Annotated in this window: 50 protein-coding genes and 2 tRNA genes (1 of these 52 only partly in view); 30 read left to right on the top strand and 22 right to left on the bottom strand. The window is 42.5% G+C overall.

The genetic code is table 11. The features are described from left to right. Positions 1-114: the 3' end of an IS30 family transposase gene (locus CFE23_RS02135; RefSeq protein WP_291083317.1), read on the top strand. 888 nt of this gene lie to the left of the window's left edge; only the last 114 of its 1,002 coding nucleotides appear in the window; its start codon lies beyond the left edge, outside the window; it ends in the stop codon at positions 112-114. A 70-nt stretch (positions 115-184) separates the two neighbouring features. Further along, a complete protein-coding gene (locus CFE23_RS02130; RefSeq protein WP_291083315.1) occupies positions 185-802 on the top strand; it encodes a hypothetical protein in 618 nt (205 codons plus the stop codon). Between the two features lie 186 nt (positions 803-988). Here CFE23_RS02130 and CFE23_RS02125 read toward each other — a convergent pair whose 3' ends face one another. Together CFE23_RS02125 and CFE23_RS02120 are read right to left on the bottom strand one after the other, a co-directional pair. Beyond that, positions 989-1,351, bottom strand: a complete 363-nt coding sequence (locus tag CFE23_RS02125; protein ID WP_291083313.1) for a helix-turn-helix domain-containing protein — start codon at positions 1,349-1,351, stop codon at positions 989-991. Beyond that, the gene (locus tag CFE23_RS02120; protein WP_291083311.1) at positions 1,348-1,677 is read right to left on the bottom strand and encodes a type II toxin-antitoxin system HigB family toxin; all 330 of its coding nucleotides are present in this window, start codon (positions 1,675-1,677) and stop codon (positions 1,348-1,350) included. Before CFE23_RS02120 ends, CFE23_RS02125 begins: the two co-directional genes overlap by 4 nt. Positions 1,678-1,960: 283 nt before the next feature. Between CFE23_RS02120 and CFE23_RS02115 the strand changes: the two genes are divergently transcribed. From CFE23_RS02115 to CFE23_RS02085, 7 genes are all read left to right on the top strand, one after another. Next, positions 1,961-2,188 carry a UPF0175 family protein gene (locus CFE23_RS02115; protein WP_291083309.1) on the top strand — a complete coding sequence of 76 codons (228 nt, stop codon included), beginning with the start codon at positions 1,961-1,963 and terminating at the stop codon, positions 2,186-2,188. After that, the gene (locus tag CFE23_RS02110) at positions 2,181-2,462 is read left to right on the top strand and encodes a hypothetical protein (RefSeq protein WP_291083306.1); all 282 of its coding nucleotides are present in this window, start codon (positions 2,181-2,183) and stop codon (positions 2,460-2,462) included. Before CFE23_RS02115 ends, CFE23_RS02110 begins: the two co-directional genes overlap by 8 nt. Continuing rightward, on the top strand, positions 2,446-2,640 hold the full coding sequence (locus CFE23_RS02105) for a DUF3368 domain-containing protein (RefSeq protein ID WP_291083304.1): 195 nt from the start codon (positions 2,446-2,448) through the stop codon (positions 2,638-2,640). Before CFE23_RS02110 ends, CFE23_RS02105 begins: the two co-directional genes overlap by 17 nt. Positions 2,641-2,850: 210 nt before the next feature. After that, a complete protein-coding gene (locus CFE23_RS02100; RefSeq protein WP_291083302.1) occupies positions 2,851-3,147 on the top strand; it encodes a nucleotidyltransferase family protein in 297 nt (98 codons plus the stop codon). After that, entirely contained in the window at positions 3,140-3,481 is a 342-nt protein-coding gene (locus tag CFE23_RS02095) for a DUF86 domain-containing protein (RefSeq protein WP_291083300.1), read from the top strand. Before CFE23_RS02100 ends, CFE23_RS02095 begins: the two co-directional genes overlap by 8 nt. A gap of 197 nt (positions 3,482-3,678) precedes the next feature. Continuing rightward, a complete protein-coding gene (locus CFE23_RS02090) occupies positions 3,679-4,092 on the top strand; it encodes a DUF1801 domain-containing protein (protein WP_291083298.1) in 414 nt (137 codons plus the stop codon). Positions 4,093-4,353: 261 nt separating this feature from the next. Further along, positions 4,354-4,863: a hypothetical protein gene (locus tag CFE23_RS02085; protein WP_291083296.1), complete on the top strand. Its 510-nt coding sequence runs from the start codon at positions 4,354-4,356 to the stop codon at positions 4,861-4,863. 206 nt (positions 4,864-5,069) lie between these two features. On the opposite strand, the gene CFE23_RS02080 is transcribed toward CFE23_RS02085, so the two are convergent. From CFE23_RS02080 to CFE23_RS02070, 3 genes are read right to left on the bottom strand one after another with little or no spacing between them, the layout of a single operon-like run. Then, positions 5,070-6,074 carry an NADP-dependent oxidoreductase gene (locus CFE23_RS02080; RefSeq protein ID WP_291083293.1) on the bottom strand — a complete coding sequence of 335 codons (1,005 nt, stop codon included), beginning with the start codon at positions 6,072-6,074 and terminating at the stop codon, positions 5,070-5,072. An 18-nt stretch (positions 6,075-6,092) separates the two neighbouring features. After that, a complete protein-coding gene (locus tag CFE23_RS02075; RefSeq protein WP_291083290.1) occupies positions 6,093-6,995 on the bottom strand; it encodes an alpha/beta hydrolase in 903 nt (300 codons plus the stop codon). Position 6,996: 1 nt separating this feature from the next. Further along, entirely contained in the window at positions 6,997-7,794 is a 798-nt protein-coding gene (locus CFE23_RS02070; RefSeq protein ID WP_291083287.1) for an SDR family oxidoreductase, read from the bottom strand. A gap of 21 nt (positions 7,795-7,815) precedes the next feature. Here CFE23_RS02070 and CFE23_RS02065 point away from each other — a divergent pair, with 21 nt between their 5' ends. Continuing rightward, complete coding sequence (locus CFE23_RS02065; RefSeq protein ID WP_291083285.1) at positions 7,816-8,316, top strand: helix-turn-helix domain-containing protein; 501 nt, start codon at positions 7,816-7,818, stop codon at positions 8,314-8,316. A 181-nt stretch (positions 8,317-8,497) separates the two neighbouring features. Continuing rightward, positions 8,498-9,193, top strand: a complete 696-nt coding sequence (locus CFE23_RS02060; protein WP_291083283.1) for a hypothetical protein — start codon at positions 8,498-8,500, stop codon at positions 9,191-9,193. 156 nt (positions 9,194-9,349) lie between these two features. On the opposite strand, the gene typA is transcribed toward CFE23_RS02060, so the two are convergent. Continuing rightward, positions 9,350-11,146 carry a translational GTPase TypA gene (gene typA / locus CFE23_RS02055; protein ID WP_291083281.1) on the bottom strand — a complete coding sequence of 599 codons (1,797 nt, stop codon included), beginning with the start codon at positions 11,144-11,146 and terminating at the stop codon, positions 9,350-9,352. 272 nt (positions 11,147-11,418) lie between these two features. On the opposite strand from typA, the gene CFE23_RS02050 reads away from it, so the two are divergent. Together CFE23_RS02050 and CFE23_RS02045 are read left to right on the top strand one after the other, a co-directional pair. Further along, positions 11,419-13,131 carry a PAS domain S-box protein gene (locus CFE23_RS02050; protein ID WP_291083279.1) on the top strand — a complete coding sequence of 571 codons (1,713 nt, stop codon included), beginning with the start codon at positions 11,419-11,421 and terminating at the stop codon, positions 13,129-13,131. Next, positions 13,131-13,532 (top strand): response regulator, encoded by a 402-nt coding sequence (locus CFE23_RS02045; RefSeq protein WP_291083276.1) that lies wholly within the window; start codon positions 13,131-13,133, stop codon positions 13,530-13,532. The genes CFE23_RS02050 and CFE23_RS02045 overlap by 1 nt, the downstream gene beginning before the upstream one ends. A gap of 51 nt (positions 13,533-13,583) precedes the next feature. On the opposite strand, the gene rpsT is transcribed toward CFE23_RS02045, so the two are convergent. The 4 genes from rpsT to proS all read right to left on the bottom strand — a co-directional run bounded on the left by rpsT (position 13,584) and on the right by proS (position 15,642). After that, positions 13,584-13,835, bottom strand: a complete 252-nt coding sequence (gene rpsT, locus CFE23_RS02040) for a 30S ribosomal protein S20 (protein ID WP_291083273.1) — start codon at positions 13,833-13,835, stop codon at positions 13,584-13,586. 34 nt (positions 13,836-13,869) lie between these two features. Continuing rightward, positions 13,870-13,941 (bottom strand) — tRNA-Glu (locus CFE23_RS02035). A gap of 45 nt (positions 13,942-13,986) precedes the next feature. Then, positions 13,987-14,058: transfer RNA gene (locus CFE23_RS02030), tRNA-Glu, on the bottom strand. A gap of 105 nt (positions 14,059-14,163) precedes the next feature. Further along, on the bottom strand, positions 14,164-15,642 hold the full coding sequence (gene proS, locus CFE23_RS02025; RefSeq protein WP_291083270.1) for a proline--tRNA ligase: 1,479 nt from the start codon (positions 15,640-15,642) through the stop codon (positions 14,164-14,166). 100 nt (positions 15,643-15,742) lie between these two features. On the opposite strand from proS, the gene CFE23_RS02020 reads away from it, so the two are divergent. From CFE23_RS02020 to rimO, 3 genes are all read left to right on the top strand, one after another. Next, positions 15,743-16,717 carry a hypothetical protein gene (locus tag CFE23_RS02020; RefSeq protein ID WP_291083267.1) on the top strand — a complete coding sequence of 325 codons (975 nt, stop codon included), beginning with the start codon at positions 15,743-15,745 and terminating at the stop codon, positions 16,715-16,717. A 63-nt stretch (positions 16,718-16,780) separates the two neighbouring features. Then, the gene (locus CFE23_RS02015) at positions 16,781-18,256 is read left to right on the top strand and encodes an outer membrane protein transport protein (protein WP_291083264.1); all 1,476 of its coding nucleotides are present in this window, start codon (positions 16,781-16,783) and stop codon (positions 18,254-18,256) included. A 237-nt stretch (positions 18,257-18,493) separates the two neighbouring features. After that, positions 18,494-19,819 (top strand): 30S ribosomal protein S12 methylthiotransferase RimO, encoded by a 1,326-nt coding sequence (gene rimO / locus CFE23_RS02010; protein WP_291083261.1) that lies wholly within the window; start codon positions 18,494-18,496, stop codon positions 19,817-19,819. Positions 19,820-19,894: 75 nt separating this feature from the next. On the opposite strand, the gene CFE23_RS02005 is transcribed toward rimO, so the two are convergent. Continuing rightward, positions 19,895-20,305 carry a DUF1573 domain-containing protein gene (locus tag CFE23_RS02005; protein WP_291083259.1) on the bottom strand — a complete coding sequence of 137 codons (411 nt, stop codon included), beginning with the start codon at positions 20,303-20,305 and terminating at the stop codon, positions 19,895-19,897. Positions 20,306-20,522: 217 nt separating this feature from the next. Here CFE23_RS02005 and CFE23_RS02000 point away from each other — a divergent pair, with 217 nt between their 5' ends. Together CFE23_RS02000 and CFE23_RS01995 are read left to right on the top strand one after the other, a co-directional pair. Then, a complete protein-coding gene (locus CFE23_RS02000) occupies positions 20,523-21,782 on the top strand; it encodes a HAMP domain-containing sensor histidine kinase (RefSeq protein WP_291083256.1) in 1,260 nt (419 codons plus the stop codon). Beyond that, the gene (locus CFE23_RS01995; RefSeq protein ID WP_291083253.1) at positions 21,782-22,465 is read left to right on the top strand and encodes a response regulator transcription factor; all 684 of its coding nucleotides are present in this window, start codon (positions 21,782-21,784) and stop codon (positions 22,463-22,465) included. Before CFE23_RS02000 ends, CFE23_RS01995 begins: the two co-directional genes overlap by 1 nt. Here the strand turns inward: CFE23_RS01995 and CFE23_RS01990 are convergent. The 7 genes from CFE23_RS01990 to CFE23_RS01960 form a co-directional block, all read right to left on the bottom strand. Next, positions 22,462-23,418: a glycoside hydrolase family 5 protein gene (locus tag CFE23_RS01990; protein ID WP_291083250.1), complete on the bottom strand. Its 957-nt coding sequence runs from the start codon at positions 23,416-23,418 to the stop codon at positions 22,462-22,464. The two genes, CFE23_RS01995 and CFE23_RS01990, sit on opposite strands and share 4 nt — an antisense overlap. Then, the gene (locus CFE23_RS01985; RefSeq protein ID WP_291083247.1) at positions 23,415-24,638 is read right to left on the bottom strand and encodes a glycoside hydrolase family 27 protein; all 1,224 of its coding nucleotides are present in this window, start codon (positions 24,636-24,638) and stop codon (positions 23,415-23,417) included. The genes CFE23_RS01990 and CFE23_RS01985 overlap by 4 nt, the downstream gene beginning before the upstream one ends. A gap of 11 nt (positions 24,639-24,649) precedes the next feature. Further along, entirely contained in the window at positions 24,650-25,639 is a 990-nt protein-coding gene (mgrA, locus tag CFE23_RS01980) for an L-glyceraldehyde 3-phosphate reductase (RefSeq protein ID WP_291083244.1), read from the bottom strand. Between the two features lie 185 nt (positions 25,640-25,824). After that, on the bottom strand, positions 25,825-26,874 hold the full coding sequence (locus tag CFE23_RS01975; RefSeq protein WP_291083241.1) for an IPT/TIG domain-containing protein: 1,050 nt from the start codon (positions 26,872-26,874) through the stop codon (positions 25,825-25,827). A 17-nt stretch (positions 26,875-26,891) separates the two neighbouring features. Next, on the bottom strand, positions 26,892-28,472 hold the full coding sequence (locus CFE23_RS01970) for a RagB/SusD family nutrient uptake outer membrane protein (protein ID WP_291083239.1): 1,581 nt from the start codon (positions 28,470-28,472) through the stop codon (positions 26,892-26,894). A 14-nt stretch (positions 28,473-28,486) separates the two neighbouring features. Next, positions 28,487-31,675 carry a TonB-dependent receptor gene (locus CFE23_RS01965; RefSeq protein ID WP_291083236.1) on the bottom strand — a complete coding sequence of 1,063 codons (3,189 nt, stop codon included), beginning with the start codon at positions 31,673-31,675 and terminating at the stop codon, positions 28,487-28,489. A gap of 326 nt (positions 31,676-32,001) precedes the next feature. Further along, positions 32,002-32,880 carry an AraC family transcriptional regulator gene (locus CFE23_RS01960; RefSeq protein ID WP_291083234.1) on the bottom strand — a complete coding sequence of 293 codons (879 nt, stop codon included), beginning with the start codon at positions 32,878-32,880 and terminating at the stop codon, positions 32,002-32,004. 236 nt (positions 32,881-33,116) lie between these two features. On the opposite strand from CFE23_RS01960, the gene CFE23_RS01955 reads away from it, so the two are divergent. From CFE23_RS01955 to CFE23_RS01925, 7 genes are all read left to right on the top strand, one after another. Continuing rightward, positions 33,117-34,262, top strand: a complete 1,146-nt coding sequence (locus tag CFE23_RS01955) for a glycosyl hydrolase (protein ID WP_291083231.1) — start codon at positions 33,117-33,119, stop codon at positions 34,260-34,262. A 3-nt stretch (positions 34,263-34,265) separates the two neighbouring features. Further along, the gene (locus CFE23_RS01950; RefSeq protein ID WP_291083228.1) at positions 34,266-36,191 is read left to right on the top strand and encodes a sodium:solute symporter family protein; all 1,926 of its coding nucleotides are present in this window, start codon (positions 34,266-34,268) and stop codon (positions 36,189-36,191) included. A gap of 34 nt (positions 36,192-36,225) precedes the next feature. Beyond that, the gene (locus tag CFE23_RS01945) at positions 36,226-37,413 is read left to right on the top strand and encodes a glycosidase (protein ID WP_291083225.1); all 1,188 of its coding nucleotides are present in this window, start codon (positions 36,226-36,228) and stop codon (positions 37,411-37,413) included. Then, positions 37,413-38,618 (top strand): AGE family epimerase/isomerase, encoded by a 1,206-nt coding sequence (locus tag CFE23_RS01940; protein WP_291083222.1) that lies wholly within the window; start codon positions 37,413-37,415, stop codon positions 38,616-38,618. The genes CFE23_RS01945 and CFE23_RS01940 overlap by 1 nt, the downstream gene beginning before the upstream one ends. Further along, positions 38,605-39,831 carry a glycosyl hydrolase gene (locus CFE23_RS01935; protein ID WP_291083219.1) on the top strand — a complete coding sequence of 409 codons (1,227 nt, stop codon included), beginning with the start codon at positions 38,605-38,607 and terminating at the stop codon, positions 39,829-39,831. Before CFE23_RS01940 ends, CFE23_RS01935 begins: the two co-directional genes overlap by 14 nt. An 11-nt stretch (positions 39,832-39,842) precedes the next feature. After that, on the top strand, positions 39,843-40,400 hold the full coding sequence (locus CFE23_RS01930) for a carbohydrate binding domain-containing protein (RefSeq protein ID WP_291083216.1): 558 nt from the start codon (positions 39,843-39,845) through the stop codon (positions 40,398-40,400). Between the two features lie 152 nt (positions 40,401-40,552). Beyond that, positions 40,553-41,830, top strand: coding sequence for a cellulase family glycosylhydrolase (locus CFE23_RS01925; RefSeq protein WP_291083213.1), 1,278 nt, complete (start codon positions 40,553-40,555; stop codon positions 41,828-41,830). A 70-nt stretch (positions 41,831-41,900) separates the two neighbouring features. Here the strand turns inward: CFE23_RS01925 and bglX are convergent, their stop codons facing one another. The 3 genes from bglX to CFE23_RS01910 form a co-directional block, all read right to left on the bottom strand. Continuing rightward, positions 41,901-44,180, bottom strand: a complete 2,280-nt coding sequence (bglX, locus tag CFE23_RS01920) for a beta-glucosidase BglX (RefSeq protein ID WP_291083210.1) — start codon at positions 44,178-44,180, stop codon at positions 41,901-41,903. A gap of 133 nt (positions 44,181-44,313) precedes the next feature. Continuing rightward, positions 44,314-45,693, bottom strand: a complete 1,380-nt coding sequence (locus CFE23_RS01915; RefSeq protein WP_291083207.1) for a sialate O-acetylesterase — start codon at positions 45,691-45,693, stop codon at positions 44,314-44,316. Then, the gene (locus tag CFE23_RS01910) at positions 45,683-46,768 is read right to left on the bottom strand and encodes an SGNH/GDSL hydrolase family protein (RefSeq protein ID WP_291083203.1); all 1,086 of its coding nucleotides are present in this window, start codon (positions 46,766-46,768) and stop codon (positions 45,683-45,685) included. Before CFE23_RS01910 ends, CFE23_RS01915 begins: the two co-directional genes overlap by 11 nt. A gap of 174 nt (positions 46,769-46,942) precedes the next feature. Here CFE23_RS01910 and CFE23_RS01905 point away from each other — a divergent pair, with 174 nt between their 5' ends. Further along, complete coding sequence (locus CFE23_RS01905; RefSeq protein ID WP_291083200.1) at positions 46,943-47,380, top strand: hypothetical protein; 438 nt, start codon at positions 46,943-46,945, stop codon at positions 47,378-47,380. Here CFE23_RS01905 and CFE23_RS01900 read toward each other — a convergent pair whose 3' ends face one another. Next, the gene (locus CFE23_RS01900; RefSeq protein ID WP_291083197.1) at positions 47,381-49,573 is read right to left on the bottom strand and encodes a radical SAM protein; all 2,193 of its coding nucleotides are present in this window, start codon (positions 49,571-49,573) and stop codon (positions 47,381-47,383) included. It abuts the gene before it with no gap. Between the two features lie 184 nt (positions 49,574-49,757). Here CFE23_RS01900 and CFE23_RS01895 point away from each other — a divergent pair, with 184 nt between their 5' ends. From CFE23_RS01895 to bshC, 4 genes are all read left to right on the top strand, one after another. Further along, on the top strand, positions 49,758-54,287 hold the full coding sequence (locus CFE23_RS01895; RefSeq protein ID WP_291083194.1) for a T9SS type B sorting domain-containing protein: 4,530 nt from the start codon (positions 49,758-49,760) through the stop codon (positions 54,285-54,287). Positions 54,288-54,329: 42 nt separating this feature from the next. Further along, entirely contained in the window at positions 54,330-54,800 is a 471-nt protein-coding gene (locus CFE23_RS01890; protein ID WP_291083191.1) for a T9SS type A sorting domain-containing protein, read from the top strand. Between the two features lies 1 nt (position 54,801). Beyond that, positions 54,802-56,430: a hypothetical protein gene (locus CFE23_RS01885; RefSeq protein ID WP_291083187.1), complete on the top strand. Its 1,629-nt coding sequence runs from the start codon at positions 54,802-54,804 to the stop codon at positions 56,428-56,430. A gap of 278 nt (positions 56,431-56,708) precedes the next feature. Beyond that, positions 56,709-57,671: bacillithiol biosynthesis cysteine-adding enzyme BshC (gene bshC, locus CFE23_RS01880; RefSeq protein WP_291083184.1), on the top strand; the 963-nt coding region annotated here is incomplete at its 3' end.

Below are 57,671 nucleotides of genomic sequence, written 5' to 3'. Positions count from 1 at the left end.
GCGTACCTGAAAAAAGTACAGAGGGAACTCAACGAACGTCCAAGGAAGGTCCTCGACGTGAGGTCGCCGATCGAGGTTTTTAAAGAATTAATCCTAAACAAAATTCCGCTTTGATTTATTTGACTATTTTTACTGAAAGTTGCGTTAGAAATTTGAAACCGCCATCGTGACGTACCTGACCAAAATGAAAAATCCACTCATCGTATTCCTGATATTATTTCAGGTCACTTTCGCTCAGAAATCGGACAATTATAAGTTGGATCGAGATTACTTTCTCTTAGGAACTTTAGCTGGAAGGTGCAAAGACCCTATGGAAGTTGATTTAGTTGAAAAATATAATCAGTACGAAGACACACTTATACAATTTTCTTACAAGTTATATAAAGGAGAATACGATTTACAGGTGTCGGAGCATAGACTTATATCTAAGGAATTGACAGAAAAAATAAATTCTTTTTACAATTGGGAATACAATGAAAATTTCTCAAACGAAAATTTGGACAGCATTTTTATCGGTACGATAGACACAACCAAAATTAAAACTGACTCTCAAAAAATTTCATTTCTCATCGGAGCTTTTACACGTTTTGGAAAAAAGAATGATGCAATTTATAGCATCAATGGTAAAAGTTCAGTCGAGAACTTTAAGATTTATGGCAAATTTTTGAAAGATTTAAGATGTAATGAAATCAGGGAGGTAATAGTTGAAGCTGTGGGTCCAACATTGACAGTATATTTTCAACCGAGTGATCGACTAAAAAAATATCTAACTTATTACATTCCGAATCCTAGAGATTATTAACTACGGCTAACAGCGGTTTCACGCAATTGCTACTTTCCTTGTAAAATGTAGCTGCTTTTTCCATAACTTCGTCTTGTCCACGCCGAGAGTACTCAGTTCCAAAAGCCGCAACTGACGTGAAGCCGCCGGACGTTAGCGGTAATGCTACCGCCGGTTCAGGAAAATCGCGCGGGAATTGGACGTTTTCTATGCACTGTGGAGAAAAACTTCAGCCGGAATACTAAAATAATTTTTAAGCTTTTGAGCCATTTTTAATGTGATTTCACGCTTCCCGGAAAGAATTGCTGAAACGTGCCCTTTGCTTCCGATTATTGGCTCAAGATCTTTTGCTTTCATTCCCATTTCCTGCATCTTATACTTAATAACTTCCAAAGCATCGAGTTCAGGTAATTCATAATGTTTTTCATCGAAATCCTTTACAAGAACAATTAACAAATCCAACTCATCACCTTCAGGCGTGTTTGGTTCAGCATGAAATATTTCCATCAATCTCATTGAAGCCTTATTGTAATCCTCTTCGGTTTTTAATACTTTCCAGTTCATCATCATAGTTTTTTATAGTTCAAGATTGAGGTATCAAAATCAACAGTTTCTACATTAATTTTATCGTAATCTTTATGCGGTCCAAACCAAATTACATAACAAGCTTTCTGTGTAAAATTTATTGAAACCACTAAACGGAAATCATTGCCTTTAATATTGAAGACAACCCTTTCATTATTTACAACACTTGCATTTCCATAAACTTGTTTGAGCTCATTAAAGTTTTGAAAATCTAATTTTGAAAATTCATTGTACCAAATCAATAATGGCGTTTTTGCAATTGAGTATTTCTCGGTGTAAAATAAAATTGTTTTCTTTACAAGGATTTTCATGTTACAAACTTAATAAAAAGTTTTCAATTTGCAAACTATTCTGTTTAAATTGAAATCCAATGTAAGAAATTGGCCCATCCGCTAACAGCGGTTTCACGCAATTGCTGCTTCCCTTGTAAAATGAACGACCTTTTTCCATAACTTCGTTTTGTCCAGCCGAGTCCCGAAGCTTCGGGACAGTTCCAAATGCCGCAACTGACGTGAAGCCGCCGGACGTTATCTGAAAGCCGCCAATCGGAGCGGAAAATTGTAGTCGTTCAAAAAAATCATTACATTTGACATTATGAAAACATTGACGCTTAACATACCAGATAATTTAGACATCGACAATCGAGAACTTGTCATGCTCTTGGCTTCTAAACTTTATGAGCAAGGAAAGCTTTCCTTGGGTCAGGCTGCTGAACTTGCAGGTCTGACAAAGCGTACTTTCGCCGAATTATTGAACCGTTATAATGTTTCAATCTTTAACTTTCCTCCCTCTGATTTAGCAAGCGATGTAGCAAATGCATAAAACAATAATCTCTGACACTAGTTGTTTTATCATTTTATCTAAGATTGGAGAACTTGGTCTTCTTTTAAGACTTTACGGTCAGATAGTCACTACAACAGATATTGCAGAAGAATTTGGAGAATCACTTCCTGATTGGGTTATAATAGAAAATGCAAAAGATAAATTTCATCAAAGGATTTTAGAATTGCAGATTGACCGGGGAGAATCGAGCGCCATTGCATTAGCTTTAGAAATCCAAAATAGTACTTTAATCCTGGATGACTTCAAAAGCTAGAAAAGTCGCTGAAAATCTCGGATTAAATTTTACGGGAACAATCGGAATTCTAATCAAAGCCAAATTAACCGGACTTATCCCTTCAATCAAACCGCTTTTAGAGAAGATTGTCGAAACCAATTTTAGGTTGTCTCCAGAATTACAACTACAAGCTTTAAAGGAAGCAAAGGAATTATAGCCTTCAGATAACAGCGGTTTCACGCAATTGCTGCTTCCCTTGTAAAATGTAACACCTTTTTCCATAACTTCGTCTTGTCCACGCCGAGTCCCGAAGCTTCGGGACAGTTCCAAAAGCCGCAACTGACGTGAAGCCGCCGGACGTTAGCTGTAATTTTCGAACGACCTGATTCCAAATGGCAAACTTTCGTATATTTGGGAAAAGTTTTAAATGACAACAAAAGAAAATATCTTAAAAAAGTTGAAATCCAAAAAGCTTGCGCTTTCCAAGTTTGGAATTCGCAACGTTGGATTATTTGGCTCTTACTTACGTGATGAGCAATCAAACGAAAGTGATATTGATTTGTTAATTGACTTTGAACCTGAAAAAGAAAACTTCGACAATTATATGGCTGCTTACGATTTGTTTGAAACGTTATTCAAAAACGAAAAGGTTGAGATCGTAACAAAAAATGGTTTGAGCCCATATATTGGTCCAAAAATTTTAAATGAAGTTGTCTATGTCTAAAGATCCTATTGAATTTATTAGACACATCCAAGATGAATGTTTGTACATTGTTTCTGTTACTAAACCAGACTTGACATTGAATGAGTTTTTGGAAGATGAAACTCTTAAACGCGCTGTGGTCAGAAGTCTTGAAATCATTGGCGAGGCAACAAAGAAAATTCCTGCAGACTTCAAAGTAAAATGGAATTCCATTACTTGGAAATATATGGCTGGCATGCGTGACAGATTAATTCACGATTATATGGGAGTCAATTATTCTATTGTATGGGATGTTATGAAAAACAAAATTCCTGAATTGCTTGAACAAATTGATGAAGTTCTGTCCAAAAATTAAAACTACAGCTAACAGCGGTTTCACGCAATTGCTACTCTTCTTGTAAAATGGACTTCTTTTTTCCATAACTTCGTTTTGTCCACGCCGAGTCCGAAGCTTCGGGACAGTTCCAAATGCCGCAACTGACGTGAAGCCGCCGGACGTTATGCAAAATCAGATCGCCAATTCAAATCTTGTCTAAATTTCAATATTCTAAAATGAGTAAATCCAAAGATATTCATGATCCAAAAAGCGTCACGGAATTCATCCAGAAACTTGAACCTGAATTTTCGAAATTGATTGAAGAAATACGAGTCGCTGTTTTAGAAACTGACAAATCGGTCAGTGAACAGATAAAATGGAATTCGCCTAGTTTCTTTTATAATGGTGAAATAAAATCTTTCAATCCGAACGAGTATAAACGAGATATACTCGTAATCCACACGCGAAAAAATGAAGCGCTACTTGTTTTTCCTACTGGAAATGTTATGGACAATAAATCTGGAATACTTGAAGGAGATTATGCTGACGGGCGAAAAATGATAAATTTTAAAACTATTGAGGATTTTGAGAGAAAACGCAATGACTTTAAAGAAATTATAAAGGATTGGCTAACCAAAGTGGAAAAGTGACAACTACAGCTAATGGTTTCACCAACCCGAGGCCAAATGCCGAACTGAGCGAAGCTAATTGCTACTTTCCTTGTAAAATGTAACCGGTTTTTCCATAACTTCGTTCTGTCCACGCCGAGTCCCGAAGCTTCGGGACAGTTCCAAATGCCGCAACTGACGTGACCCTAACGAAGTGTCCCGACACTTGGGGAGCCGAAGCTAGCCGCCCGACGTTCTTCGTGGCTATTTTTCCTGACGAGTAGAATTTTAACAACAAATTGTATGAAGCCGATCACCACCTTATTTTTCTTATTTTTCTCGCTAAGTGGTTGTAATAATAAAGTTGAACTTGAAAAGTGCGATAAAAATGGAAAGCTCATAGTTTACAGTGAACGGGTTTATTCAGAAATGTGGATAAAAAATAAAAAATTAAATGTTACTGTCATAGATACGTTTTGTATAAATCAAAAGGCAAAAGCATTGGAAGATATACGAAATGGAAAACTTGTTTATTTTGGCTTTCATCCCAGAGAATTTAAAAAAATGACCGCGATACTAAAGCGTTTTGGAATTGAAACTAAAGAACATTTGAGCAGATGTGCAAGAATTGGTGGGTTTGAACCATATTGTTACCAAAATGCAATGTATGATGAAATCAATAGAAAATTCGGAGAAAACTTTATTGATTCCATTTTTAGAGTTGCTCAGAAAGAATACATAATTGAAAATCCAAATGTCGAATATTTTGATGACGGAATAGATTTGAGAAAAAAGTATAAAGTCACAAACTAAAAACAGCTCCTAAAACGGTTACCAGAAATTGCGACTTTTTGTGCTTGCCGGAACAAGTTTTTCCAAATTTCGTTTCAGCTCTGCGCGGTTCGGCCGCTGCCTCAGTTGCCCAAACGGAGTCAAGAGGCTTCAGGACAATTCCAAAAGCTGCAACTGACTTGAAGCCGCGACAAATTAGCGGCAATGGCAGAAAATGCTGAGAGAAACTACCTAATTTTTATTACAACTTTTCCCCTTGATCTCCCAGTTTCAACATAAGACAATGCCTGGTTGGTTTGCTCAAATGGAAATACTTTGTCAATAACCGGCTTTATAATACCTTGCTCGACAAGTTGCTTAATTAGACCTAATTGATTGCCTTCCGCCCTCATAAATAAGAACTTGAAAGACACATTTAATTTCTTTGCTTTTCTTCTGGCGCTGGAACTTAACAATTTTGTTACTATTTTTAAATACCAAGGTAAACCGACTTCTTCTGCAAATTCCGGTGTTGGCGGTCCTACTAACGAAATTAATTGCCCCCCCGTTTTCAAAATACCTAATGATTCTTCCAACACTGCCTTTTCCCGATTACTGTGCAATACTACATCGTAGTCTTTGAGTAGTTTAGAAAATTCTTGTGTTTTATAATCAATTACCAAATCGGCGCCAAGACCTTTTACCAAATCCATATTTTTTGCACTGGTAGTTGTTGCGACATAAGCCCCCAAATGTTTAGCCAGTTGAATAGCAAATGTACCAACACCTCCCGAACCCGCCTGTATAAAAACCTTTTGTCCTCTTTTCACATTAGCAATTTCAACTAATGCCTGCCAGGCCGTTAAACCAACTAATGGGATAGAACTAGCTTCTTCCATTGATAGATTCCTTGGTTTCAAAGCTAAATCGCTTTGATTAACAGCGATGTATTCTGCAAAAGTACCTATTCTGTAATCGCCTACTCTTGCATAGACTTCATCACCAATTTTAAAATTCTTTACACCTGGACCTACTTTAACCACAGTCCCAGCCATATCGTGTCCATTTATGATTGGGGTTTTATAAGGTAAAAAAGTCTTGAACGCTCCTTGTTTTATCATCGAATCCAGGAGATTAACACCAGCTGCGTGAATTTGTACCAGAACTTCATTTTCCTTCGCAACTGGTTCTGTTACGTGGGTAAGTTGTAATGCTTCTTTTTTGCTGTATTTTTTTACTATGAATGCTTTCATCTGATTTAGTTTTAGATATTATTTAATTAAAAATGGGATTGCTTTTTTTAGAAATTCTTCGTGGTATTGAAATACACCACCATGCCCTGAATTTGGATAGATTACAAGTTCAGCATTAGGAAATCGTTTTGCCAAATCGTACGAATTGGATGTGGGTACCATTCTGTCGTTGTCCCCATTGACTACTAAAACTGGATGTTTGAAAACGCTTAAATCAGCAGGCTTTTCATTACCCAAAATTTTAATGGCTTTAAGTTGTTTACTCAATACGCTTAATTTTACCTTTTTATCTCTGTTTTCCGTTCTTTCTTTAAGCCGGTTTAGAAAATCACGGGCGGCTTGTTTACCAACTTCATTTTGAGTAAAAAACAAATAAAATTTAGGATCTCTAAAAGTGAAGATGCCCTTGAAAATATCATTATAGGTTAAACCAACAACTTTACTTATTCCTTGCCCCCCTCTTGGTCCTGTACCTGCCAATATAATTCTACGCGCCAAACCAGGCTCCTGTAAAAGCAATTCTTGAGTTATAAATCCACCCATTGAAAATGCTATAATATCCACTTGTTTGAAACCAAGTGCGTGAATAAAAGCAATAGCATCTTTTGCCATATCAGGAATACTTGTTCCTTGTTTACCTGTTGTTGCCCCAACGCCACGATAATCAAAAGAAATAATATGACGCTCAGCAGCGATAGCGTCCATAATTCCAGGATCACAATTATCGAGGTTTGCTGTTAAGTGGTTGAAATATATTACTGGAATATCGCCTTCCTTGCCATAAGAACGGTAAGCGAATTTTATTCCGTTAGCTTCTACAAACTGAGTAGGAATTGTTGCATATGAATACTTTACGTTTTGCGCATTTGATGTCGACATCACTAAATTTATTAAAATGGTTAGGAGAACTACTTTTTTCATTTTATTTATCTAATTGTTTAAGTATATTTTTTTCTAAAAATCCGTAAGCAAAATGCTGTAAATTGATTAGTGTAGAAGTTCCTTTCCCAACAATGTTTCTGAATTTTGGTTTATCTGTCTGCACTACTTGTATAACTTTTTCGGCAACTATAATTGGGTCTCCCGCATTTTTCACCAACTCATTTGAGAATTTTTCAATTTTGGTTCTCAAAGAATTGTAGTCTTCAATTTTTGCAAGGGGCGAAGCTGAATTATCTATAATATTTGTTTTAAATGCAGCGGGTTGAATCATGGCCACACGTACATTAAAATCGTTCAACTCATATCGTAATGCTTTGAAATATCCTTCTAAAGCGTGTTTTGAAGCAGCATAATAAGCAGCATTTGGAAAAGAAACCAATCCAACAATTGAACCCAGGGTTATAATTTTACCAAATTTCTGTTTTCTAAAATGTGGTAATATGGCATTAGTTACTTTTATAGTTCCCCAAAAGTTGGTTTCAAATTGCTTTCTACCCAACTCAATTGGAATTTCTTCAGCAATACCAGCTACCAAAAATCCAGCATTATTAATTAAAACATCTAATTTGCTGACTTCTTTAAAAAGTCTATCAGAAAAAGTATTTATCGACTCCTCCGAATCAAGGTCCAATGCGATGATTTTAAAAGGCAGCAACGCCTGTACTTTTTCAGGATTTCGGCTTGTTCCGATGACATTGTACCCTTTTCTGTGTAGTTCGCCTGCTACCAATAATCCAAAACCAGATGATGCTCCGGTCACTAAAATATTTTGCTTCATATCATTTATATTTAAAAATTAATGTTTAAATTTGCTTGCATATTGCAAGTGCAAATATATAAAAGTGCTTTTGATTTGCAAGTGCTTTTTAAATTATTTTTAAAAATATTTTATTTTATGATAGAACCTAGATCAGAATGTCCGTTAAGTTACTCACTCGACATATTTGGTGATAAGTGGTCATTACTTATCATCCGGGACTTAATGTTCACCAACAAATGCACCTATAATGATTTTATAAAATCGGCAGAAGGAATAGCGACTAATATTTTAGCAGCAAGATTGAAATCACTTGAAGAAAATGGTATTATTGAAAAATTGGATCATCCTGATAGTAAAGCAAAAAAATTATATAAGCTCACACAAAAAGGAATAGAATTGTTACCTATTATTATGGAAATCTACTTTTGGACCGATAAGTACTTTACAATGCCGGCAGCATTAAAAGCGACAATTAAAGAAGCTAAAAAAGATAAAGAGAAATTCATAAAGCAGGTATGGAAAGAACTGAAATCTAAATGATAAAAAAAGCAACCGCTAACATGGGTTGCCCGCAATTGCAGCATTTTTGTGTAAATTAAACTAGTTTTCCATAACTTCGTTCCGTCCAGTCGAGTCCCGAAGCTTCGCGACAGTTCCAAATGCCACAACTGACGTGAATTTGCCGGGCATTAGGCGCAATTGTAAAAAAGCACCGTAAATAATGAGGAAATTAAATCGCTTTTTTAGTTTAAAATGGCAAATATTGTTATTTACTTTTTCAATTGTCCTCTTCTTACTTAGCCTGTTTTTCCTGAAAGATTTATTTTTAATCATCTCATCTTTTATACTGATTACGGCATTTTTCAGTATGGTGTGTGCGGTCGTTTTTCATCTCATAAAAAAAAATTGGAAAACTGCAATTGCATTAATTTTACCGCCTATAATTTTCTTCGCTGTAGTTTGCCAGTTTGGATTTCTGTTGTACTTGATCATCGAAGGACGTCACGACGAATTTACTGATGAGCTTGTAATCCCGAAAAATATTTCCATTTCACAACCTCTGGAAGAAATGGATTCTTCTAAAATTTCTTCAGGCCTGCATTTATATAAATCCGTTCAACCGGGTATATATCGATATGTTTATGTCGATAAAAATCTGAGTGATGGGAAAATATTTTTGAAAGCGTTTGAAATCACAAAAAATCAGCCGTTATCAGCTGAACGCCTAAGATCCAAAAGTCTGATCGAAATCAGGCCAGGTGATTCCATTTTTCAATTCGAAAATGATTTCACCATTTATGAAGGCGACTGGGGATATCCTTATGCAGCGCGGTTTGAGGTATGGCATGAATCGCCCAATAATGTTACGCGGAAAATAGCTGATAGAAATTTTATAATTGAAGGCTGGCAAAGATAATTTTAGCTTCGCTCCGTTTGGCTGTTCACTTTAAGTTCTTCCCTAAAAAGAATGATGTCTTCCATCTGATTATATGCTCATACTGCATAAAAAAACGCCCCAATTGGAGCGCTTTTTGTACTGAATATTATTTTCCAACCGAAGCCGGATACAAACCTATACTTTAAATCTTTTCCTGTCTGTCTCGTTCAGATAAATCTTCCTCAAACGGATTGATTTAGGTGTCACTTCAACATATTCATCCTTTTGGATGTATTCCAACGCTTCCTCAAGGGAGAAAATGATCGGAGGGATAATCCTTGCCTTTTCATCATTTCCTGATGAACGAACATTCGATTGTTTTTTCTCTTTGGTTACGTTCACACTCATATCATCGCTACGGGAGTTTTCTCCAATTACCTGACCTTCGTAGATTTCGGCATTTGGTTCAACAAAAAACTTACCACGATCCTGCAATTTGTCGATAGAATATGGAATCGCTTTTCCTTTTTCCATAGAAATCAACGAACCTTTGTTACGTCCGGCAATTTCTCCTTTATAAGGTTCATATCCGATAAAACGGTGCGCCATAATAGCCTCACCTGCTGTTGCAGTAAGCAATTGGTTACGCAATCCAATAATTCCACGCGACGGAATATTGAATTTTATGATCATACGCTCCCCTTTAGTTTCCATACTCAGCATTTCTCCTTTGCGCAAAGTAACAAACTCTACCGCCCTGCCGGAAAGCGATTCCGGTAAATCGATTGTCAGTTCCTCAATCGGCTCATTCTTGACACCATCTATTTCTTTGATGATAACCTGAGGCTGCCCTATTTGTAATTCGTAGCCTTCTCGCCTCATGGTTTCAATCAGTACAGACAAGTGCAATACACCACGCCCGAAAACCATAAATTTATCTGCTGAATTGGTCTCACCCAATTTCATCGCGAGGTTTTTCTCTAATTCCTTTGTCAAACGGTCCCTGATGTGTCGCGAGGTAACAAATTTACCTTCCTTACCAAAGAAAGGCGAATCGTTAATCGTGAAAAGCATGCTCATGGTCGGCTCGTCGATGGCAATCGTGTCTAATGCTTCCGGATTATCAAAATCGGCAATCGTATCCCCGATTTCAAATCCTTCTACTCCAACAATGGCACAAATATCACCTGCAATGACTTCCTGTACTTTTTTACGGCCAAGGCCTTCAAAAGTATGCAGTTCCTTAATTCTTGATTTGATGACTGTTCCGTCTCTCTTTACCAATGAGATAGGCATGCCTTCCCTCAACACGCCTCTTTCAAGACGGCCGATCGCGATACGTCCTGTAAATGCAGAAAAGTCAAGAGACGTAATCAGCATTTGTGGTGTCCCTCCCGAAACCTTTGGTGGCGGTACATGCGCGATAACCATATCCAGCAAAGGCTCGATATTGGTAGTCATGTTACGGAAGTCGTCAGACATCCAGTTGTTTTTTGCAGAACCGTATACTGTAGGAAAATCGAGTTGCTCTTCTGTAGCACCAAGCTCGAACATCAGGTCGAATACTTTCTCGTGCACTTCCTCAGGCGTACAGTTTTCCTTGTCAACTTTGTTGATCACGACACATGGCTTTAGGCCAAGGTCGATTGCTTTTTGCAATACGAAACGTGTTTGTGGCATTGGCCCTTCAAACGCATCCACCAAAAGGCAAACCCCATCGGCCATATTCAGTACGCGCTCCACTTCCCCGCCGAAATCCGCGTGACCGGGAGTATCGATGATATTGATTTTGGTACCTTTATATACTACCGAAACATTTTTAGAAGTAATGGTAATTCCCCTTTCCCGCTCAAGGTCGTTGTTGTCAAGGATAAGGTCGCCGGCGTTCTCGTTTTCACGGAACAGTTGGCAGTGGTACATGATTTTATCAACCAAAGTAGTCTTACCGTGGTCAACGTGGGCAATGATTGCAATGTTTCTGATAGATTCCATCTGTATTTTTTAATGGGTGCAAAGGTACACTTTATTTCGGGATAAAAAAGCACATGGTTTGGAAGTTCTTGACTTATAAGTTTGTAAGTTGTGGCGTTCATTAGAGCGAACGAGCAAAACGAATTTAAATTTAATGAAACCATAACATAACTGACAGAACGTCGTGTACTTCTGTCCCGCACAAAGTACTGACCCCAAAAGTTAGTCCCTTCACCCTACCGGTTTTTTCCCAATTCTTACAACTGAACCATTATTTTTCTATATTTGGAGTAATGAAAAATAAAACCGATAAAATAACCTACATTTTTATTTTCATTGCTATCGTTTTGGCCTTTTCAAGCCTGACGCTGCTCGAAAAGCACTATACCAGCGAAAGTTTTCTGTATTTCCATATTGCGCGTGATTTTGTATTCATTACGATTTGCGCGGTGATCATCCGTTATTTTATAGTTAAGAATGACCGGTCGAACCTCCAAAATTTGGAAAAAACGAAAAACAATAACCTTGAAATCCGGGAATCGAAAGAACGCTATGATATCGTTGCAAAAGCGACCAGCGACACCATCTGGGACTGGAAGATTAAAGAAAATGAATTTACCTGGAACAAGGGAATTCAGGGTGTTTACGGGTATAAAAAAGATGAAGTCGGAAACAACTCCAAATGGTGGTTTGACCGCATTCACCCTGAAGACAGCATCCGTATGTCGGTTAAGCTGTATGCCTTCTTAGAGCAAAAAACCCAGAAATGGCAGGATGAATACCGCTTCAAGTGCCGTGACGGATCTTACCGCTATGTATTGGACAGGGGATTCCTCCTATTCAATGAAAAAGGCGAGCCGATTCGTATGATCGGGGCCATGCAGGATATTACAAAACGCAAGGAAGAAGAACAGCGCCTTAAATTACTTGAAACGGTAATCACCAACACCAAAGATGCCGTAGTGATCACAGACTCGGATAATTCAAAGTATGGCATCCCCGGTATCGTGTTCGTGAACCAGGCATTTACTAACATGTCGGGATATGAATACGACAGTATCATCAGCAAATCGCCGATGGTATTCTTTGGCGAAAAAACCGATGCGGCGGGATTAACAAGCCTTATTGAGTGCATTTCACTGAAAAAAGAATGTGAGATTGAACTGATCGCCTATAAGAAAAACGGTGATGCATACTGGGTACAATTTTCTATGGTGCCGGTGTTTAATGCGGAGAAAGAGCATACCCACTGGATTTCGATACAGCGAGATGTTACCGAACGCAAAATGCAGGAAAAAGAACGCGAACAACTAATCAATGAACTCACCCAAAACAATAAAGACTTACGGCAATTCTCATATATCACATCGCACAACCTCAGGGCGCCACTGTCGAATCTAATTGGACTGTTGCAATTACTCGAGGAAATTCCTATAGAAAATGAGGAATTGCAGCAAATCATGGAAGGTTTTTCAAAATCGACCTACCTGTTGAACGAAACGATTTCGGACCTTGGCAAAGTCGTCATCATTCGTGACAACCCTTCCATAGAGAAGCAGCACATCACGATTTCTGACTCGATTGACAATGTCATGAGCCAGATCAATATCATGATTTCAAGCAATAATCTAAAAATAGATTATGACATTAAGGCTGTCGAAGTCTATTCAAATAAGGCTTATTTTGAGAGTATTTTGCTAAATCTCCTGACTAATGCCATCAAATATAAATCGGCTGAGCGGGACCTGGAACTCCATATTTCAACAAAAGAAGACGAAGATTATACTGTCTTGCGTTTTAGTGACAATGGAATGGGAATTGACCTGATGAAGTTTAGGGATAAAGTCTTCGGCTTGTACCAACGTTTCCATAATTATCCGGACAGCAAGGGACTTGGCCTTTATCTGGTGAAATCACAGATGGAAAGTATGGGCGGTGAAATTGATATTGACAGTACGGTGGATAAAGGGACTACTTTTACGATAAAATTCAGGAAAGAAAACTAATGCTTCACAAAGTAATCTGTATAGACGATGATCCGATAGCGTTGTTGCTGTCAAGGATGGTTATTTCAAAAGCAAATTTTGCATCACAGGTAATCACTTTTTCAAACGGTGAGGAAGCCATATCATACCTTACGGCAACTCCGGAATCAGGCGATAAAGAAGAAAAACAACTCATACTTTTGGATCTGAACATGCCGGTAATGGACGGATGGGAGTTTTTAGAACAATTTAGCCAGGGATTGTCTTCGCATTACCAAAACACAAAAATCATCCTGCTTTCGTCCTCGATTGACCCAAACGACATCAGAAAGTCAAAAAACTTTCACATGGTTTTGGATTTTTTCCCGAAACCCCTTACAAAGGAATTATTGGGGCGCATTCTCACAAAATTAAGCATATAAAAAAAGGCTTCTTTTCAGAAGCCTTCCATATAATTCATATTGTAACCGCAGTTACAATTTAGCGATGTGCCTGGTAAGTTTTGACTTAAGGTTAGAAGCTTTGTTATCATGGATAATGTTCTTCTTAGCCAATTTGTCAATCATTGAAATCACTGCAGATAACTTAGAAGAAGCTTCGTTTTTATCAGTAGCCATCCTTAACGCTTTGATTGCATTACGAGTGGTTTTGTGCTGATATCTGTTTAATACCCTTCTCTTTTCGTTACTTCTGATTCTCTTTAAAGCTGACTTATGATTTGCCATTTCTTAATAATTGTTTCTTTAATATTCAATTTTGTAGTCCGTAGGGGAATCGAACCCCTGTTACCAGGATGAAAACCTGGCGTCCTAACCCCTAGACGAACGGACCGTTATTCCCCTGGTTCAGATTCTTTCAATATTCGATTGAACTTTGTAGCCCGTGGGGGAATCGAACCCCCCTTACCAGGATGAAAACCTGGCGTCCTAACCGATAGACGAACGGGCCTGCTTGTTTAATGCGGATGCAAAAATACAACTATTTTTTATTTGCGCAATAGCTTCAGCTTATTTTTCTAAATATTTTTAAAAGGCCCAGAAAAGGAGCTGGATATTAATAGGCTTTTGCAAACAATACCCTGCCCTTAGAAGCCTTTCCAGTCAACACACAGCGTCCCTCTTCGTCCTCGCGATCAAGCGCAATGCAGCGGATTGTGGCCTTGGTAAGCTCTTTGATTTTTTCTTCTGTTTCCGGCGTCCCGTCCCAATGTGCAGCAATAAAGCCTCCTTTATTTTCGAGAACATTTTTAAACTCATCGAAATGCTCCACTTTGGTGATGTGCGCATTCCGGTAATCTAACGCTTTATTAAAAAGACTTTGCTGAATTTGCTCCAACAGCTCACTCACATAGTTTACAATGCTGTCTTTCAGCACCACTTCTTTCGATAATGTATCACGACGTGCTACCTCAAAAGTACCATTTTCAAGATCTTTGGGTCCAATTGCGATACGAACAGGTACCCCTTTCAATTCCCATTCAGCAAACTTAAATCCTGGTTTTTGGGTGGTACGGTCATCAAACTTCACTGAAATACGCAGCTTCTTAAATTGGGAAGCCAAAGTATGCGCCGCTTCGGAAACGGCTTTAAATTCTTCGTCTGTTTTGTATATCGGAACAATAACCACTTGAATCGGCGCAAGATTTGGAGGCAACACGAGTCCGTTATCGTCAGAGTGGGTCATGACCAACGCCCCCATCAACCTCGTAGAAACGCCCCAGGACGTCCCCCAGACGTGCTCTAATTTACCTTCATGGTTCGCAAATTTTACGTCGAATGCTTTTGCGAAATTCTGCCCGAGAAAATGTGATGTCCCAGCCTGCAATGCTTTACCGTCCTGCATTAAAGCCTCAATGCAGTAGGTCTCTTCAGCGCCTGCAAAACGCTCCGTCTCTGTCTTAAGCCCCTTAATCACCGGAATACCCATGAAATTCTCAGCAAAATCAGCATACACATTCATCATTTTTTCAGACTCTTCAATGGCTTCCGCCCGTGTCGCATGTGCGGTGTGCCCTTCCTGCCAGAGAAATTCTGCTGTTCTCAGGAAAAGACGTGTGCGCATTTCCCAACGAACGACATTGGCCCACTGGTTAATCAGCAGCGGCAAATCGCGGTGTGATTGTATCCATTTTTTATAAGTAGACCAGATAATTGCCTCACTTGTAGGACGCACAATAAGTTCTTCCTCAAGCTTCGCATTTGGATCTACCATCAACTTCCCTGGATTATCGGGATCGTTTTTAAGTCGGTAATGTGTGACGATGGCGCACTCTTTTGCAAAGCCTTCGGCGTTCTTTTCTTCCGCTTCGAACATGCTTTTGGGCACAAACAGCGGAAAATAAGCATTTTGATGTCCGGTTTCCTTGAACATTCGGTCGAGTTCTGCCTGCATTTTTTCCCAGATTGCATAGCCATACGGCTTAATGACCATACAGCCCTTAACCCCTGAATTCTCAGCCAGGTCGGCCTTTACGACCAGTTCATTATACCATTTCGAATAGTCTTCGGCCCTCGTTGTGAGATTCTTGCTCATATGCAATAAATTGAGATAAATCAGGTTTAACTTTATTTAACTAAAAAGTTTCGCAAAACTAATTATTTTTGTATTGTCCAACAATAAAAATGCTACAGATATGAAAACTTATTATGTTCAACTAAAATCGCTCCGCATTTGGTCCCTCGTGGGATTGATTGGGGTGGTGACGGCGTCGTGCGGGTCGTACCAGAATACCTCTTATTACGATCGGGACGGCGTTTATGGAAACGGTAACAGCACTCCTCAGGCTAGAGAAACCGCAACTACTTCAACGAATCAAAGCTATAAGGATTATTTTGATTCAAAACAGCAGACCGCTGAAGTTTTTACCGATGTAGACAACTACAATTCAGATTCGGATACCACAGCCACGACCTATCGCTATGTTAGTGATAACGCTGGCTGGGGAAGTACTACTGACAATGTGGTTGTCAACGTATATGATAATGGCTGGGGATGGAATTCCTGGTACACGCCAACATGGGGCTGGTATGGCTCCGGATGGAATTGGAATATTGGCTGGGGATGGAATTCCTGGTACGGTATCGGATGGGGAGGCTATTATCCCGGATGGGGATGGGGAGGCTACTACCCTTATTACGGCGGTTACTACGGCAACTATTATGGAAACCACCACCATGGAAATTATGCTTATGCGCTAGGTAGAAGGGGTTCAGGCTACAACTATGGTATTGCTAATAATGCAGGAAGAAGAAGCTACGCAACAAATGGAGGACGATTAGGCAACCGCAATTTTATAGGTCGATCAGGCAACCGTAATTTTAATGGCCGGAATAGTGGCGATTACAGCAGCGGAAGAAGATCTGTAACCACCTATTCAAACCGCAACTCCGGAACCAGGAGCAATACGACTTACACTACTTCATCTTCTACAAGAAATAATGGAAATTACACTCCGACAAGAAGTTCATCATCATCTACAAGAACCTACAGTAGCCCAAGCTCCTCAGGAGGAAGCCGTTCTTCAGGAGGCAGCTACGGCGGAAGCAGAGGCGGCGGCGGGGGCGGCGGTGGCAGAAGCGGCGGTGGCGGCGGAGGCAGAAGAGGCTAATTAAAATTTAACAAATACCTGTGTTTGACATGGGTATTTTTTTGACCAAAAATCAATCATCACATGAAAAAGTATTTATCTATTCTTATTTTAGGCCTGGCGGCAGTAAGCACGCAGGCACAGGATGCTACGGACGGTCTCCGTTATGCACAGGACAATCTTAACGGTACAGCGCGGTTTCGTGCTATGGGCGGCGCTTTTGGTGCGCTGGGAGGCGATTTTTCATCATTGAATGTCAATCCGGCTGGTTCAGCAATATTTACGAATAACCAGGCAGCGCTGACGTTGAGCAGCGTAAATACGACCAACCGTTCGAACTATTTCGGGGAGAAGTACAATGAAAATGACAACACTTTCGATTTAAATCAGGTTGGTGGCATTTGGATTTTTAAGGATACAAGCGAAAAAACCGGATGGAATAAAATCGCACTGGGTTTAAATTACGAGAACGCAAATCTATTTGACAACTCTGTATTTTACCGGGGACATAATGGCAATTCTGTCGCAAACTACTTTACAAGTTACGCAAATGGAATTCCGTTGTCAACGATTACAGGCAACAATTTTGAAGACCTGTACTACAATGAGCAACAGGCTTACCTTGGGTATGAGGGCTTCATCATCAATCCCGGAGCCGGAAACACCTACACTTCAAACGTGACTGGCGCTAATAATTTTTATCAGGAAAATACGATTGTAAGTACGGGATATAATGGAAAACTATCCTTTAATGCAGCAGTATCTTACAAGGATAAATACTATATCGGTTTGAACTTAAATTCTCATTTTACCGATTTTAACAGGCACACGAGTTTTTACGAAGACTACCAGGATGCGCCAGGACACAACAACAATGCAGGATTGCAGGCACTGCGATTCAGCAATGATTTAACAACCTATGGATCCGGGTTTTCTTTTCAATTGGGGGGAATTGCCAAACTGACAAAGGAATTCCGCGTAGGACTTGCCTATGAATCCCCGACCTGGTACAGCCTTAAAGACGAGTTGTTACAAACGCTGGCTGTGAGGACCGCAGAACAGGGCGATTTTTATGCCGATCCTGATATCAAAATCATTTATCCAACATACAAGCTGCAAACGCCGTCGCGCTATACCGGAAGTTTGGCGTATGTTTTTGGGACGAAGGGACTAATCAGCGTGGATTATTCGATGAAAGATTACTCCAACACCCGTTTCAAGCCAAAAGCGGAATTCACAACGGCCAATGCACAAATGGCTGATTTGTTTGATACTTCTGGGGAATTGCGCGTTGGTGGCGAATACAAAGTAAAAAAATGGAGTTTCCGTGGTGGTTATCGTTTTGAGAAAAGCCCGTACAAGAATGATGCCGTGATGAGCGACCTAAACGCGTATTCTGCGGGACTCGGTTACAGCTTTGGAGATACCAAAATTGACGTTTCATATACTAAAGCCAGACGGGATTACCAGCAATCCTCCTTTTCGCAGGGTTTAACGGATTCAGCGACCATTAACCAAAGGAACCACAATGTGAGCCTGACCGTGATTTTTGAATTGTAAACGAATAACAATATTTCCTTTAAAATCCGCTTCGTGACCTGAAGTGGATTTTTTTTTAGCCCTTCCCGAAGTTTCGGGAGAAGCGGCATCCTTTTTTTGCCGGCTCAAGCAAGGCATAAAAAGATACAGCGGACAGCACGAAACAGCTCCTAAAAAACACACCTATACAACCTTAACTTTAAACCTTAAACTTTAAAGCAAAAAAACCGTACTTTTGCACCCTCAAATTTTGAATACATGCGGACTAAGTCTTTAAAAAAGAACAAAATAAACGTCATTACGCTCGGCTGTTCCAAGAACATTTATGACAGTGAAGTGCTGATGGGGCAATTGCGTGCCAGCGGCAAAGAGGTCGAACATGAAGCACCTGCGGAAAGTGAAGGCAACATTATCGTGATCAACACCTGTGGGTTTATTGACAATGCGAAAGCAGAATCCGTAAATATGATTCTGGAATATGCTGACAAAAAAGACCGTGGCCTTGTGGATAAAGTGTTTGTGACCGGCTGTCTTTCTGAACGTTACCGTCCGGATTTAGAAAAGGAAATTCCAAATATCGACCAATATTTTGGCACTACTGAATTGCCTTTGCTTTTAAAAGCTTTGGGCGCTGATTACAAGCATGAACTTTTAGGGGAAAGGCTTACGACTACACCAAAAAATTACGCTTACCTGAAAATTGCCGAAGGCTGTGACCGCCCGTGCAGTTTTTGTGCGATTCCGTTAATGCGCGGCAAGCACGTTTCCCAGCCTATCGAAAAGCTCGTTAAAGAAGCTGAAGGTTTAGCGAAAGACGGTGTGAAGGAATTGATATTGATTGCACAGGACCTGACTTATTACGGCCTGGATCTATATAAAAAGCGGAACTTGGGCGAGTTGCTTGAGGCGTTGGTAAAAGTTGAAGGGATCGAGTGGATCCGCCTGCACTATGCATTTCCAACAGGATTCCCGATGGACGTATTGGAGATTATGAAACGCGAGCCAAAAATCTGTAATTATATTGATATTCCGTTGCAACACATTTCGGATTCGGTATTGAAATCAATGCGTCGTGGTACTACTCAGGAGAAAACTACAAAATTACTGAAAGATTTCCGCGAGGCTGTTCCCGGGATGGCGATCAGGACTACACTGATTGTCGGATATCCGGGAGAAACGCGGGAAGATTTTGAAAAGCTTAAAGATTTCGTCCAGGAAATGAAGTTTGACCGTTTGGGATGTTTCGCGTATTCGCATGAAGAAAATACGCACGCTTATCTTCTCGAAGATGACGTGCCTGCCGAAGTGAAACAGGAACGTGCGAATGAAATTATGGAATTACAATCCCAGATTTCGTGGGATTTAAACCAGGAGAAAGTCGGAAAAGTATTTAGATGCATTATTGACCGCAAGGAAGGTACCCATTTTGTGGGAAGGACAGAGTTTGACAGCCCGGATGTAGACAATGAAGTGCTTATTGATGCGAGAAAAAACTACCTGAAGACGGGCGACTTTGCGATGATCAAAATTACGGAGGCCACGGAATTTGACCTTTATGGTGAGCCCGTTTCTGCCGATAATTAAAACAGGCATTGGTATAAAAACAAAACTCCGGGCTTATCACAACCCGGAGTTTTTTCATTAGCACTTGTAAATACCCTAAATCACAGTCCCTTTAATCGTAAGGACTTTGGGTGTATCGTTTTCTGTGGTTGTCACAGTGACTGTTTTCGTGAACGCCCCTTTGTTGGCGGCATTGTAAGTGGCTTTGATAGTGGCTGATTTTCCCGGCGCGATGGAATCCTTTGGATAATCAGCTACCGTACAGCCGCAGGAAGCATGTGCACTGGTGATCACAATTGGCGTAGAGCCTGTATTCTTGAATTCAAATTCAAAAGTTTTTGGCGTTCCCTGCGGAATCTCTCCGACATCAATCGATTCTGTTTTCCAGACGACTGTGCCGCCGGTCACTCCAAAGGTTGCTAAACCGTGTTTCGGGGTTGTTGTAAATGATGACAATCCAAGTACGCAGATGATCGCGGTAACGAATAATAAAATAGTGTTTTTCATAATGTGAAGGTTTTTGATTAATAAATGATTAACTGAACGTTTTTTGTACCATCCAAAAGTATTACAGTATTTATTACACAGTTGTTAAGCAGTTTCAAATGTTTGTTAATGAGTTGTTAAGCAGTGCCTATTTTATCCATTTGCCCGGGCATAGTTGTTATTTTTGACCCAGAATTTCTTTTACTGCTTAAATAGTTATAGTATTGGAACACAAATTATGAAAGTCAATAAACTCAACTTAATCATACTCGTAGGACTCGTTGCCATCGTCGGCATCCTGATTGCGCAGTTGCTGTGGACACGGCAGGCTTATACCATTGAGGAGCGAAAATTCAGCCAGAAGTCCCATGTCGCACTGCTGGAGGTAGCCAAGCGGCTTTATGAAGGCACAAATAATGAATTGCCTTCCGAGAATCCTGTGCAAAAAGTATCCAACGACTATTACGTCGTTAACACCAACAATGATTTTGAACCCAAAATCCTGGAATTTTACCTAAAGTCGGAATTTGCAAAGGTGAATATCGTCACGGATTTTGAATATGCCATTTACAACTGCCAAAGCGACGAAATGGTCTACGGCAATTACGTGTCGCTTTCCGACAAGACGAAATCAAAGCATACTGTGCATTTCCCGAAGCATAAAAACCTGGTCTATTACTTTGCGATACGCTTCCCGAATGAAACCACTTACCTATTCAGTTCGCTAAAATTCTGGTTTGTGCTTTCATTCGCATTGGTGGTGATTTTATTGATTTATGTGTATTCGATTTTCACCATTTTACAGCAAAAAAAGTACTCTGAACTGCAGCGCGATTTCATCAACAATATGACACACGAATTCAAAACACCCTTGTCGTCGATATTGATTGCGTCGAACTACCTAAGCAAACAGCCTCAGATTACCAACGATGAAAAGCTCGAAAAATACACCCAGATCATCATTTCGCAAAGCAACAAACTCAACGCCCATATTGAGAAAGTACTGAATATTGCCAAATCAGACAAGACGGCGTTGGTATTAAAGAAAGAAAAAACGGATGTTGTTGCGATCATCGAAGATGTCATCGAAAGTATTTTACTCAAATATCCGGAAAGCGACATCAGTATAGAAGCGCCACATGGAAGTTATTTTATTGATGCCGATGTATTCCATTTCACAAATATCATTTACAACCTGATTGACAATTCTGTGAAGTATTGCGAGCGAAGGCCTGATATTAACATTCATCTCTCGGAAGAAAAAAACCAACTTAAATTGGCATTTATTGATAATGGTATTGGTGTTTCAGCAAAAAATATTTCATTTATTTTTGATAAGTTTTACCGCGCGCAACATGCCTTAAGCAACGAAGTGAATGGATTTGGTCTCGGACTCTATTATGTGAAAAAAATATGCGTGCTTCATGGCTGGAAGATAGCGCCTGCGGCCAACCATAAAGGCGGATTAACGATGACGATTTTAATACCAAAAAACTGATGGGTAATTTCAGGATATTATATGCCGAGGATGACGATACGCTTGCGTTCCTTACCAAGGACAACCTCGAACAAAACGGATACGACGTTACACATTGTGCGGATGGCGCTTTCTGTCTGGAAACCTTTCGGTATGGCCATTTCGACATCTGCATCCTCGACATCATGATGCCTAAAATGGACGGATTTGACCTTGCTTCTGAAATCAGGAAAATCAATACCGATGTACCCATTATCTTCCTTTCTGCCAAGACGTTAAAAGAAGACCGTATCAAAGGGCTTCGTATCGGCGCCGATGATTACCTCGTAAAACCCTTCAGTATCGAGGAATTGCTGCTTAAGATTGAGATTTTCCTAAAGCGATCGCAGAAACCAGCGTCGGCAAATCAATTTTATAAATTGGGCAGTTACCAATTTGACCCGGCGAATTACCTCGTATTTAAACAAGATGAAAAAATTACGCTTACGCAACGCGAATCAGAATTGCTGAAGTATTTTCTGGACAACAAAAACGTTGTGCTAAAACGCGAGCAGATTCTGACGGCACTTTGGGGTGACGACGATTATTTTATGGGGCGGAGCCTCGATGTGTTTATTTCAAGACTTCGGAAGGTAATTGCCAACGAACCCGACATCGCGATTGAAAACCTGCACGGCATTGGCTTCCGGTTTAAAGAAGATTAATTTTTACCGTTAAACTTCCTCAAAAATTCGCGGACCCTTAAGCCTGATTCCTTCAAATCACTGTCTTTCCAATTTCCTTCTGAGGATGCTGAAGCTTTTAGAATGGAGCAGGTTTCCTCTTTGGAAGACACAGACCACGTAATCCAGCTCAGTTTTCGGCTTTCCATCCAATCAATATATTCCTGCCAAGCAGTTAAATTCAGTGGGCCATCGCCTGTAGCTTCCATCCCGGCACATTCAGAAATGAAAACCGGCAGTCCGCTTTCAATGGCTTCATCCGTGCGGTCGCGCAGCCATTTTCCGTGTGTTCCGGCATAGAAATGCATGGTATACATCAGATTCGTCTGATTTTTGATTGGATCTGCTGCAGGCAGGTGAATATCCTGATCCCAACGCGGAGAACCGACAAGAATGATGTTGTCCGGATCATTTTTCCTGATGATGTTGATTACGGTCTCGGAGTAGGCTTTCACATCGGCCCACGATTCCTCATCAGGCTCATTGAATACTTCATAAATTACATTAGCATACTTTCCGTATTTTTTTGACATCTTATCGAAAAAACGCTTCGCTTCTTCAAGATTAATGTTGTGGCTGTGCCAGTCAATAATCACATAAATATCAGACTTTATTGCCCCATCTACCACCGCTTCCACCTTTGATGTGGCGAAAACAGGATCTTTAATATAAGACAGATCACCTTGCTCCACTCCCATGGCCGCGCGTACGACCGTGCAACTGAAATCCTTCTTCAACCATGCGACCGCCTTTTTATTATAAAATTGAGGCCAATAGCTGTGCCATCCAAAACTCAATCCGCGCAAGACTAACGCTTTTCCGGATTGGTCTACCAATTGTGTGCCGCTTACACGAAGCTGGCCGTGTTCTTTTACAAACTGCCCATAGGTTTTACACAGAAAAAAGAAAATAAATAGGGTTAAAATGTTTTTCATTTCGTAAGTTTTAAGGTTATTACATTATGACTTTCGAGATTCGCAGTGAATGCCTTCGATGTATTTCCGGCTTCCTTATTTTTCCACATGTCCCTGATTTTAAATTGATTATTCGAGAAGTCTACACTGTAACCAAAATCGGCATCATTAAAAATGTGCTTTTTCCAATCAAAATTGACTGTCGAAGTTGATGCATTGCGATTTAAAAACGTCACGGCCCATCCATCAGAAAGCGGTTTCACCCAAACCTCAACACCGTCTATGACGCTATATCGAAACCCTTGTATCCCTAAAGCATCCTGGTTGATCGAGATCATGTTTTTATTCGATAATATAGCCAGGGTTTCAGGCGACATTTTCCTAAAATCATTGCCCGCGATCAATGGAGATGCCAGCATGCACCACATCGCAAAATGGGAACGGTCTTCGTTGTTGGTCATTCCGTCACCCACTTCCATCATGTCGAAATCGTTCCAATGATCCGGCCCTGAATACTTGCGGATGTCTTTGCGCATCTCGACAATTTTCATAAAACCCCACGAAGACCAGGTGCCATGGTTGTCTTCACAATCAAAGCAAGGGGAAATATCTCCTGAGATGCGCCATAGATTCCCTACTGGTTTGGCCCATTCCCATGGTTGGTTGTCCCCCCATTCGCAGAGGCTGAACACAATCGGCTTTCCGGCTGTTTTCAACGCATTACTCATGGTGGTGTAGGCTTCTTTTGCGGTTATACCCTGTGTATTACACCAATCATATTTGAGATAATCGATATCCAGTGCCGCATAAAAACGTGCATCCTGGTATTCATAACCACGCGTTCCCGGATACCCGGCACAGGTTTGGATACCGGCACAATTGTACAACCCAAACTTCAATCCTTTACTGTGTACATAATCGACCAACGCCTTCATGCCAGAAGGAAACTTTTGTGGATCCGGTACCAGGTTTCCGTTTTCATCGCGCTCCTTCGTCATCCAGCCATCATCGAGGACGATATAAGTATAGCCCGCTTCCTTCATGCCCGTTTTCACCATAATATCAGCGGTTTCCTTCACCAGATTTTCATCGATATGGGTTTCAAAGGTATTCCATGAATTCCACCCCATCGGCGGTGTCATGGCCAAACCGTCAAACTTCCCGGCTTTCAGGTTGTGTGTGTTGCCTTGTCCAAATGCCATCCCTGCGTAAAGGGAAAAAAGGGCAATTTTTTTAATCATTTTAAAGCCTTTTAAGATAAGATATTTTCAATTTCTTCCAATTCAGTACTACTGAAAAGGATATTCTCCAAAGCGGGCAGCGCATCTAAAATTTGCGCTGGCCTGCTGGCGCCAATTAAAACGGAAGTGACCCTTTCGTCTTTCAGCAACCACGCAATAGCCATCTGAACCAATTTCTGGCCTCGATCCATAGCAACCTGATTCAACCGTTTTATTTTGTCGACACGCTCCGGGGTAATGTGGCTTTCATTCAGAAAAACCCCACTGGTTACCACGCGCGAATCTGATGGAATACCGTTCAGATATTTATCGGTGAGTAACCCCTGGGCCAAAGGTGAAAATGGGATACATCCCACGCCTTCTTTTCCCAGTAAATCCAACAAGCCGTTTTCTACCCAACGCTCAAACATGGAATATTTGGGTTGGTGGATGAGGCAAGGTGTACCCAACGCTTCCAATATATCGATTGCCTTTTTGGCTTCCTCGGGCTTATAATTTGAGATACCGACATACAATGCTTTTCCCTGTTTGACGATTAAATCCAACGCAGCCATGGTTTCTTCTAACGGGGTCTCAGGATCAGGACGGTGGTGGTAAAAAATATCGACATACTCCAATTGCATGCGCTTGAGGCTCTGATCCAGACTTGAAACTAGGTATTTTTTCGACCCCCAATCACCGTAAGGGCCGTCCCACATCTGATAACCTGCTTTCGTAGAAATGACCATTTCATCCCGATGATTGACAAAATCTTTTTTCAGAATTTGTCCAAATACGATTTCTGCGGATCCCGGCGGCGGGCCATAGTTGTTTGCCAAATCAAAATGTGTGATTCCACAGTCAAACGCTGTCCGAATAATACTTTGGCTATTCATGAAATCATTCACAAACCCAAAATTATGCCACAAACCGAGAGAAAGCATCGGAAGTTTTAGACCGCTGCGGCCGCAACGGCGGTAGGACATCGTATCATAACGTGAAGCCAAAGGATTGTATTCCATAAAAAGTTATCTCTGAAATGTGAAAGTATAGGAACAACTATTAAGGGCCGTAAATTACCTGCCAGTTTTTGCATGGGCTATGAAAAATAATTCCCCGACGAATCAATCGGGGAATTAATTAACTAACTCAAATTCTACATATAAAATCTAAAAACAAAATATTGTATTTGTACTCAGTGGTCTGGCTATTGCAAAACGAAACCTACGTCATCAATGTAGAGAACATCTCCCCCTCCATTTGCAAACTCCTGCAGTACAATTTCGTTGATTGTATCAGGTGCTCCTCCCAAATCAGAGAAAGGAATCACAAATGATGTCCATTGACTCGTAAACGATATCTCTTTTCCCGCACCGTAATTTCCATTCAGCACGACTTTAAATTTGCCGCTTTCCTTGGTGCTTCTAAAAGACACCCTGATACCGCTATACCCTGCGGTAGATGCAGGACTGTTGTACATCGGAATCTTGAATCCTGTGTACCCCGTAAAAGTAGCCTTGATAGAGCTGGCACCCTGTATCTTATTTTCAGTATCTACCGTGAAGCCACTACCATCCCATGGTCCGAGCCAGTTTTCTACAAATGATGCGTAAGTATCATCATAAATAGCCGTTCCTATAGGCTGTGAAGCCGTATCAGATCCAGATATTGTCGTTACTGTAACCAATTTACGGTTTGACCCTGCGGGAACTACTGCCTGAATTTCTGTTTCAGTTGAAGACTGTATTGTTGCTGGAGTATCACCAATAGTTACCGTAGGATTAAGGAAAAATGATCCATAGATTGTTATTACATCGCCGGCTTGGGCATTTATGGAATTATAACTATCTACCTGGGGAGCCGGTGGCGCAACTGTAAAGTTGAATACAGCCGTACCGTTTGCGGTGACCACTTTTAATTCATTGGTTGTGTTGGCGTAGGGCGTATTTCTGTCAATTGTTACAAATATAGCGGAGTCAGTGACTAGTGCCGGATTGAAATACGTATCGGTTTCATTGAAATAAATCTTCTGTAAAGAAGTGAAGCCTGAGCCCTGGATTACATACACATTGTCTGCATAACCAATAGTTGTAGGTACGAGTTCAACAGGATTCCCTTCGATATCTACCGAAGCACTCACGCTATCAATAATTGGTGATTTACCGGATCCATTGTCATCACTGCTGCAAGATGCGGAGAAAAAAGAGATCAGCAACGCACAAAAGGCACTAATCCCGAAATTTTTGAAATTTTTCATATCATTATATTTTTTAATTAATCGAATACGTAGGGTACCGGAGCTTCAATCAAAAGTGGATTTTTAGCCACTTCATTATCCGGATAAGGAATAAGGAAATCGCCTTCTTCAGGAGTATAATGCTCTTCAAAATCTTTGTTCCCTCTGTTTTGGGCTGCCATAATTGCCGTTGCCTGTGCTCTTGGAATCCTTCCAAGGTCAAACCAATAATCGCCTTCAAAACATAGCTCAAGTCTTCTTTCTTTGAAAATATCATTAAAAGTAATTGAAGCCAAGCTTGACAACCCTGCCCTATTCCTTACTGCATTAAATGATGCCAGCGCTGAGGCATCCGAAGTACTGGCTCCGCCCGCAAGAACGGCTTCAGCATGAATAAGAAGCAAGTCTGCGTAACGCATGATGTAGGTATTATTATCCATCATTGCCCAATTGTCTGCAGGTCCTGTGACGGTTCCATTCACGATTCCAATGCAATACTTTTTAATTGCCGCGCCCGCGCCCTGTCCTCCAATTTGATCGGCAGCAGGAACTGTCAGTGTACCACCACCAGGCACTACTTTAATGTTTGGGTAAGTAGCTCCCGGAAACATAATGGTTTCCTTTCTTCTCAAATCTCCTGTTTCGTATGCGGCCATGATATCCTGTGATGGCGCAAAGACGCCTCCATAAGATGCGTTGGAGGTTGATACAGTTGCTGTACTTATCCCAAATTGAGTATTGCAATTATTAGCTGATCCGTAGTTTCCGTCGCCCTTCCATTGTAATGCGAAAATGGATTCTTCGTTATTATTATTGGCGTATGTAAACAAATCTCCAAACGATTTAGAAGGCAATTGAGGCCCCCCAAGCAACTTAAATTCTCCGCTGTTGATCACATCTTCAGCCATTGCGCGCGCTTCTGCGTATTTTTTCTCGTAGAGATACACTTTAGCCAGCATCGATTTAGCAGATCCCTTAGAAACGTGACCGTTCGCTGCGTAATTGGAGCCTCGGTTTTTCTCAAACAACTTTTCTATGGCTTTTTGATAATCCATCTCGATAAGCTGATAAATGTCTTCTACCCGATTTGTAGGAATTACCGGATTTGTAGTGAAATCGAGGTTATTTTCAATTATCGGAACAGCCCCCCACAGTCTTACAAGATAAAAATAAGCAGTTGCCCTCATGAAATATGCCTCACCAATTGTATTCTGTAGGACATCGTCGTCCACAGCGGGACCGACTCTGTTTGCCAGAAAATTAATGATTGCATTAGACTGCGCAACGTTAGCCCACAGTGAGCTCCAGCCGTTTACAAGCTCAGGGTCGCTCCCATTAAGAGAGAAATTACGCATTGCGTTTACGTCGGATGAACCGGTATACATATTCCCTGAACCAACCTCCGTTACCGCCCAGAAAAATTTATTTTCAAATTGGAACCAAGTCCTGCTATACATTCCGTTTGTCGCGGAAGCTACCTGATCATTTGAACTGTAGTAAGCATCTAAGCTGATTTGGTCTTCCGGCGGACGATTCGTGAAATCATCATCACATGATCCGAACGCTAAAATAACAACGGCAAATGCGAGTAATTTATAAGTATTAAAAAGTGTTTTCATTTTCATTTTTATTTTTAGAATTCTACGTTAACACCAACAGAATATGTTCTTGGCGATGGATATCTTCCGTTATCAATTCCGGTGAGAAGTACATTTTGATTAAATGAGCCAATTTCGGGATCATAACCACTATATTTAGTTAAGGTATATAGGTTTTGCACACTTCCATAAAGCCTAACCCGTGACATTTTTAGCTTTGTTAACAGTTCTTTTGGCAAAGTGTACCCTAAAGTAACATTCTGAATCCGCATGTAAGAACCATCTTCAACGAAGCGATCTGAGATAAATGCATTTGTATTGCTTTCGCTGTTTACAGGCCTCGGAATGTTGGTATCCGTATTGTCAACAGTCCAGAAATCCGCAGCTTCTACTAATTGGTTCTGCGAAAGGATCGCATTAGCGGTTCCTGCCCTTTTTGTAAGATTCATTACATCATTCCCGACGGAACCCTGCAAGAATACTGACAGATCAAATGATTTGTATCTGAAATTATTGGTAAATCCAAAAGTAAAATCAGGATGTGGGTTACCAATAAAAGTCCTATCCGAAGTATCGACGACACCATCACCATTCACATCCTTATACCGAATGTCTCCTAAGGCCGTTTGTCCGGGATCAGGCCCTACAGTTTGTCCAAACTGAAGTGGTGCAGCATCGAGTGCGGCCTGGTCATTAAAAATACCTTGTGATACATACCCGTAAAACATCCCAATCGGCATTCCTACAACCGTGTTTGTAATGTCTACCGGCTGATAACCATTCGTATTGACAGCTTGTAATAATGGTAGACCATCCTGAATCGCAGTTAATTCATTTTTGTAATGAGAGAATACCAAAGTACTATTCCATGAGAAATCACCTGTGCTTTTCGAATCGAAATTCACTGTTAAATCAACGCCCTGATTTTGCATTTCTCCAAGATTCGAAGTTGGTGCAGAAATTCCGCCATATTGACTTCCACCTCCTGTAAGATAAAGTGGTAAAGGCACTACGAATAGGAAACCAGTGGACTTTTTGTTGTACCAATCAAAACTAACCGATAATTTAGAATTCAATGCCGTAAAGTCTAAACCGATATCTGTTTGATTTAAAGATTCCCACGTTAAATTAGGGTTGGGAAAATTACCTGGTAAAAACCCTGGACCTAAGCCAGAGTTTTGTTGATTCAAAAGTGCTGTGTATCTGTTATTTTCAATTTGCTGGTTTCCGGTCTCACCGTAACCAATCCTAATTTTAATGTTATCAACAAAGCTTCGCGTCGATTCCATAAATGACTCGTTCGATAATTTCCACGACGCTGCAACTCCACTAAAAGTTCCTCTTTGATTGGATGTTGTTGGGTCAAACTTTGAAGAAACATCGCTCCGCACAGAGCCTGACAAGCTGTACTTATTGTCAAAATCGTAAATAACACGGCCAAAAAGCGACGAAATTGCCCCACTGCCTTTATACCCGTTTACAATTCTATTTTCTGGATCTGACAAGCTTAAGTTGTAAATATCATTGGTTTGGAATCCGCTGGCAGTCGCAATAACACCTTCCCAATGGGTATCATTTGCTTCCTGTCCTGCAAGAGCTGTAAACTTGTGTTTTTGCACTGCAAAATCATAAGTCAACAGGTTTTTAAAATTGGTAGAGTACCAGTTTTGGCGACGCTCCGTTAAATCTGCTGTTAGATTTCTCTGCGACCCCCTGTCATAAGACGGCGCAAACTCGGTATGCTCGGAAAACTCAGTATTGGCACTAAACTCCACACGATATTTAAGCCCTTTATACAGGTTAAACTCTCCGTAAACACTTCCTAAAAAGTTTTTTCGAATAAGGTTGTTGTCTTTAGTTAACGCTTCAGCAACCGGATTAAAGTAGGTTGCATAAGGCGAATTTGGCGGAGGTGCGGCGTATGTTCCATCAACATTCCTGATTGGAATATCAGGGGCCTGAAGTAATGTGTTACTAATAATACCCCCAAAACTTTGGTTGATTGTCAGATTTTCGTTTGTAATACCTGTGTTGATATTTGCACCAATCCGAACCCAGTCCTTTACTTTTGTATCGAGATTTAAACGCATTGTATACCGCTTTAAACCAGAACCCAACACTATACCTTCCTGATCTAAAAAGCCCCCTGAAAGATAGTAATTTGTCCCATCTTTAGCTCCTGAAAATGAAAGTTGATGGCTGGTGGTCACAGCAGTTCGATAAATTGCGTCCTGCCAATCAGTACCGTTACCAAGTAATTCAGGATGTGCGAACTCAGGACGGGGTTCCGTTCCATAAAGTGCCGCAAGTTTATTTTGATGCTCTGCAAACTGCCTTAAGTTCAAAACGTCCAAAGATTTGTAGATTGATTGCGCCGAAGTATACCCTTCATAGCTTATTTTTCCTGTTCCTTTCTTACCCGATTTCGTTGTAATAATAATTACACCATTTGCGCCACGTGAACCGTAAATTGCTGTAGCCGAAGCATCTTTAAGTATATCGATAGATTCAACATCATTTGGATTAATGGTCGAGAGCGGGCTTACCGCATTATTTCCCGCACCGCCATTCGATGAAAAATCGTTGCCTGAAATTGGCCTTCCGCTTGTTGATCTACCGGTCGCATCCCCCGAAATAGGAACACCATCTATAATGTATAGGGGTTCATTGGTCCCTGAAATCGAAGTTGTTCCGCGCACCCTAATCGAAGCTGCGCTCCCTGGCTGCCCTGAATTGTTAGAAACGGAAACCCCCGAAGCTTTTCCCTGAAGCATCTGGTCTATATTGGTTTGCTTTAGGTTTTCTAGATCTTTAGCCCTAATTGTTGAGATAGAGGAATTAACGTCCCGTTTCTTCTGACTCCCGTACCCAATTACAACCACCTCATCGAGGTCTTTGGTACTGTCTGATAACGTAACATTAATGGTTGATTTACCGTTAACCTTGACGGTTTGTTGTGCAAACCCTAGAAAACTGAACAAAAGTTCACCATTCTCCGCAACGTTAATTTCATATTTTCCTTCCAGGTCTGTTGTTGTGCCTTCATTTGTTCCTTGAACGGTAACAGAAACACCCGGAAGCGTCGTACCACTGGGATCAGATACGACCCCGCGCACTTTAGTCTGCGCAAATCCAGAACTTACCGAAAGCAGTAATAGAAAAATCAAGGGCACCGCCTTGTGGCAAGAACCCCAGTTTGAAAAATTAAACATAAGTTTTTTCATAATTGATGTTTGGTTAAATTAAGTTTTTCAATTGTTGATGGCGTGAAATCAGCAATCATTCAAAGTTTGAGTTTTTATTTGTTTTAATATTTAACAAATCTATAACACGACTAAACATCTAATTAATATTATTATATCATTTAATGATAATATTTTGACTTTATATCGATTGCGTACCAATAATACACAAAAATTTACCTTATATATTACGCATATGGTAATATATATAGGTGAATTTTGCAGTATTGTAAATTATGTAATCCCGAAAACCTGAAATCTCAATCGTTTTCGAGTGGAATGCCTTTAGATAAAGGACTCGCAAAAAATCACAGGATGCGTTTTAAACCCGAGAAATCATCCCTGTACTGGCTTGGAGTGCATTTTTTTATCTCCTTAAAGTTTCTATTAAAATTGGCAATATTATTGAAACCGGACTTGAACGCAATTTCCGAAATACTAAGGTCTTTTTCAACCAACCAACGTGCTGCATACCCTACCCGGATGTTGTTCACATAGTCAACGAATGTTTTTCCCGTACGCTTTTTGATGAACCTGTTGAAAGAAATAGTACTCATCGTAGCCACATTTGATAAGTCCTCCAGCGTAATCTTTTCCGAGAAATTCTTCTGCACATATTCGTACACCAATTTCATTTTATCATAGTCATCGAATGTGTCGTAATCGACGGTATACGTAGACAAAAGCCTTTGGTTCCTGCTGTTGGCCAGGTCATAAAGCAGGGAAATAATCTCCAGGAAATAATCCATTCCGTCCAGCTTGGAGATTTTCACCAACCGCGGCGTAAGTTCCGTAGCGACCTTCTCTGAAAACAAAATTCCATGTATGGAACGGTTGAACATATCCCGAATGGGATTCATGATCCTCCGGGAAAGCAACGATTCATGAAATAAATCATTGTGGAACTGTATGGTAATCTCATGAATCTGCTTGTTCCTGCATTTGTGCAGCTCCCAGCCGTGGTAAAGATTTGGTCCGATTAAAACCAGTTCCACATCTGAAATTTCTTCAATATTATCGCCCACAACGCGTTTCACACCCTTACCATTCAATATAAAATTGATCTCAAATTCCGGATGATAATGCACAGGGAAGTCAAAATTATCTTTAACCCTGTCGAACACTAAAAAACTGTCTCCGGCAGACAATGGCGCGATTTCCCTGTAAAAATTTTTCTGGCTACTCATAAATGGTTGATTTTTCATTGCAATAATATGATATATAATTGATAAAATAATATTAACCTTGGTTGGACTCTAACTTTATCTTTGAAAATATAATTATCAGATTCGCAAAAATCAGTGTGATGTGCAAGAAGGTTGATTTTTAAAATCTTAATTTTTATATTTTTAATAATTATTCAGAGGAGTTATCTTCCTTTTTAAGTCTGAAAGTCTAAACTAACCAACCGTTCCCCGCAGCTATGATAAAATACTCACTTCCCATACTTCTTATGGCTTTTTTACAGGGGTGCGCTGGCATAGCCCAAACAACTATAAATCCACTTTGTGATAAGAATGCCACCGAAGAAGCCATCACACTGTACTACAATCTGCAGAAGACCGCGCAATCGGGGTTTCTTTTCGGACACCAGGATGACCTCGCCTATGGTGTAAACTGGCGCTATGAGCCAGGCCGCAGCGATGTCAAAGATGTTACGGGCGACTATCCCGGCGTGTATGGATGGGATTTGGGCGGTCTCGAAAAAAAATCCGACAAGAACCTCGACGGCATTCCTTTCGATAAAATGCGGCAATTCATCATCGACGGAAAAAAACGTGGCGGTATCATTACCTTAAGCTGGCATTTAGACAATCCTTTAACAGGAAAAAATGCCTGGGACACCACTCCGAAATCTATGGAATCAGTACTTCCCGGAGGAGCAAGCCACGAAAAATACAAGTCCTGGCTTGACGAAGCGGCTAAATTTATGCTCACGCTAAAAGACGATAAAGGAAAATTAATCCCAATCTTATACCGCCCCTTTCATGAACTTACCGGTGATTGGTTCTGGTGGTGCAAAAACAATGGATCGCCCGAGCAATTTAAGGCATTATGGAAATTCACAGTGGACTACTACCGGATGAAAGGCCTTCACAACCTGATCTACGTATACAATACTTCGGATTTTGTATCCAGGGCCGACTTCCTGGAATATTATCCCGGTGCAGATTACGCGGATGTGCTGAGTTTTGATACCTACGAATATTCGCCGCCTAAACCTGAAGACACCTCATTCATCCAAAAGTGCCAGAAGCAATTTGCCATCATCGACGATATTGCAAAAGAGCAGCACAAGCTTATCGCGCTCGCGGAAACGGGTTTGGAACAAATTCCGTATGAAAAATGGTGGACGGATACCCTGGTGAAAGCCATTGGCCAATACAAGATCTCCTATGTATTGGTTTGGCGTAACCACGGCTGGAACGAATGGATGAATCCACCCCACATGCACTACTATGCACCATACAAGGGACAGGTTTCTGAAGAGGATTTTGTTGACTTTTACAACCTTCCCAATACTTTTTTCGAAAAAGATGCCAAAGCGCTTTCACTTTATAAAAAATAAACGATGAAATTATCCTCAATTGACCTTATCATAATTGCCGCCTATTTCATCCTGATGATTGCGATTGGCTTTATCATGAAAAACCGCGCCAAAAAAAGCAAAGACAATTACCTAATGGGTGGGAAAAAACTGCCTTGGTATATGCTTGGACTAAGCGATGCGAGCGATATGTTTGATATTTCCGGAACAATGCTGCTGGTCTCGATGGCATTCCTCTACGGATTTAAAAGCGTATGGATTCCGTGGATGTGGCCTGTCTTCAACCAGGTGTTCCTGATGGTGTTCCTGAGCAAATGGCTGCGCCGCAGTAACGCGACCACTGGCGCTGAATGGCTCGGCACACGATTTGGCCTGAGCGATAAAGGGGTTCGCCAAAGCCATGCCATTGTAGTGGTATTTGCCCTGATGCTGTGCATTGGGTATATGGCGTACGCGTTTGTGGGCGTCGGTGAATTCCTTGAGATCTTCATTCCTTATGAATCGGTAAAAGAGGTGTTTCCCTTTTTAGACAAACACCTTGAAACGTTAACGATTGGCACGCCAGACTATGAAACGGCATTATACGCCGCGAAAAACACCACCGCGCAGTTTTACGGCGTCAGCATTTGTATTGTCGCGACATTTTACAGCATTATTGGCGGTATGCACGGTATCGTTCTCGCCGATTTCATCAAGTACATGATCATGATCTTCTGCTCCATCTGCGTAGGTGTCATCGCCATGACCCACCTTTCCAATTCGGATATTGTCATTTTAGACAGATTGCCGTTGGGTTGGGATAGTCCTTTGTTCGGAAAGGAGCTGGGGCTCAACTGGGACGAAATCCTTGTCGATGCCCAGGTGAAGCTGCAAAAAGACGGTTACAAATTATTCTCCGCGATTGTCAGCATGATGTTCTTCTCCGGTGTGTTAAAAAGCCTTGCGGGACCAGCGCCAAATTATGACTGCCAGAAAATCTTAAGCACAAAATCGCCCGAAGAAGCCAGTAAAATGAGTGGATTCATTTCCATTATCCTTTTACCAATAAGGTATTTTATGACTATGGGATTGTGTATTTTAGGGGTATTGTATTTCAAGGATCTTGACCTGCACCACACCGCCGATGGCGTCAATTTTGAAAGCATCATGCCCGCCGTCATCAATAAATACCTGCCCGTGGGACTTGTCGGACTGGTACTTGCTGGTTTCCTTGGCGCGTTTATGAGCAACTTCTCCGGAACGCTAAATGCCGGTCAGGCCTACATTGTAAACGACATCTACCTGAAATACATCAAACCCGAAGCGGAGCGAAAGCAAATTATCAACGTTGGCTATTTGTCCGGTGCATTAATGGTGATGCTCGGCGTAGGCCTTGGTTTGTTGATAAAAGATGTGAATATGATTTTTAATATCATCACAGCGGGGCTTTACGGCGGATTTGTCTGCGCAAACGTGCTGAAATGGTATTGGTGGCGATTTAACGCAAATGGCTATTTCTATGGCATGCTCGCCGGAATCATAGCGAGTGCCATCCCTCCTGCCCTTTCGGTTTGCGGCATTACAAATTACTTTGACGGGACCCGTATGCTCTATTTTTTTCCAGTATTTATCGTAATCCAACTCATTGCGTGTATCATTGGATCTTATACCGCACCACCTACAAACCAGGAAACACTGGTTAATTTTTACACGTCCGTCCGTCCCTGGGGATTCTGGAAACCGATCCATGAGATTGCCAAAGCCGAAAATCCAAACATCCAGAGAAATAAGAATTTCGGAATCAATATGCTGAATATAGGATTAGGAATCGCAGGGCAAATCCTGTTGACACTGCTGCCAATGTATTTCATTATTTCCCATTGGACGCCGTTCGGGATTGTACTTGCCTTACTGGTAATCATCGTGCTGATTATGAGAAATACCTGGTGGAAACGCCTTGCAGACTATTAAAAACATACCCAAATTATAAGTTATAAATAACGATATGACGAATACCGATCAAATACAGAAAATACACAACTTCGATGTCCTGATGAAAAAACATACGGAATTGCTCGAGCAACAAAATACTCCAGCTGTTAACTCAAACGGAATATTCTCAAGGTACATAAACCCTGTTGTTACTGCTGCACATACGCCTTTGTCCTGGCGTTATGACCTGAATGCCAAAACCAATCCGCACGGGATGGAACGCATCGGGATCAACGCAGCATTTAATGCAGGGGCCATGAAATGGAACGGAAAATACATCCTGGCGGTTCGCGTGGAAGGTGCCGACAGGAAATCGTTCATCGCCATTGCGGAAAGTCCGAATGGCGTGGACAATTTTAAGTTCTGGGAAACCCCCTGCGTCATTCCTGAAACCGCTGAACCAGATACCAATGTTTACGATATGCGCCTCACGGCCCATCAGGATGGTTGGATTTACGGCATTTTCTGTACGGAAAGAAAGGATCCAAAAGCATCAAAAACCGATACGAGTTCCGCAATAGCCAATGCCGGTATCGCGCGCACCAAAGACTTACTGCACTGGGAAAGGCTTCCTGACCTGATCTCGAATACCGGCCAGCAAAGAAATGTTGTGCTGCATCCGGAATTCGTAAATGGCAAATACGCGCTGTACACACGCCCGCAAGACGGTTTCATTGACGTCGGTAATGGGGGCGGAATCGGGCTCGGATTTATTACTGACATGGAAAATCCGATCGTGGAAGATGAAAAGATTATCTACGGCAAGCAATACCATACCATCTATGAGCTCAAGAATGGCCTCGGTCCTGCGCCCATAAAAACAGAACAAGGTTGGTTGCACCTGGCGCATGGCGTTAGGAATACCGCGGCAGGTTTAAGGTATACGTTGTATATGTTTATGACTGACCTGCATGATATTTCCAAAGTAACACACATTCCCGCCGGACATTTTATGGCGCCGGAAAACGAAGAACGCGTCGGCGATGTCTCAAACGTCCTATTTTCCAATGGGTGGATTGCAGATGACGACGGGACCGTATACATCTATTACGCTTCGTCAGACACCCGGATGCATGTGGCCGTTTCCTCGGTTGAAAAACTTATCGATTACGTGATTAATACTCCGGAAGATACCTATACCTCTGCTGGATCTGTAAATACCATCATCAGCCAGGTAAACCGAAACAGGGATTTGTTGTAATGATGACTACCGCCACATTGAAAAAAGAGCTTGATGCAGCACTGGAAAATATCTTAAGCTATTGGCTTGACGAATGCCAGGATTTTGAAAATGGCGGCTTTATCGGGCAGGTTGATTATAATAATCACAAGCACCATCGTGCCGAAAAAGGGGCAGTATTAAACGCGCGGATCCTATGGACGTTTGCTGCCGCATTCCAATATAACAATAAACCGGAATGTCTGAAAACCGCAAAACGTGCCTTTGCCTTCATTGAGACGTATTTTTACAACAAAACTGATCAGGGTATCTATTGGAGCGTGAATGCGGACGGTAGTCCAAAAGACACCAAAAACCAGATTTACGCACTCGCCTTTACAATATATGGCTTAACCGAATTTTACGCGGTTTCAAAAGACAAGGACGCACTTGAATTGGCCATCAAACTCTATGAAAGCATTGAAAAATATAGTTTTGATCCATTAAAGAAAGGTTATCTCGAAGCATTCACCTCCGATTGGAAAACCATCGATGACCTGCGGCTCAGCGAAAAGGATGCCAACGAGAAAAAGACCATGAACACCCACCTGCATATCGTCGAAGCGTATGCAAACCTGTATAAGGTGTGGCCGAATACGGATCTCAAACATAAGATTACAGAATTGCTCGAAACGATTGAAATCCATTTTATAAACACCGAAAACGGCCATTTGCGCCTGTTCTTTGACGAAAACTGGATTGAAAAACCCGATGTAGTTTCCTACGGGCACGACATTGAAGCGGCCTGGTTATTACAACAATGTGCCCAAACCACTGAAAACGCGCCCTTGATTGAAAGATATAAAAAGTACGCGCTGCTGCTGACCGATGCCACATTGGAAGGCATTGATGAAGATGGTGGTTTATGGTATGAATTCGATCCGGATGCCAATCAGCTTATTGAAGAAAAACATTGGTGGCCCCAGGCTGAATTAATGATTGGTTTCTTCAATGCCTATGAATTGACTCGGGACGAAAAATACCTCAACATCGTGTACAGCAACTGGGATTTTATCAAAAAATACGTTATCGATCATTCCAACGGTGAATGGATTTGGGGTGTTTATGCCGATTATTCACCAATCCAAAAAGACAAGGCCGGTTTTTGGAAATGTCCTTATCACAACGGGCGCGCATGTTTAGAATTGATTCAACGGATTAAAAAATATGAATATGAAAAAGTATAGCCTGATTTTTACATTAATCCTGATTGGCGGGTTGCTTTCCTGCTCCTCATCAGGAGATAACGACACTCAAACGGACAATCCCGATCCCGTTACACCCACGGATCCACTGACAACCGCCAATGCACGTTCTTACATGGTCGATGCAAATGCCACCGATGAAACCGTCGCGCTGTTCTACAACCTGAAGAAACTGTCAAAAACAAAGTTTGCTATTGGCCAGCAGGATGCGTTCAATGGATTTTACCAAAACAACACAGGTGACTCCGATATTAAGAAAACCACCGGTAAAGACCCTGCATTGCTGGGTTCCGATTTTATGTTTATCACCGATAAAAACAACAATGGCCAGCCTGAAAACTGGTTTCAGCAGCAGGAAGTGAAAATCACGAATGATGTCAAGCAGGCCTACTCCAAAGGAATGATTAATATTTTTTGCTGGCATCTTCGCGAACCAAATCATGAAGACTCCTTTTATGCAGCCGATATGACCGCCGATGAAAAAGCTACGGCGTTCAAAAGTATCCTTCCCGGCGGCAACAACCATGAATGGTATAAACAAAAGCTGGACAAAGTGGCGTCTGTTTTTAATGATTTAAGAGACAACTCCGGTAAACTGATTCCGGTAATTTTTCGTCCGTTCCACGAATTTGACGGCAATTGGTTCTGGTGGGGCGCCGGCTATTGCACACCGGAAGAATACAAAACAGCCTTTCAATTTACCGTGGACTACCTAAAAAACACGAAAGGAGTACATAACGTACTCTATGCTTTTTCACCTGACAATTCGTATTCCACTGCTACAAATTACCTGAGCCGCTATCCCGGTGACGGTTATGTGGATGTACTCGGAATGGATAATTACGGCGACCTGGCAAACCAGGGAACAGCCGGCGTGACACGTGCCAATAACAAGTTGAAGATGGTCTGCGATCTCGCCACTACGAAAGTTAAAATTGCAGCGTTGACCGAAACCGGCTATCGCGTCACCGCATCCATTCCGCCCGTAAATGGATGGTTTGCGACAGATTTATACAGCGTGCTGACCAGCCAAAACCTATCCGTATCATTTGTGATGTTCTGGACCAACAACCAGGACGGATATTATGTTCCAACGCCAGCTGCGTCGAATGCCGCCGACTTCACCGTTTTCTGCCTGAAGTCTAAATCTGCATTATTGGACAAGCTACCAGCAATGTACACCTTACCGCAATAAATTCAAATGATATGAAATCAACTTTATTATTATTTATGGTTCTCGTTTTTTCTGGCGGCATCCAAGCGCAAAAAAACATCGTGTTAAACGGTGGCTTCGACAACAATACTGACTTTTGGCGCGGCGACGCAGCCACACTAAGTCCGTACAATAAAAAAAGTGGCGCGAACAGCGGCATGATCGTACAATATGTCGGTGCCGAATGGAAAGGCATCGACCAGATTATTAATCTTCCGAAAAATACTGCTGCGATTGAATTCAGTGTCTGGATCAAGGCAGAGGCAATTGAAGTGCAGGCAGAGGCCTACAATACGGGACTGATGAATGTAGAACTCTTGACTGCGGGAGAACAAAATATCCGTTATGAAAGCGTCGCCAACGTTACCGGCACTACCGAATGGGTACTATATAAAAAGGTCGTAAGACTTCCTGAAGAGGCCAAAAAAATAAGAATTTTGCTGGCATTGGGAAAAACCAATGGCACTCTGTTTTTTGACGATGTGAAAGCTATTGCAATGACACTCGAACAATACAACAAGGCCATGGAAGCGGCAGCAGTTAAACAATAACAAAAAAAGCTAATTTTACGTTGGAACTGCAGCCCTGATAGAGCCGGTATCCTTTTTAATTTCGGTTTGCGAACGCTTTGCAAAAGCGTACCGAAAACGCTGATAAAAAGATAAAGGCGATAGCAGGATATGCTGCCAAAAAAATAAAAATTATGAGAAAATCAATTACGCTTTTGCTATTGGCTTTTGCGATACAACTCACAAACGCGCAGCAATTTGTCGCTGTCAAAGGAACTGAATTCGTAAAAGATGGAAAAGACTATTCCTACGTCGGGGCGAATTACTGGTACGGTGCGTTGCTGGGTGCTAAAAGCGGTGACCGCCCGAGATTGCTTCGGGAGTTGGATGAGATGAAAAAATACGGTATTACAAACCTTCGGGTGATGGTGGGTGCCGATGGAGGGAACTATGACTTTACGGTGCGCGAGCCGCTACAGCCATCACAGGGAAAATACAATGAAGATTTATTGGCAGGGCTTGACTTTCTGCTTTCTGAAATGGGAAAAAGGAAGATGACGGCCGTGTTGTACCTGACCAACAACTGGGAATGGTCAGGAGGCATGTCGCAATACCTCGAATGGAATGGAAAAGGCCCTATCCCAAATCCCAACCTAAGTCCTGCTAACACCTGGGACAAATTTATGTCCTATGTGGCGCAGTTCCACTCGTGTGAACCGTGCAAGGAAGCTTTGGAAAAACACATCCGGTTTATCATTGGGCGGACCAACGGGTATACCAAAAAGAAATATACCGATGACCCCACAATCATGGCGTGGCAGGTGGCCAATGAACCCCGCGTTTTTACGCCTGAGAATGAAGCTGCCTTTACCGACTGGCTGAACAAAACCGTCGATCTGATTGACAGCCTGGATAAAAACCACCTCATTTGTACGGGTTCCGAAGGAAGGATGGGCGCAAATGGCGATCTGGCAACGTATGTCCGTACCCACGCGAACCCAAAGATCGATTACCTTACGATGCACATCTGGCCGAAAAACTGGAGTTGGTATAACGCAGAAGAGGCTGATGCCACCATGCCGGCCACGCTAAAGAATACTGCGAGTTACATCGAAGAACACGTAGCTGCAGCTAAGAAAATGGGACGCCCAATCGTGATTGAAGAATTTGGCCTGCCACGCGAACACGAGGGTCTCTCCGCAAATAATCCCGACAACCATCGGCGTGCATTTTACAGCCTCTTCTTTGAAACACTGAAAAGAAGCAAACTTGAAAACGGCCCGCTGCGCGGCATCAACTTTTGGGGATTTGGCGGAGAGGGTGCTGCTAAAAATGAACAAGGCAAATGGACTATAGGCGATCCCTATACCGCTGATCCACCGCAGGAACCACAGGGATTGAATACCGTGTTTGGTTCAGACAGCCAGCTATTGGAATCGATTAAAACCTATAATGAAGCTTTAGGAAATTGATTGTGACGCCCATTTATAAAATGGTATAAGCGCCAATTAGATAAATCATTGGAATATCAGGAAACAAACGCTATTTTATCTCAAACGCCGAGTCAATGGTTTTGTCAGAGCTTCCCCCAACCATAACCTTAAAGACACCCGGTTCAACAATGAATTTGCCATCATTATCGTAGAATCCCAATTCCTTATCAGTCAATGTAAAGGTGATTGACCCGCTTTCCCCTTTTTTAAGCGACGTCAATTCAAAGCTTTTGAGTTCCTTAACCGGTCTTGCTAAACTGGCAGCCAGGTCGTGAATATACAACTGTACGACTTCCTTGCCATCATAGTCGCCCGTATTGGTAACTGTAATGGAGACTTTTACCGGTTCACCCTTTGCATAACTTTTTGCAACCTGTAGGTCTTTATAAGCAAACGTCGTATAACTCAACCCAAACCCAAACGCATACTGCGGCGTTTTCTCCACATCAGAATAATGTGACCAAAACACATTGTTATCGCTGTCTACCGGACGTCCGGTATTGTAATTGTTATAGTAAATCGGTACCTGCCCTACATTCCTCGGAAAGGACATCGGCAGTTTCCCGCTTGGATTGTAGTCGCCATACAGCACTTTCGCTACGGCGTTACCCGTTTCTGTTCCTAAATGCCAGGCTTCCACAATGGCAGGAATATGCTCTGCCGCCCACGGAATGGTCAATGGCCGCCCGTTGTTCAATACCAATACAATATTGGGATTCGCTTGATACACCGCCTCAAGCAACGCCTGCTGGTTGCCGGGCAAATCCAGGTTCGTCCTGCTCCTGCCCTCGCCACTCTGGAAGCCGTGCTCGCCCAGAACCATCACAACGACATCGGCAGTCTTGGCAGCCTTTACCGCCGCTTCAAATCCGCTTGTATCCGTGTTGTTAAATTTCAATTCGTCGATAAAAGCCGTTTTCCCAACGGTCAGGTCTGTGCCTTTTTCATACGTTAACACATTACCCTTGTATTCCTGCATGCCCTCGAGTACCGACACCGCAGTGTTATCATCAGATCCCAATCGCCAGCTGCCCAACGGACTGTTTTTGTCGTTCGCCAGCGCGCCGATAAGCGCAATCTTTTGCCCGGCCTTCTTCAATGGAAGCAATTGCTTCTCGTTCTTCAGCAACACGATCGATTTCATCGCCATATCCAAAACCGCGTCATGGTTGGCTTTACTGCCAATCACTTCCTTTTCCCTTTTCTCATCACAGAATTTATACGGATCGTCAAACAAGCCTAGCTCAAACTTCACCCTTAAAATTCTCCTAACCGCGTCGTCAATCAGTTTCTCGTCTACTCTACCTTCTTTCACCAATTTGGCGAGCTCTTCGACATACAAATGCGCCTCCATGTCCATGTCCGATCCTGCAATAACCGCTTTCATCGCGGCTTCCGCACCATCTTTTGCATATCCGTGCGATACCATTTCCTTTACCGAAGCCCAGTCCGAAACCACAAATCCATCGAACTGCCATTTGCCTTTGAGGATGTCACGCTGTAAAAACACATTGCCCGTTGCCGGCACACCGTTCAGGATGTTAAACGAATTCATAAACGTTCGTACACCGGCATTTTTAGCGGCTTCAAACGGTGGCAATACAATATTGTACAAGGTCGAATTGCTAATGTCAACGGTGTTGTAATCTCTGCCCGCTTCGGCAAAACCATAGGCTGCAAAATGTTTTGCGCACGCCGCAATATGGTTGTTCCCCGCAAAATTATCGCCCTGGAATCCTTTTACACGTGCTTCGGCCACCTTACTCCCTAAATACGGATCTTCGCCTGCGCCTTCCATTACACGGCCCCAGCGCGCATCCCTTGAAATATCGACCATCGGCCCGAATGTCCAGGCAATACCGGAAGCGGATGCCTCATCTGCTGCCACTGCCGCCGACTTTTTAATCGCGTCCATATCCCAGCTTGCGGCCTCCGCCAGCGGAATCGGGCTTAACGTCTTATAGCCATGGATTACATCAAACCCAATAATCAGCGGAATCCCCAGCCGGGTTTCCTCAACAGCGATTTTCTGTACGGCGCGCACGTTCTTCACACCGCGCACGGACAACATCGAACCGACGTAGCCTTTCCGCAGGTGCTCATATTTCAACTCGGCTGAACCGCCCGTAGGCGCAGGCCCCGTCACATCCCAAAAACCATTGTACTGGTTCATCTGCCCGATTTTTTCCTCGAGCGTCATCTCGTGCATCAGCAGGTCAATACGCGTTTCAATGGGTTTGGTCTTGTCCAGGTGGGCTTTGTTTTGTGCGTTCATACTCGTCAGTGTCAGTAGGGAAAAAATCCCCGGAATCATCAATTTTGTTTTCATTTTTATTTCTTTTTGGGGTTCCCCTGCGGGTCGGGCTTTCGGCTTTATCTTTTTATGGATTAACGTGCCCTGTAACCCAAGGCGCTCACAGCCATAAAAAGGATACCGCCTCTACCCCTAACCCAACCGTATTTTATTCGGAACTAAATGTCGATGCAGGCAAACCTGCCCCATTGAACAGCGAGGCCAAGGCCGTGTTGCTCCATCCATAGCGCACCTTAACAGGTTGTTTTACCTTATCAGAATGCAACCAGACCGCCTTGTTTTTTATCTTGGCATCAGCCGCATAAAAAATATTATCCACCCCTGCTATTTCAAACTGCGTCGGCATTTTATCTTTAACATACAATCCCTCTGAATTGTCAAAATAAACGGCAACCTTGTCTTTCTCAATCTTTATTTCCCTAAATGTCGGACCATTGACCACTCCAGTTTCAATGTTGTACGTATTTTTTAACGCCAGTCCCGCCAGTCTTTCGCCTACAGGTTTCTTGTCTTTCGGATGGATATCATCAACGGTAGCGACATCGCTTGTGACCACCAATCCTGAATTCCCGACACCCATAGCCACTTTACGCTGTGCTTCCCGGATTACCGCAGCGGCTTCGCCATTATTGCCATAGTTGAAAGGGGCGATCTGAACGATATAAAAAGGAAAATCCTGCTTCCATTGCTGCCGCCATGAGGCAATTAATGCTGCGAGCGTCTTATCGTAATTCGAAGCACCCACATTGCGTTCGCCCTGATACCACAACACCCCTGCCATACAAAAACCGACTAGCGGATGGATCATCGCATTAAACGCGCGGCCCGGCTGTTCCGGCCCCCACTGTTCCGGATTTATTTTTTGTGCGGCCTCGCGTAATAATGGATCACTTTGGACGACGTGTTCCGGCATCCAGATCTCAGCAGGGGTGCCGCCCCAGGCCGAACAAATTAATCCAATTGGCACATTCTTAAGTTCCTTACGCAGCCTTTTTGCAAAGTAATACCCCACGGCACTGAAGTGCTTCATGGTTTCAGGGCTACACGGTTCCCAAGCACCCAAAAGGTTGTCCTGAGGTGTCGTTGCTGAATGTTTTGCGACGGTAAAAAAACGGATGTTGCTGTCGGTTGCCGCTGCCGTTTCCTGTTCTCCGTCTTTGATTCCCCACGACGCCGACATTTCCATATTGGATTGCCCGGAACACAGCCAAACCTCACCGATCAGTATATTTTTCAGGACGATTTCATTGTAACCTTTTATGGCAATGGTGTGTGGTCCGCCTGCTTCCGGTGTGGCAAATGAGACTTTCCAATTTGCCTGGTTGCCTGTCTTTACTTTGTATTCTTTTTGATCCCAGCCAGTAGTAAGCGTGATCTCCTCGTTTGGATTGCCCCAACCCCAGATTGATACTATTGTGTTGCGTTGCAGCACCATATTGTCTAAAAAAAAGGAAGGAAGCGTTACATTGGCCATGGCAAAAGGAGTCGTCATCAAAATATACAACCAAATTAAAGCTTTATTTCTCATCCAATAATTTTTTAAACAACGATTCCAATTGTGCGGCCATAACCTTATGGTCTTCCCTATCGGGATGGTAGCCGCAGCCATTGGGTTTCATAGGCTTGAATTCAAATAAGGCTATCGGTTTATGGGTTTTGTCGCCTGCAAAAGCGGCAATCACACGCTCAAGGCATTTGACGAAGGTGGCATTCTTTTCACCCGAAATCATCGGGCTCGTAAGCAATACCAACCGCGCCTGTGGATTGTGTGTATAAATCATTTTAACAAACGCAATATAGTTGGCCACATATTTTTCTTCATTGAAAGGAAGCCGGGGCTTTTTACCATCGCCGTCAGAAAGGTCATTTGTACCAAGGCAAATACTAATTAAATCGGGTTTAAAACTAAAATCGTACTTCTTATCAGAATCTTTACTCAAGTATAATTTTTCGTAAACTTCCGGCATAATGGCCTCTTTCTCGTGCTCGTCATTCCAATTCCGGTACATCCCAATTCCCGAGACCGAACTTAACAGGAAATCGGCGTCCAGTTTCCGGGAAAGGATCGGACCATAAGCCCAATAAGCATTGTGCTGGTCGTACCATTCTCCCGTCCCGCATGGGATTTCAGCAGTATCATTGCCCATCCCGCACGTAATCGAATTTCCGATAAACTCGATTTTCTTTCTTGACTGTGTCGACGGCAAGCCGAGTATTTTTGTATCGGCTCCAGTAAACACTACTGTACCATTTGCCGCTTCTGTAGCTTTATAGATTACAAGCCGGTGGTTTGATTTTCCCGTGACAGGAATGGTGTACCATCGTTTCGCGCCTTTCTCAATTTTTAAACGTTTCAGATATACTCCGTCAAGTTCAAGCGAAACATAATTATGATGCGGTTGGCTATCCCTGCTTTCCAGTTCAATACTGAGCGAATCTCCTGTAAAAGCAAACGATACTGACGATGCGGACCCGATAAGTACCGTTTCGTTCTCTATACGTTCCGCGCGGCCATGAAGCTGAACCGCAGCAACCTGCGCATGACCTTGAAAGATAACGAATAAAAAAAATACCATTAATGGCATCCTCGGATTAAATTTCATAAACTGCAAAAGATGGTTTCGGTAAAAATAACCATTAATACCATTTTGCAAATATCATATAATGTCAAACTCCAATGATATTTTACCTTTTGCAAAAAAATTAACGGATACACAACCTGATATTTACGGATTAGTTCTAAATTTGACGCTTAATGTACTTAAAAACATTTGATTATGCGGGGTATTTTTCTTTTTGTTGTGATGCTTATGGGAATGTCTGCAGTTGCGCAATATGGCGGCGTGGACCGCAGCATCGGTGGACCGGGACAGTTTCAAACAAAAAATAAGGACAAAAAGAGTGAATTTGATTTCGTGCAGGCATCGACAGATAAAATGGCGAAAGAGTTATCTCTTGATGATTTTCAGAAGGCTGCTACAAAAAATATTATCCAGGAGTACAAAGAGAAAGTGTTATCCATCAGTGCCGAAGAAATTCCTGACACTGGAAAGTCCGAAAAAATGAATTTGGAAAAGGATAAAATGGAAGCAAAACTAAAGGAGCTCTTAAATAAAGATCAACTTGCAAAGTTTCAGGCTTTAAAGGATAAAATGGATAAGAAAAAAAACAGCAAAAAGAAAACAGAGAACAGTCAGGAACAAGATAAGAATTGACTAAAGGCACAATAGTCCCTGTTTCCGAAGTTGCTGAATCGGCTTCGAGAACCAAAATAACTCAAAATCGGGCAGGTTCTTTTCGAAATCTGACTTCACTTCTGCCATTGTCATTACGCGGCTGTTTTCAGGCTGAATTTTTTTCAGCAAATCAAAAAGCCACGCTCCTTCTTCCCTGCTCAACGGGATTTCGAACACTTCTTTCTTCATGTGAAAACGCAATGCGGCCAACTCCCACGTCTTTCCCTTTTTTGACTTTGTAACATGAGCCAGTGACGGCTGCGTTCCTATCCACAATACTTTTGCGTTGGGCCTGATTGTAAAATTCTCCTGCGTTTCTATGGCGTTAAAAATAAAATCAGGTGGAATCTTAGTCGCCGGGATTTTAAAATCAAACCAATCCTGTAAATGGTATTCAAAACAGATTCCATGCATAAAATTGAATAGCGATTTCTTCAGCCCAAAGCTAAATTTATCATGGTTTATTCCCGTTTTGTCTTTGTAGGCAATGTCGTTATTGGCAAAAGAATTCACCGCTTGGGTATCCTTGATTACACCAAACTTCTCAGGATACAATCCAACCGGACTGTGTGCCGTCATCGCAAACTGATGCCAAAAGCCCGACTGCAGTACGCCGGCTTCAAACAATTGCCGCACCATTTCCAGGCTATCTATGGTTTCCTGGACGGTTTGTGTCGGATAGCCGTACATCAGATACGCATGAACCATAATACCGGATTCAGTGAAATTCCGGGTGACTTTAGCCACCTGTTCCACAGTAACGCCCTTTTCAATTAATTTCAGAAGCCTGTCCGATGCGACCTCCAGCCCGCCGGAAACGGCGATGCACCCTGAGGCACGAAGCAACTGGCATAAATCTGATGAGAAACTTTTCTCAAACCGGATATTGGTCCACCAGGTCACCGAAAGTTTCCGCCTGAGGATTTCGATTGCTACCGCACGCATCAATGCGGGTGGTGCTGCTTCGTCAACAAAATGGAAGCCATTTTGTCCCGTTTGTGCCATTAGTTCTTCCATTCTGTCGCACAACAACGAGGCAGCGACGGGCTCGTATATTTTAATGTAGTCCAGTGATATGTCGCAAAACGTACATTTGCCCCAGTAACAACCATGGGCCATAGTCAGTTTGTTCCAGCGCCCGTCACTCCACATCCGGTGCATTGGGTTCACGATTTCGATTACTGAAATGTATTTGTCAAGCAGTAAATCGCTGTAATCAGGAGTACCGACCTGGGACTGCTTGTAGTCGTGCAATGGAGAATTGTTCCGATATATCACTTTACCATCTTCAAGCAACAACGTGCGCTTGTATTTTCGTTGCTCTATCGGAAGGTTTTGGTTTGCAAACAGTTGCTCTAACGGTGCTTCGCCATCGTCTAACGTGATATAATCCACAAAACCAAAAACCCTCGTATCTGATAATGACCGTAGTTCTGTATTTGGGAAACCGCCTCCCATCGCTACAATCACATCAGGGTAATGCTTCTTCGTCCACTGCGCACAGCGAAATGCGGCGTATAAGTTGCCCGGAAAAGGCACTGATATCAGTAGATGTGTGGGTTGTATCTCCGTGAATTTTGTCTTTAGGATTTCAAATAAGATGCGGTCAATATACGTCGGCGCTCCGTGCAGTGACTCATTTAACGCATCAAACGAACTGGCACTGCGTCCCAATCTTTCTGCGTATCGGCTGAAGCCAAAATTAGCATCCACACATTCCACGATTAAATCTGAAATATCCTCAAGATACAAGGTCGCGAGATGCTTCGCCTTGTCCTGTGTCCCCATTGTACCAAAGGCCCAGTCCAATTCTTCAACCTGATCAAAACGAGACGCTTCCGGAAGAAAATCTTCCTGGCAAATCTGCAGTGCCAGCGTTGGGTTTTTTCCCTGAAGAAAAAGCATGACCGAATCGATGGTCTTGACATAGTAGTCTTTCAGTGCGACAATCCTTTGGACATTCGGAGTATTGTCTGCGGAAGCGTTACCTATGAGCGAAAACAAATCCGTCAGCCCCTTTGCTGAAAAAATTTCCAAAATCACTTCAATGCCGAGGTCCGCCTGTACTGACGAAATCTGCTTCGTATTTAAAAAACCTTTAATGTAAGCGGTCGCCGGATAGGGCGTGTTGAGCTGGGTGAAAGGGGGTGTTATGAGAAGTACGTTTGTCATAGGATTTGTCCGGGCACAAAATTACGTTATTTTACATCAATTTTGCCGTTTGATTAAACGAAGAAATTACTTACATTTCGTTACTTTTTAAAGATTTTTTTTGCTTTTAAACAGAAAACCTCCACAACTTGTTAATTTTTTTAACGTTTGGCATATATTTGAAATCAGAAAGTAAATATGCGCCATGAAACACATCTTTTTGCTGATTAGCAGTTTTTTTCTGCTAAACGCATTTGGTCAAAGCCACACAGAAAAGCCAATACCAATCCGACCCAATAGTCGATTGGTGGAAAACCGGCAGGGAAAACTGATCCTGAATCCTGTTGATCGTAAAACTTACCTGGATTCTTTGGACATCGTAAGCACAGCCATCCAGAAACCTTCTAGGGTTACTCTTAACAACACACCGGTAAACCTTTGCTCGAATGGAGGATTCGAGGAGTTTGAAACCATCAATAACAAAAACTATCTCAAATACTTCAGTTTTGCCATTGCAGAGCCGGAATTTCCAACAGAATGCAAATCGGCATCAGTAGCTGCCAATACTTTGATTGAACAATATGACCCTGCCATTACCGATGTGATGGCAAGTACCGTTCCATCAAACTATATCGATGAATTTATCGGCGACATCCAGGCATTTGATCAATATGCCTTAAAAGTAAATTTCAAGGATTCGCCCAATACGCTGAGTGTTGTAAGGTGTGAACGTTTTAAAACCAATAATGAAAATGCCGTGGTTTTCAATTATAAGGCAGTGCTGCAAAGTATTATTGATGACAGCGCCCATGATGACAACCAACCTTACTTTAAAGTGCGTGTCTTAAGAAGCTCGGGACAGGTCGTGAGCGAATTCTGCCTGATCGGTGATCGTTTTAACTGTATTTTTACCCAGGCGCCTTACCTTGAAGCCGACCAGATCGTATTGTTCACCAAAAACTGGCAGGTAGGCATGCTGGACATTTCCTCGATTCCAAACAACGAAAATTTTACGATCGAATTTATGGCAGCACGATGTGGGTTATCGGCACACTTTGGATATACCTTTATCGATGACATTTGTTTAATCCATTCAGACGAGAATACGCAGGGCAGCATCGAGTTGGATCCGTTGTACAAGATTTGTCCTACAATGCCGCTGTCGGTTTGCGGCAGTTATACGATTCCAAATTCGGGCGGCGTCTCCGCAGCTGTTGCATCAATTGAATTGAAAGTGTTCAATGATACACCCACACCGGTCTATACGACTACCGCAACCTCATCATTTGACACGGTAAACCGCCGCTTCTGCTTTGAGATTGGCCAGGCGAATCTGCCAAACACGACCAATGGCAATTACAATGTGTCGGTGACTATAAACTACAGCGTCGTTCAGACGGACTGCACGGGGACAAACTTTAGTCCGGCAACAGATCCCGATGCCAATCCGGGCTACGATATTTCCTTCATGAATTGCAATTGCACGATTCCATTACAACCTGCAAGCCTCTCCGAATGTGATCCAGATGGAAATGGAAAAGCCATTTTCAACCTGGAGAATATCAATGTGCTTGCGGCGGGACAACAGAATGGCGTGAACTTCAGCTATTTTAACACTTGGAATGACGCGGCAGCGAATACGAATCCGATTCAAAACTTTAACGCGTTCGACAGTGTCAGCAAAAATCTATACCTGAGGGTTTCAGGCGCTGCAGGATGTTTTAAGGTAATCGCATTCGGGCTTATCGTGAAGCATCCGTCTTTTAATATTAGCGGCATTTTGAATGTTTGTGGGGGAAGCACGGTGTTGACTGCATCGGATGGTGCCAGTTATCTCTGGAATGATAACCAGACGACGAAAAGCATCACTGTCAGCAATACCGGCACGTACAGTGTGACGGTCACTGACGCAACAGGTTGCAGCGGCGTGGCGAGCGTCACGATATTGCCCAACCAGGTAGCAGTGCAGCCTACACTTCAGATCACACAGCCGAACTGCTTCATCAGCACCGGAACCATTGCCGTGACCTCTGCGGCAGTGGAGTACAGTTTTGATAACGGCGCATCCTGGTCTGGCGTATCTTCAAAATCAAACCTCGCTCCCGGAACGTATTATATAAAAGTCAAGACGGCTTCAGGGTGTATTTCCTACAGCGCGCCCGTGACTATAGTCGCCTTCCTGTTGTCCTTTCCTTCTTATGATTCCGTTGACCCCACCAGTTGTGGTGGCGTGGGAAGCATTACAATTACAGAGCCCGGCGCTACGGAATACAGTTTTGACGATGGATTAACCTGGGAAACAACTAACACCAAGGGTAATCTGCCATCCGGAACCTATAATATCCGGATCAAAAATCAGTATGGATGTATCTCCAATTTCAACAGCGTGATCCTGAACGGGCAGTTCTTAGATGCTCCGGCGTTCACCACGCTTCCTCCAGTGTGCGATCAGGGCGGAAATATTACCATTACCACTCCGGCTGCAGAGTTTAGCTTTGACGGCGGACTAACTTGGGTGACGACCAATGTGTTGGAAAACGCGTTGGCCCAGACGTATCTGATCAAAATAAAAAATGCGCAGGGGTGCACCTCCGCCGATGTGTACGTTGACCTTGTGGATTTCAAAAATACGTACCCCGACTTCACTTACGTTGAACCGACTTGTGGTACTAACGGAAGCATTACAATCACGACAGCATCCGATTATTACAGTTTTGATGGCGGAATGAACTGGGTGGATACGGCTACGATGTCATTACCCGCAGGTTCCTATCAACTGATGATTAAAAATACGGCTGGATGTGTTTCCAGAAAAAACTATGCCTACCTGGATACATTCTACCTGCCGTACCCTAACTATACGGTGATACAGCCCAGCTGCGGAAATGGTGGATACATCACGATCACTACCGTCGCCGACTTATACAGTTTTGATGGCGGAACCACCTGGGGAACCAGCGCAGTGTCTCCCGCTCTCATGCCAGACGAGTACCTGGTCCAGGTAAAAAATAATTCGGGATGCGTTTCTTACACCCAATATGTTGGACTATACGAAGTGTTCCTGCCTTACCCTCAATATACGGTAATTCAACCTACCTGTGAAACAACAGGGAGTATTTCGGTAACCACGTCCGCAGCACAATACAGCTTTGATGATGGGAACAACTGGACAACAGACGCTTTTCTCGGAAATCTTCCCGCGGGCACCTACGAAGTCCAGATCAAAGACGCCAACAATTGCCGTTCCAGATCGAGCGTAGTATATTTATACCAACCTTATCTCCCAGACCCGGTTTATACAAAAACGGATCCTTTTTGCCTTGAGACCACAGGAACGATTGTTTTTGAACCTGTCGCAGGTTATGAATACAGTTTCGATGGCGGCGATACCTATCAGTCCTCAAATGACAGTGGCCAGATATTGCCTGATTATTACATTATTAAAGTTCGAAATACCACTGGTTGCGAATCGCGCGGAATCTATGTGCATATCAGTGACCCGACGGGAATTCCAAATACTCCGGCAGGAGACAACAACCAGCTGTATTGTATTTTTAACAATCCAACCGTTGCTTTTCTGCAGGCTGAAGGCCAGAATATCCAATGGTTTGAGTCAGCCGGCGCTACGGTTCCGCTCACACCCGATATCCCGTTAGTCGACGGAAAACGATATTTCGCTTCCCAGACGATCAATGGTTGTGAAAGCCCTGTCCGGTTGAACGTCCTGATTACCCTAAGTGACTACGTGACGCCGGCTGCTGATTTTGGGATGTTGGTCTGCGACGACCTTAATAACGGCTTTGAAAACGTTGACTTAAATGATTATACTTTCGGCTTGATTACTGATTCCAGCAACCCCGAAGACTATGACTATACCTTTTACAACACATTTGACGGCGCAGAAACGGCGTCTCCATCCGAAAAAATCAACAACAATACGAACTACAGGCTTGAACCCGGCGAAAACTATATTTATACGAGGGTCACTTCCCCAAATGGCTGCTATAAGAGCGTAAAACTCACATTGACCGTGATTCCTTCACCATTTATCACAATGACAGACCACTATTTTGTTTGTGAAAACGCTACGGTGACGCTAACCGCCGACGCTGGTTTTGACAGCTATGTATGGTCAACGGGAGCCACTACGCAGTCCATTAAAGTAAAAACACCCGGCAACTACAATATCACCGTTACTGAAGATCATGGCGCGGTGACTTGCTCCACCACCAAAACAATTATCGTAGTCCCTTCAAATGCCGCCACCGTATCTGAGGTCATCACAAGCGATTGGACATTGCATGACAACAGTGTGGCTGTATTGTTATCCAATTTCAGCATTGGAGATTACGAATATTCGCTTGACAACATACACTATCAGGACGACAACCATTTTTATGGTCTTGACAGCGGCATTCACGAAGTATTCATCCGTGACAAAAACGGCTGTGGTGTGACCGCGCAGGATATATATTTGTTGATGTATGCTAACTTTTTTACCCCGAACGGCGACGGGACAAACGATACCTGGAAAATTGAATTTTCAACTTTTGAACCCGGTTTGGAAATTGCCATATTCGACCGGTTTGGCAAGTTTTTGAAACAACTTTTCAGTCAGGACGCCGGCTGGGATGGTACATTTAATGGATATCCAGTTCCTTCTGATGACTATTGGTTTGTCGTGAAGCGGGCCAATGGAAAAGAGCACCGGGGACATTTTACACTGAAGCGCTGAATGTTAGAGATAAAGCATTAAATTTGGACAAATTCACCCGCTATGAAACACCTATCTTTGACAATTCTACTCTTATGCCTACTCTGGGCAAAAAACAGCCAGGCGCAACAAAGCACCGTCGCTTCTGGTGGAAGCGCAACCGGTTCGGGTGGCACAGTCAGCTATTCTGTCGGACAAATTTCTTATAAAAGCCCGGAGGGAAATCTGATCAGTGATGGCGTACAGCAGCCATATGAAATCATTGCACTCGGAACGGACGAACATCCTGATTTGCAGTTGTTGGCCTATCCAAATCCGGTAACCAACATATTAAAGTTAAAAAATACGGACCCAAAAGTTGCGGTTTTATCCTATTCCCTGACCGATATCTCCGGTAAAATCCTGATACAAGCCCAAAACGCGGATTCGACAGAAACCACCGTCTCCATGCAGGACTATCCGGCGGGAATCTACCTGCTCCAGGTTTTCAACCAAGACAAAATAGTAAAGACCTTTAAAATCATCAAAAAATAACATGATGCAAAAATACTTCAAACAAATTTTAGTGGCCCTGTTTGTATTCACTACCGCAATTATTCAGGCCCAGGCACCTCAGAAAATGAGCTACCAGTCCGTCATCCGAAACGCGTCCGGCGATTTGGTTACAGATACACCCATAGGCATCCGCATCAGCATCGTTAAAGACGGACCTGAAGGCACAGCCGTCTACGTGGAAACACACAACACCACAACAAATGAAAACGGTTTAGCCAGTATCGAAATTGGCGGCGGTACACCGGTTACCGGAACATTTTCAGCCATCAACTGGGGTGGCGGAAACTATTTCATCAAAACCGAAACCGATCCGGAAGGCGGCAGCAATTATTCCATTGTAGGAACCAGCCAATTACTCAGCGTGCCTTACGCATTATATTCCGGAAGCAGCTTAAACCAGGGAAAAACCACCATTTTTATCACAGGTGATATCACCGATGCCGAAGCCGCAGCACAACTACAGGCACAGTTTGGCAGCAATACTGAAAATATTATTATAGAAAACACGACACAGCTTACCACCGTCGACCTGAGCATGGTTACACAATTATTGGATCTTACCATATCTTCCAACCAGCAACTGTCTTCGGTCAATCTGAATCACCTCACCACCATTTTCAGGGACGCCATCATCGATTTAAACCCGATGTTGACCTCGCTGGATTTGCCACTGCTCAATACCATTTCAAAACTATTCGCTTTCTATAACAATGAATCTATGGTTACTTTGGCGTTTCCCTCATTAACTAAGATCCGCAGCAGTGGCCGAATGGAATTTAATGGAAACCAATCGTTGGCCACCGTTTCCTTTCCACAATTGCTAATTGGCACGAGCCTTACCTTCAATGCCAATGCGTCGCTTACTTCGGTGAATTTTGATGTCTTAACCTCTGGTTTTGTGAATTTCGAAGCTAACCCTGCGCTAACGAACGTTCAGGCGGACGTAATGCAAAGTGGGCAACTTACTGTCAATGGAAGTGATGCACTGTCAACAATCAATCTTCCGGTATTTACTTCGGGGAACGTGTATATCGACGGAGACAACCTTTCTACTTTTAACGTTCCTTTGATTCAATCCGGAGGAATTTCAATTACCGGCGGTTTGATTACCGAACTGGACTTTCCGCTATTTACGGACGGTTCTCTGCATGTATCGTCTGTCCCCGCACTCAGCTCCGTCAACCTACCGGCGCTGCAACAATGTGCTTACGTCAACTTTTACTACACCGGAATCACATCACTTACATTGCCTTCGCTGACAAGCGTTGACACTTTCAGTTTGTTCGGTAACGTGAATATTCAACAGGTAAACTTACCGATGCTATCTGTTTTGAAAGAGTGCAATGTGGAATCCAACCCCCAGCTGGCAATATTTGACATGCCCGTATTGTCATCCGTTGGCGGCGCAGGAAATCGTATTGATTTAAGAAACAACCACTTGCCCACGTCAGTCATCAACGACATTTTAAGTAAAGTGTCGGCCGCCACCCCATCTTCATCAAAAACATTGTGGATTGAGGGACAGTCTCCTCCGGCGCCACCAACCGGGCAGGGAATCATCGATAAACAGGCTCTGATTGATGCCGGAAATACGGTTACCACTGACTAACTTTTCTCTTAGCGTATACATAACAGAAGGCTGTCCAAGAAGGCAGCCTTTTCGATTTAACATCTCTTCGACTTCATTTTATTTGTCCTTCAGTGCTTCGGTTTCCCGAAAACCAATTTAGCTTGCCTATCATACGCAGATCTGAAACACTGATGTCGAAAAGCATTTTAAAAAATAAGCTGAGATTAATCAGGGTCACTGTAATTGGTACGGATTTACAAACGCATCAGATGATAAGCTTATTTTTGCTAATTTTACAGGAATTTCAAACACTACCCATGCCAAACGACTGTATCACTTATCAGGAATCGGGATATTTTACACCACTGATTGTAGATTACCTGAACCAGGAACCCCAAGTACAGCCGTTTTACAATCATTTCCCGACACTGGAAAACTTCGGACAGCAGATCGCTGAAAAAAAACTGAATTTTGAACAGTCAAACCGGGTCGTGTTGGTCGATACACTAATCCGGCAATATTCGGGAATCAAAATGTCAGCATTAACCCAGACAAACATTTCAAGCCTCGGGGACCAGAATACCTTCACAGTTACCACGGGACATCAGCTCAATTTGTTTACGGGACCATTGTACTTTCTATACAAAATTGTTTCAACGATAAACCTGGCAAAAGAATTAAGCGCAAAATATCCTGAAAATCACTTCATACCAATCTATTGGATGGCCACAGAAGACCATGATTTTGAGGAAATTAATTATTTTAATTTTAAGGGTAAAAAATTCAGGTGGCACCGCGACAGCGATGGCGCAGTGGGACGTCTTTCGAATAAAGGGCTTGACGAGTTTTTCGAGATTTTCTCGACGCAACTGGGACCGGGAATAAATGCTGAAAGAATCAGACTGCTATTCCAAAATGCTTACCTGGGTCAGGAGAATCTGGCAGATGCCACACGCGTTCTGGCGAACGAATTGTTTGGCGAGTACGGACTGGTCATTCTGGATGCAGACTCGCGGGAACTGAAAAAGAATTTTATCCCTTTCATCAAATCAGAACTTCAGCAAAATAGTTCTTTTTACAAGGTCAGTGAAACAATTGCTGCTTTGGGCGACTATACAATCCAGGTAAATCCACGTGAGATAAATCTCTTCTATCTTGAGGAAAATCTAAGGGAACGCATCATTTTTCAAAACGACACTTACGTGATCAATAACTCATCTTTAAGGTTTTCAAAAGAAGAGATTTTTGATCTGGCGGATAAACATCCTGAAAAATTCAGT

This window comes from Flavobacterium sp. BFFFF1 (assembly GCF_002256285.1).
Taxonomy (GTDB): Bacteria; Bacteroidota; Bacteroidia; order Flavobacteriales; family Flavobacteriaceae; genus Flavobacterium.
This window is presented reverse-complemented; position numbering and strand designations above follow the sequence as displayed.

Excerpts from the sequence above, each read along its gene's own strand:
- CFE23_RS02005 (WP_291083259.1), bottom strand. The coding sequence starts at position 20,305 with ATGAAAAACACTATTTTATTATTCGTTACCGCGATCATCTGCGTACTT.
- CFE23_RS01930 (WP_291083216.1), top strand. The coding sequence starts at position 39,843 with ATGAAATCAACTTTATTATTATTTATGGTTCTCGTTTTTTCTGGCGGC.
- CFE23_RS01935 (WP_291083219.1), top strand. The coding sequence starts at position 38,605 with ATGAAAAAGTATAGCCTGATTTTTACATTAATCCTGATTGGCGGGTTG.
- CFE23_RS02070 (WP_291083287.1), bottom strand. The coding sequence starts at position 7,794 with ATGAAGCAAAATATTTTAGTGACCGGAGCATCATCTGGTTTTGGATTA.
- bglX (WP_291083210.1), bottom strand. The coding sequence starts at position 44,180 with ATGAAAACAAAATTGATGATTCCGGGGATTTTTTCCCTACTGACACTG.
- CFE23_RS01950 (WP_291083228.1), top strand. The coding sequence starts at position 34,266 with ATGAAATTATCCTCAATTGACCTTATCATAATTGCCGCCTATTTCATC.
- CFE23_RS01905 (WP_291083200.1), top strand. The coding sequence starts at position 46,943 with ATGCGGGGTATTTTTCTTTTTGTTGTGATGCTTATGGGAATGTCTGCA.
- CFE23_RS02075 (WP_291083290.1), bottom strand. The coding sequence starts at position 6,995 with ATGAAAAAAGTAGTTCTCCTAACCATTTTAATAAATTTAGTGATGTCG.
- rpsT (WP_291083273.1), bottom strand. The coding sequence starts at position 13,835 with ATGGCAAATCATAAGTCAGCTTTAAAGAGAATCAGAAGTAACGAAAAG.
- CFE23_RS01970 (WP_291083239.1), bottom strand. The coding sequence starts at position 28,472 with ATGAAAACACTTTTTAATACTTATAAATTACTCGCATTTGCCGTTGTT.
- CFE23_RS02050 (WP_291083279.1), top strand. The coding sequence starts at position 11,419 with ATGAAAAATAAAACCGATAAAATAACCTACATTTTTATTTTCATTGCT.
- CFE23_RS02060 (WP_291083283.1), top strand. The coding sequence starts at position 8,498 with ATGAGGAAATTAAATCGCTTTTTTAGTTTAAAATGGCAAATATTGTTA.
- CFE23_RS01960 (WP_291083234.1), bottom strand. The coding sequence starts at position 32,880 with ATGAGTAGCCAGAAAAATTTTTACAGGGAAATCGCGCCATTGTCTGCC.
- CFE23_RS02105 (WP_291083304.1), top strand. The coding sequence starts at position 2,446 with ATGACTTCAAAAGCTAGAAAAGTCGCTGAAAATCTCGGATTAAATTTT.
- CFE23_RS01925 (WP_291083213.1), top strand. The coding sequence starts at position 40,553 with ATGAGAAAATCAATTACGCTTTTGCTATTGGCTTTTGCGATACAACTC.
- CFE23_RS02090 (WP_291083298.1), top strand. The coding sequence starts at position 3,679 with ATGAGTAAATCCAAAGATATTCATGATCCAAAAAGCGTCACGGAATTC.
- CFE23_RS01965 (WP_291083236.1), bottom strand. The coding sequence starts at position 31,675 with ATGAAAAAACTTATGTTTAATTTTTCAAACTGGGGTTCTTGCCACAAG.
- CFE23_RS02100 (WP_291083302.1), top strand. The coding sequence starts at position 2,851 with ATGACAACAAAAGAAAATATCTTAAAAAAGTTGAAATCCAAAAAGCTT.
- CFE23_RS01910 (WP_291083203.1), bottom strand. The coding sequence starts at position 46,768 with ATGAAATTTAATCCGAGGATGCCATTAATGGTATTTTTTTTATTCGTT.
- CFE23_RS01895 (WP_291083194.1), top strand. The coding sequence starts at position 49,758 with ATGAAACACATCTTTTTGCTGATTAGCAGTTTTTTTCTGCTAAACGCA.
- CFE23_RS02015 (WP_291083264.1), top strand. The coding sequence starts at position 16,781 with ATGAAAAAGTATTTATCTATTCTTATTTTAGGCCTGGCGGCAGTAAGC.
- CFE23_RS01915 (WP_291083207.1), bottom strand. The coding sequence starts at position 45,693 with ATGAGAAATAAAGCTTTAATTTGGTTGTATATTTTGATGACGACTCCT.
- CFE23_RS02085 (WP_291083296.1), top strand. The coding sequence starts at position 4,354 with ATGAAGCCGATCACCACCTTATTTTTCTTATTTTTCTCGCTAAGTGGT.
- CFE23_RS01990 (WP_291083250.1), bottom strand. The coding sequence starts at position 23,418 with ATGAAAAACATTTTAACCCTATTTATTTTCTTTTTTCTGTGTAAAACC.
- CFE23_RS01975 (WP_291083241.1), bottom strand. The coding sequence starts at position 26,874 with ATGAAAAATTTCAAAAATTTCGGGATTAGTGCCTTTTGTGCGTTGCTG.
- CFE23_RS02095 (WP_291083300.1), top strand. The coding sequence starts at position 3,140 with ATGTCTAAAGATCCTATTGAATTTATTAGACACATCCAAGATGAATGT.
- CFE23_RS01940 (WP_291083222.1), top strand. The coding sequence starts at position 37,413 with ATGATGACTACCGCCACATTGAAAAAAGAGCTTGATGCAGCACTGGAA.
- CFE23_RS01955 (WP_291083231.1), top strand. The coding sequence starts at position 33,117 with ATGATAAAATACTCACTTCCCATACTTCTTATGGCTTTTTTACAGGGG.
- CFE23_RS02130 (WP_291083315.1), top strand. The coding sequence starts at position 185 with ATGAAAAATCCACTCATCGTATTCCTGATATTATTTCAGGTCACTTTC.
- typA (WP_291083281.1), bottom strand. The coding sequence starts at position 11,146 with ATGGAATCTATCAGAAACATTGCAATCATTGCCCACGTTGACCACGGT.
- CFE23_RS01945 (WP_291083225.1), top strand. The coding sequence starts at position 36,226 with ATGACGAATACCGATCAAATACAGAAAATACACAACTTCGATGTCCTG.
- CFE23_RS02045 (WP_291083276.1), top strand. The coding sequence starts at position 13,131 with ATGCTTCACAAAGTAATCTGTATAGACGATGATCCGATAGCGTTGTTG.
- CFE23_RS02065 (WP_291083285.1), top strand. The coding sequence starts at position 7,816 with ATGTTTAAATTTGCTTGCATATTGCAAGTGCAAATATATAAAAGTGCT.
- proS (WP_291083270.1), bottom strand. The coding sequence starts at position 15,642 with ATGAGCAAGAATCTCACAACGAGGGCCGAAGACTATTCGAAATGGTAT.
- CFE23_RS01900 (WP_291083197.1), bottom strand. The coding sequence starts at position 49,573 with ATGACAAACGTACTTCTCATAACACCCCCTTTCACCCAGCTCAACACG.
- CFE23_RS02110 (WP_291083306.1), top strand. The coding sequence starts at position 2,181 with ATGCATAAAACAATAATCTCTGACACTAGTTGTTTTATCATTTTATCT.
- mgrA (WP_291083244.1), bottom strand. The coding sequence starts at position 25,639 with ATGGAATACAATCCTTTGGCTTCACGTTATGATACGATGTCCTACCGC.
- CFE23_RS01890 (WP_291083191.1), top strand. The coding sequence starts at position 54,330 with ATGAAACACCTATCTTTGACAATTCTACTCTTATGCCTACTCTGGGCA.
- CFE23_RS01985 (WP_291083247.1), bottom strand. The coding sequence starts at position 24,638 with ATGATTAAAAAAATTGCCCTTTTTTCCCTTTACGCAGGGATGGCATTT.
- rimO (WP_291083261.1), top strand. The coding sequence starts at position 18,494 with ATGCGGACTAAGTCTTTAAAAAAGAACAAAATAAACGTCATTACGCTC.
- CFE23_RS01995 (WP_291083253.1), top strand. The coding sequence starts at position 21,782 with ATGGGTAATTTCAGGATATTATATGCCGAGGATGACGATACGCTTGCG.
- CFE23_RS02080 (WP_291083293.1), bottom strand. The coding sequence starts at position 6,074 with ATGAAAGCATTCATAGTAAAAAAATACAGCAAAAAAGAAGCATTACAA.
- CFE23_RS02000 (WP_291083256.1), top strand. The coding sequence starts at position 20,523 with ATGAAAGTCAATAAACTCAACTTAATCATACTCGTAGGACTCGTTGCC.
- CFE23_RS02120 (WP_291083311.1), bottom strand. The coding sequence starts at position 1,677 with ATGAAAATCCTTGTAAAGAAAACAATTTTATTTTACACCGAGAAATAC.
- CFE23_RS02020 (WP_291083267.1), top strand. The coding sequence starts at position 15,743 with ATGAAAACTTATTATGTTCAACTAAAATCGCTCCGCATTTGGTCCCTC.
- CFE23_RS02115 (WP_291083309.1), top strand. The coding sequence starts at position 1,961 with ATGAAAACATTGACGCTTAACATACCAGATAATTTAGACATCGACAAT.
- CFE23_RS02125 (WP_291083313.1), bottom strand. The coding sequence starts at position 1,351 with ATGATGATGAACTGGAAAGTATTAAAAACCGAAGAGGATTACAATAAG.
- CFE23_RS01885 (WP_291083187.1), top strand. The coding sequence starts at position 54,802 with ATGATGCAAAAATACTTCAAACAAATTTTAGTGGCCCTGTTTGTATTC.